Source organism: Paraburkholderia kururiensis JCM 10599 = LMG 19447 (assembly GCF_003986935.1).
GTDB classification, from domain to species: domain Bacteria; phylum Pseudomonadota; class Gammaproteobacteria; order Burkholderiales; family Burkholderiaceae; genus Paraburkholderia; species Paraburkholderia kururiensis.
In genome coordinates, this window is the sequence record NZ_RJZE01000010.1 from 172,405 (window position 1) to 228,773 (window position 56,369).

Here is a 56,369-nt window from a genome sequence, read left to right on the forward strand (position 1 = left end):
TTGCACTTCTCGCAGTGCTGCAGATGCTCCGTTGCGAACAGCAGCGCGCGGCCGAGCTTCTGCGCGCCTTCGAGGTCGTGCTGCATCAGGTGGTACGCCATGCGCTGCGCGGACTTCGGCCCGACGCCGGGCAGCGCACGCAGCGCTTCGACGAGCGCTGCGAGGGCGGATGGTTGCTTCATGCGAAATCGGTTCCGCTTGGCCTGCGCCTCAGAACGGCAACTTGAAACCCGGCGGCAGCGGCAGACCGGACGTCATGCCGCCCATCTTTTCCTGCGTGGTGGCTTCGGCCTTGCGCACGGCGTCGTTGAAGGCGGCGACGACGAGGTCTTCCAGCATGTCCTTGTCGTCGGCAAGCAGGCTCGGGTCGATCGAGACGCGGCGCACGTCGTTGCGGCAGGTCATCGTCACCTTCACGAGACCCGCGCCGGACTGCCCTTCCACCTCGATCTGCGCGAGCTGCTCCTGCATCTTCTTCATGTTTTCCTGCATCTGCTGGGCCTGCTTCATGAGCCCGGCGAGTTGGCCTTTCATCATGGTCACTGCTCCTTGTGGATTCTGTGGATTCGAAAACGGAACACCTCGCGCGCGACGAGGCGTATGCGGGTTAGTGGCCCGCTGGCGCGCCGCCGGCGCTCATGCCTGGGTCCGGCGCGATGGCCCGGATGGAGCCCGGCACGATGCTCGCGCCGAACTCCCGGATCAATTGCTGTACGAACGGCGCGGCGCCGATCTCGCGCTCGGCGTCGCGCTGGCGCTGCGCGCGCGCGGCGGCATCGAGCGCAGCCGCTGTGCGCCGGGCGGGCCCCACCTCGACCTGCACCTCGACGGGTTTGCCGAGCCGCTCGGCGAGCGCCGACTTCAATTTTGCGACCTGCGTGGCCTCGGCGTATTGCGGCACCGGCACACTGAGCTTGAGCGTGGTGCCGTCGAGCGCTGTCAGTTCGCTGTTGAACGCCAGTTGATACGAGATGCCTTTGAGCGCGAGACCGACGGCGAGCGCGGGCCAATCGCCAGCAAAACCGATGGCGTCGAGTGCGATGCCGGGCGGCAACTGGCTCACGTCGATCACAGGCGTGGGGGCCGGCCCGGCAGAAGCCGGCCTTGCGTCGGCGGACGGCGGGAAACCCGGCTCGCTGTCGAATACGGGCATGAACCGGTCGTCGTGGTCGTCGTGGTCGCCGGGGGACGCGAAGTACGCGTCCTCGGCCCCGGCGGGCAGGTAGTCGTCCGGCGGAATGTCGTCCCAAGGTGGCATCGACGTAGCGGCATCGGCTGCCTGGCGGGCCTGCGGACGGGCGCCGGGCGGCGACGCCTCTTCCGCGCGCCGCGATGCAGCCGGCGCGGGAACCGGGACGTTCACGCGAGGCGCAACGGTCTTGCGTTCCGGGGCCGGTTGGCTGGAAGACTGTGCAGCGGACTTTGACGTGGCCGTTGCAGCCGGCCCAGCCGATGCAGCAGCGGAACGGCTGCGATCCGACGATACCTTCATGCCGGCGTTGCGCAGCACGTCGAGCGCCGCACTCGCACCGCCGCGGCGCGGCGCAGTGGATGCCGTATCGGCTGCTGCCGTTGCCGCTGCCGATACGGCTGCCGCGGGCGGTTGCGCTGAGCGATCTGTCGATGCAGCCAGCGCGTCGAGAGTCGGCGCACCGTCCGACGCGCTATCCGACATGGCCTCGGGCACAGGAGGTGCAGCATCGACAGGTGTGTCGTTACTTGCCGCCTGAGTTTCTTGCGCGTCCCCATGGGCCGCGCTTTTTGTCGTTACGTCCGCCGCGGTTTCCCAAGGCGGAACAACGGCCGGCGACTGGGCAGGCGAAGGCGTCGCTGGCGGCGCAACGTCGGCGGTTGCGGGCGTTGCGGTTACGGAAGACGTGTCCTCCGACAAAGGCGCGGGTGCCGACGATGGTTGCGTGGCGAGCGGCGCCGCGGCTTGCGCGGCCGTCGCCATGGCGGGGGTAGTCGAACGCGAGCCATTTGCGCCGCCCGATGCGGGTTTCGCCGCGCGCGCACCGCCACTGCCGCCACCACCTGCACCACCCGCCGCTCCGTTCGCAGCGGGCTCGAAGGCCAGCATGCGCAGCAGCGTCATGGTGAAACCGGCGTATTCGTCGGGCGCGAGCCCCAGTTCGCTTCGGCCGATCGTCGCGATCTGGTAGAAGAGCTGCACGGCCTCGGGACTCAGCGCGTCAGCGAAGCGGCGCAGGTCCGCGGCTTCGGGCCATTCGTCGAGCACCGACGACGGCGCGAACTGCGCCCAGGCCACGCGATGCAACAGGCCGGCGAGATCCTGCAGCGCGGTGGAGAACGAGAGGCTGCGCGTGGACATTTCGTCAGCGATCGCGAGCACGGCAGCGCCGTCGCCTGCGATCAGCGTATCGATGAGGCGAATGAGGTAGCTCTGGTCGAGCGCGCCGAGCATCCCGCGCACGGCGTCTTCGGTCACCTGGTTCGCCGAATACGCGATGGCCTGATCAGTAAGCGAAAGCGCATCGCGCATCGAGCCGTCCGCGGCGCGCGCGAGCAAACGCAGCGCCTGCGGTTCAAACGCCACCTGCTCCTCGCCGAGAATGCGCTCCAGATGCGACACGATATGGCCGGCCGGCATCTGTTTGAGGTTGAACTGCAGACAGCGCGAAAGCACTGTCACGGGAATCTTCTGCGGGTCGGTCGTGGCGAGGATGAATTTGACGTGCGGCGGCGGCTCTTCAAGCGTCTTCAGCATCGCGTTGAAGGCGTGGTTCGTGAGCATGTGCACTTCGTCGATCATGTAGACCTTGAAGCGCGCATCCACCGGCGCATAGACGGCGCGCTCGAGCAGCGCCGCCATTTCGTCCACGCCGCGATTACTCGCCGCGTCCATTTCCACGTAATCGACGAAGCGCCCTTCGTCAATTTCCCGGCACGCGCGGCACACGCCGCACGGCGTCGCGGTCACGCCGGTTTCGCAATTGAGCGCCTTCGCGAAAATCCGCGAGAGCGTGGTCTTGCCCACACCACGCGTTCCGGTAAACAGATAAGCGTGATGCAACCGTCCGCCGTCGAGCGCGTGCGTGAGCGCGCGCACCACGTGCTCCTGTCCGACGAGCGAAGCGAAATCCTTCGGTCGCCACTTGCGTGCGAGAACTTGATAGGTCATCGGGAAATTGTATCAGCAACCCAGGTGCGCAAAGACCTGTCCGCGCCCGGCGGCGCGATGTGACGCCGGCCTGTCGGAGCGCGCGCAGACGCGGCTGCCGCGGATGATACAGGGCGAACGCCGTGGCTTGCGAGAGCCGCGCGAAACGAAACGCAGAGCGGGCAAAGCAACGCCGTGAAATCGCACGAAGGCAATTGCAGGAGAGAAGCGAAAAACGGCAACGAGGAAACGCGAGAAGTGCCGCGAAAAGGCGTAGGAAGGCGCGAACCAAAACCGCGCAAAACAAAGGAAGGACAGAAGAGGAAGGTGACGAGCCTGACCCTCGGCACTGGTGGAAAACGGCTGTGGCTGCTTCGTTCCCGACCTGACCAGGTTGACCGCCCCTCCATGCGAGGAGGCCCGTCACGTCGCATTCTAGCATTGCTCGCCGTGCAACGCGACTGCTCTTGCGTCGAAACACGTTTCATGGGACTCGCTCGCGGGCTCTTGTATCCGCTCCCGGTGCCACCAGATAGGCCTCGTAGCGAGATCGAATCATCGGTAACCCTGCCGCCGGCATGAGTACTATCACCACCGGCAGCACATAGCAATTTAGGCTACACTGGCGCTGCAAATACCGGCAAAGCCGCTGCAATTCAAGGTTTTCTCGCGAATCCGACGTCGGTGTCTTTTGAATATCGCAGACGCTTTCGGCCTGATCGCAGCAGCGGTGCGAACGGACGTTTTTTCAGTTTTGGTGTATCGTGGCGAACACTTTTGGCAAGCCTCGATCCGAAAGAGGTATTCACACAATGAGCGAACAAATCAAGCACATTACCGACGCATCGTTCGAGCAGGACGTCGTCAAGTCCGACAAGCCGGTGCTGCTCGACTTCTGGGCCGAGTGGTGTGGTCCCTGCAAGATGATTGCGCCGATTCTCGACGAGGTCGCGAAAGACTACGGCGACCGCCTGCAGATCGCGAAGATCAACGTCGACGAACATCAATCGACGCCGGTCAAGTTCGGCGTGCGCGGCATTCCGACGTTGATCCTCTTCAAGAATGGTGCCGTTGCGGCACAGAAGGTGGGCGCGCTGTCGAAGTCACAGCTCACCGCCTTCCTCGACAGCCATCTCTAAGCGCCTGATACGCGCGTTGCGCGAGTCATTGCGCGTTGTTGTCAGCCGGCAACACGCGCAATGACAACATGCCCGTCTGCCGCGCAGGCAGATTTTCGCGTGTGCTATGCTAGAATCAATAAGGCGTCGGACAGGCGCCTAAGTCCTTGAGCGGTTCCGCTCACCCTCCTCCCATATTTCATTTCGTCGCATTCCTCCCCGACGGGTTCTCCGTATGCATTTATCCGAGCTCAAGTCCCTGCACGTGTCCGAACTGATCGAGATGGCCAATGGCCTCGAGATCGAAGCGGCGAACCGCCTGCGCAAGCAGGAACTCATGTTCGCGATTCTCAAGAAGCGCGCCAAAACGGGTGAAACGATTTTCGGCGACGGCACGCTCGAGGTGCTGCCTGACGGCTTCGGCTTCCTGCGTTCGCCGGAAACCTCGTATCTCGCGAGCACGGACGACATCTACATCAGCCCGTCGCAAATCCGCCGCTTCAACCTGCATACCGGGGACACCATCGAAGGCGAAGTGCGTACGCCAAAAGACGGCGAACGTTACTTTGCGCTCGTGAAGGTGGACAAGGTCAACGGCCAGCCGCCCGAGGCCTCGAAGCACAAGATCATGTTCGAGAACCTCACGCCGCTGCACCCGAACAAGGTGCTGCTGCTCGAACGCGAAATGCGTGGCGAGGAGAACGTGACGGGCCGCATCATCGACATGATCGCGCCCATCGGCAAGGGGCAACGCGGCCTGCTGGTCGCCTCGCCGAAGTCGGGCAAGACGGTGATGCTTCAGCACATCGCGCACGCCATCAAGCAGAACCATCCGGACGTCGTGCTGTTCGTGCTGCTGATCGACGAACGCCCCGAGGAAGTGACGGAAATGCAGCGTTCGGTGGCGGGTGAAGTGATCGCCTCCACGTTCGACGAACCGGCCGCGCGCCACGTGCAGGTTGCCGAAATGGTGATCGAGAAGGCCAAGCGCCTCGTCGAAATGAAGCATGACGTGGTGATTCTGCTCGACTCCATCACGCGCCTTGCGCGCGCTTACAACACCGTGGTGCCGGCGTCGGGCAAGGTGCTCACGGGTGGTGTCGACGCCAATGCGCTGCAGCGTCCGAAGCGCTTCTTCGGCGCGGCGCGCAACATCGAGGAAGGTGGCTCGCTCACCATCATCGGCACCGCGCTCATCGAAACCGGCAGCCGCATGGACGACGTGATCTACGAAGAGTTCAAGGGCACCGGCAATATGGAAGTGCACCTCGAGCGGCGCCTGGCAGAAAAGCGCGTCTATCCGTCCATCAACCTCAACAAGTCCGGTACGCGCCGCGAAGAGCTGCTGATCAAGCCGGACATCCTTCAGAAGATCTGGGTGCTGCGCAAGTTCATCCACGACATGGACGAAGTCGAGGCGATGGAATTCCTGCTCGACAAGATCCGCCAGACGAAGAGCAATTCCGAATTCTTCGAGATGATGCGACGCGGCGGCTAATCACCGCGTATCGCACAAATCGCATGTTTTGAACGCCCGCCTTGCGCGGGCGTTTGTATGTGTGCCGAACGCACGATGGCAGCAATGGCGCCCGCGCTCAGCGTGGCCGGCACCGGGGCCCTCGGCCGGTTTGCCCGGCATCAGTGGCACCATCCGGCGCCGCTCATGCGTCTGCATGCGTTGCGCGAAAAGACCTTTCAGATGGGACTCGCGCTTTACGTTCTCTACTACTACGAGTCGACCGGCTTCAGTTATCTGATCTCACGCTTTCTCGAAAGCGGCCTCGGCTACCCCGTCGAGAACGCGGGCCGGCTCGTCGACGTAACGTCGCTGATTTCCGCCAGTACATTGTCCGTGTATCTGCGCCACGCGAAGCTGCTGCCGCGCAAGAAATGGCTGATCGTTTCGGGCTTCGCCGTCGCCGCACTCGCCACGTTTTCGATGACCCGCATGACGCCCGACGCAAGCGAAGCGACACTTGTCGTGCCGTTGCTGCTGCGTGGCCTGCTGCTCTTCATCGTGCTGCCGATCGCCAATCTCACGTTTAGAATATTCGCGATCGACGAGTTCACGCACGGCTACCGGCTGAAGAACATCGTGAGGCAACTGACGATTTCGTTCGCCACCCCGTCGGTCATCGTGGTCGAGCGGCATCGCGACGCGCTGCATCGCACCCGGCTCGTGGAAGTCGCCACCCCGTTCAACCCGCTGTTTCGCGACGCGCTCGCCGCGCTGACCCAATGCTTCGAAGCGGCCGGCCGCACCACGGACGAAGCGCACGCGCTCGCCATGGCGGAGATGAGCGGGCTTGTTGCGCTGCAGGCGAGCTTCCTGACCTCGCTCGACGGCTTCTACTTCCTGATCGGCGTGGCCGTGTGCAGCGCGCTCTTCGCGGCGTGGCAACAGCAGATCGACTAACGCAACCGTTACAGCACCGACCGGACAAGCCCACCCCGATGCTTTCGAAACTCACGCAATGGCTGGATACGCGCCGCCGCGACCGCGCGCTGCGCACGCATGCGATTTCCGACGCGCTGTGGCGCAAGACGCTCGACGGCTTGCCCTTTCTCTCGCATCTCGACGCGACGGACCTCGAGCGGCTGCGCGAACTGACGAGCCTGTTCCTCGCCCAGAAGGAGTTCTCCACGGCGCACGACCTCGCGCTCACCGACGAGATGACGGTCGCCATCGCGGCCCAGGCATCGCTGCCGGTGCTGAACCTGAGCCTCGACCTGTATCGCGGCTGGGTCGGCGTGATCGTGTATCCGGGCGAATTCGTGATCCGCAAGACGGTGGAGGACGAAGCCGGCATCGTCCACGAGGTCGAGCACGACGCCAGCGGCGAGGCCTGGGAAGGCGGTCCCGTGATTCTTTCCTGGGAAGACGCCCAGATGACGGACGGCGCCGACGCCTACAACGTCGTGATCCACGAGTTCGCACACAAGATCGACATGCTGACGGGCGAAGCGGACGGCCATCCGCCGCTTTTCAGGCGCTGGCACGCGCCGCTCGATACCGAGGCGTGGTCCGATGTCTTCGACCACGCCTACGACCAGTTCTGCGCGAAGGTGGACGCGGTGCCGGAGCGCCGCTGGGCGCGCTTCGAGCGCGATTCGCTGATTGACCCTTACGCGTCGGACCACCCGTCGGAGTTTTTCGCCGTCTGCAGCGAGGCCCTCTTCGTCAAACCGAAAGCGTTCGAGGTCGAATATCCCGAGCTTTACCGGCTGCTCGCGCGCTATTACCGCCAGGACCCGGCGAAGGTCGGCGCGCTGGAGGCACGGTGAGCCGTCGGAATGTCTCAGCGAGGCGTGACCGACCGCCAAAAAAGTCGCCAACCGTCTGATTTTCTGGCATAATCGCCGCTTTTCGACCTTAGGCAAGTGGCTCGCGCCGAACTGCCAGCGCTCGGGAATGCCGGAAAGCACGGCGCCTCGTCGCGGCACGCGGGTTGGCTACCGCCAGACTAAAGGAAAGACCATGAAGAAAGGCATTCATCCGGATTACCGCGAAGTCCTGTTCATCGACGTGTCGAACGACTTCCGTTTCGTGACGCGCTCCACCATCCAGACGCGCGAAACCGCCGAGTTCAACGGCAAGACCTACCCGCTCGCGAAGATCGAAGTGTCGTCGGAATCGCACCCGTTCTACACGGGCCAGCAAAAGATCATGGACACGGCCGGCCGCGTCGAGAAGTTCAACAAGAAGTTCGGCTCGCGCGCCACGGGCAAGGTCGCGAAGTAAGCGAAGCAGGATCGCCTGCGATGCCGGCTCTTACCGCCGGGTCCGAACCGCAAAAGGGCAGCGCACGCTGCCCTTTTTTGTCGCCGGGCGATTTTGTTTCACCGCGGTTGTCATCCCTGTCTTACCGGTTGCCTTACCGTCTGTTGACCGATGGCCTGGCGCACCGTCCGCACGACCCGCACCACCGTGACGCGCCCCGGCAGCCCCGACTACAATGCCGGATGCTCCAGCCTGGCCGGCTCGCAGGCCAGCCTTCATCGAGCCTGTCCTGGCAGTCCGGTCCGCCTTCTTTGCCGTATTCGTCTCTTCCTGGCGGGCCAGCTCGCTCGCCATCGGCCCGAGCGTCCATCCAATCACCGCACACTGCATGAAGCCTGTCGTCCGTCTCACCGCCTCCGCCACAAGCGCCCTGCCGCGCTGGCTGCTGCTCACCATCTGCATCGTCTATGCGTCGTTCGGGCTCTTCGGCCGCGATCCGTGGAAGAACGAGGACGCGGCGGGCTTCGGCGTGATGTGGACGATGGCGAACGGCACCACGCACGACTGGCTGCTGCCCAACCTCGTCGGCAAGTACATCACCTCGGAAGGCCCCGTGGGCTACTGGCTGGGCGCCGCGGCCATCCGCGCGCTCGCGCCCTGGGTCGATGCGAGCAACGCCTCGCGCGTCTTCACCGGCCTGCTTTTCTGCGCGGCCTGTGCGTTCGTCTGGTACGCCGCGTATCTGCTTGGCCGTCGCGCCGAGGTTCAGCCGTTCAAGTACGCGTTCGGCGGCGAACCCGAACCGCGCGACTACGGCCGCACGCTGGCCGACGGCGCACTGTTGATCCTGCTGGGCTGCTTCGGTCTTGCCGAACGCGGCCACGAAACCACGCCGCAGATCGCCCAGTTCGTCTGCGTGGCGATGCTCGTGTACGGCCTCGTGCGTGCCATCGACAAGCCCATCCAGGGTTCGCTGTGGTGGGGAGTCGCGATGGGCCTCGTTGCCGTGACGAGCAACCCCGTGCTGGTGGGCGCGCTCCTCATAGGCACCTTCGCGATGGCCGTCATCGCGCCGGAGGTGCGCACGCGCTGGTTGCTGCTCGCAGGTCTGCCCGTGGCGCTCGTGATCGGATTTTCGTGGCCCATCGCCGCACTGCAGCGCTTTCCCGACGACGCCGTCTGGTTCCTGAACCAGTGGGTGCGCGGCAGCGTCAACGCGTTCGCCGGCCCGCCGGGCTCCGCGCTGCGCTATGCGGCCAAGAACCTGCCGCTGTTCACGTGGCCGGCGTGGCCGCTCGCCGTCTGGGCCTGGTTTAGCTGGGCAGGCCTGCGCCGCGCGCCGCACGTGGCGATCCCGCTCTCCGTGATCGCGCCGCTTATCGTGCTCGTGGTGCTGCAGAGCCATCAATCGAACCGGCTCTACATGCTGCTGCTGCCGGCGCTCGCGGTGTTCGCGGCGTTCGCGCTGCCCACGCTCAAGCGCGGTGCGATCAACGCCATCGACTGGTTCGCTGTCTTGAGCTTCACGATCGTCGGCACGATGGTCTGGCTCGTCTGGATCGCCGCGTTGACGGGCTTTCCGGCGCCGCTCGCGCGCAACCTCGCGCGCTATGCGCCGGGCTTCACACCCGAGTTCAAGATTCTCTCGTTCGTCTGTGCCGTGGCCGTCACGCTGTGCTGGTTCGTGCTCGTGCAATGGCGCGTGGCGCGGCATCCCAAGGTGTTGTGGCGCAGCGTCGTGCTGACGAGCGGCGGCACCACGCTCATGTGGGTGCTGCTCATGACGCTGTGGCTGCCGGTCGTCAACTACAGCCGGACCTACAAGGACGTCGCCGAGCAGATCGCCGCCCATCTTCCCGCCGACTACAACTGCATCTCGCCCGCGCGTCTGGGCGATGCGCAGATCGCCACCTTCGCCTATTTCGGCGACATGCATTTTTCGTTCGACGAAGACTGCGACGTGATTCTGCGTCAGGACTCGCAGGACTTCGGCGCGCCGAGCTCGATGTCGGACTTCGTCTGGAAGCTCGTCTGGGAAGGACGGCGCGCGGCGGACCGCGACGAGCGCTTCCGGCTCTATGTCCGCATCGACCGTCCGAAGCCGCCCGTCACGCGCCGCGTCTGGCGCAGCCGCCACAAATAGGATGAGCTCGACGATCCAGCTGCACAGCCTGCGCGCCGATGCGCGCCGCATCGCGGCGCTCGCCTGGCCCGTGCTGATCGGCCAGCTTGCGATCATCGCGTTCGGCGTGATCGACACGGCGATGGTAGGCCGCTACTCGGCCACCGACCTCGCCGCGCTCGGGCTCGGGTCGTCGATCTACATTTCGGTCTTCATCGGCCTCACGGGCATTCTGACCGCGCTGCAGCCCGTCGCAGCGCAGCTCTACGGCGCACGGCGCGAAGCGGAAATAGGCGAGGAAGTGCGCCAGGCGCTATGGCTCGCGCTCGCACTGACCATCGCGGGCTTCGCGATTCTATACTTTCCGGGCCCGCTGCTCGATCTCGCCCACGCTCCCGACGCGCTGCGCGAGCGCACCGAGGGCTACCTCAAGATCCTCTCGTTCGGACTGCCGGCGAGCCTCGTGTTTCGCGTCTACAGCTCGCTCACGAACGCAGTGGGCCAGCCGCGTCTCGTGATGATCCTCCAGGTCGGCGCGCTGATCCTGAAGGTGCCGCTCAACACGTGGTTCATCTTCGGCGGACTCGGCGTACCCGCGCTGGGCGGCCCCGGCTGCGCGCTCGCGAGCACGCTCATCAACTGGACGCTGGCCATGGTCGGCATGTTGCTGATGACACGGCTCGATGTGTTTTTGCCCTTCGGCATCTTCAAGCGGTTCTGCTGGCCGGTGTGGTGGCGCCAAGCCGAGTTGCTCAAGCTCGGCATTCCGATGGGACTCTCGTACCTGATCGAGGTGACGTCGTACACGTTCATGGCGCTTTTCATCGCCCGCTTCGGTACGACGACGCTGGCGGGCCACCAGATCGCAGGCAACGTCGGCGCGGTGCTCTACATGACGCCGCTTTCCATCGGCATTGCGACGTCCACGCTCGTGGCTCAGGCGCTGGGCGGTCAGCGCCACGCGGACGCCCGCACGCTTGCGCGCCACGGCATCGCGATGGCCGCTGCCATCGCGCTGTGTTACGGCGCCCTCGTGCTCGCGCTGCGGCCGTTCATCATCGGCGGATATACGCCGGACCCGGCCGTCGCGGCCGCAGCCATGCCGCTCGTGCTGATCGTGACGTGCTATCACTTCTTCGACGCCATCCAGGTGACGACCGCCTTCGTGCTGCGCGCCTACAAGGTCGTGGTGATTCCGACGGTGATCTACGCCGTCGCGCTGTGGGGCGTGGGCCTGGGCGGCGGCTATGCGCTCGGCTTCAATGTGAGCGGCGCAGCGCCCGCGTGGCTCACGGGCGCTCGCGGCTTCTGGTTCGCGAACATGGCGAGCCTGATGGTGGCTGGCGCCGGACTGCTCGTTTATCTGCGCGGCGTCAGCAGACGATATTTGCGCGCGGAAGGTTGAGCGGCGCGCAATAACGGTGCGTGGTTACGCAAACCGCCGGGCCATCACGCCGCCTGCGCTGCTTCAGCGGCAGTCTTCCCTTCATGCTCGCGTCGCGTGAAAACCTCGTGAGCGGCGAAAAGCGCGTTGAGCGCTGCGGGAAAGCCGGCATAGAGCGCCATCTGCATGAACACCTCCACGATTTCGTCGCGCGTGCAGCCCACGTTCAGCGCCGCCTCGATATGCACCTTGAGCTGGGGCTGGGCATGTCCGATGGCCGCCAGCGCGGCGATCGTCGCGATCTCGCGCGACTTCAGATCGAGCTGCGGCCGGCTGTAGATGTCGCCGAAGCCGAATTCGATCAATAGCCGCCCGAAGTCCGGCGCGACCGGCGCGAGCGCTTCGATCACACGCTCTCCCGCCTCGCCGTCGATTTCCTTCAGCTTGTTCCAGCCCCGCGTGTAGCGGTCGTCCTGTGCGTATTGCATGGTGTGTCCTTTTCCTGTCATTGCGGGTCAGCGGTCAGTTGCCTGACTGGCTTGCCGTCGTGACGACGGCGTCCTCGTCCCGGACGCCTGCGGCATGGCGCCGGCCTGCCGTCCGTTCGAGGTCCTTCGTCATGCGACTTTCCGCTTCTCATTGCGCTGGTCGTTGCGCTTCTCATTGCGCTTGTCATTGCGCTTCGATGTTCCGGCTTGCTGGGCACGCCGCTGTGCCTCGTCGTAAAACTCGATCTTGGCCGTGATCGCTTCGAGACTCGTCTGCAGTTCCGCGATGCGTGCAAGCACGGCCTCGCGATGCGCTTCCAGCATGTCGCGGCGCGCCCCGATCGAGACGTCGCCCTGGCTGCGCAGCGCCGCAAACGCCTGCATGCCGGCAATGGACATGCCCGTCGCCTTCAGGCGCATCACGAACTGCAGCCAGTCGAGGTCGGCCGGCGAATACAGACGGTGCCCGGCTGCCGTACGCCCCACGGGACGCAACAGGCCAGCCTGCTCGTAGTAACGCAGCGTGTGCGTGGAGACGCCGAGCTGAGCGGCGACTTCCCCAATGTTCAGCGGTTTCGACATGACGGAACTCAGGTTAGGACTTCGAGTGCACTCCAGGTCAAGCGTCGCGTGACGCCGGCTGGAAAACACGTCGACGACATTGCGGAGATCGTAATGGCCTGACGCAAAAGGTTAAAGAATGTGAGGCGACATTTACTTCGCTGGGGCGGATCGGTATAAATCGTGCCTTCCCACCGAATAGGACTGGCCAATTGTCCTATGCTGGAAGCACAGCGGCTCGTCACAGAGCGTCGTCCGTTCCGGCTTCCCGTTTTGCCATCAATGGAGTGATTGCCATGCTGAAGAAGCTGTTCATGCTGTGTCTCGCCCTCGGGCTGTCGCTGTCCGCAGCGCTTGCCGCCGCAGTCGAGGTCAACACCGCCGACGAAGCCGCCCTCGAATCGGTGAAGGGCATCGGCCCCGTTCATGCCAAGGCGATCATCGACGAACGGACGAAGAACGGTCCGTTCAAGGACGCCGACGATCTGGCCGCACGGGTGAAGGGCATCGGCCAGAAGTCGGTGGTCAATCTCGAGGCGGCAGGACTGACGATCAACGGCTCGTCGGTGCCGCCCACCGGCAAGGCCATGCCGAAGAAGAACACGGAAGCCGCTGCGAAGACAACCGCACCGGCGGCGCCGTCCACGGCGACGGCACCTAACAAGGCGGCCCCATCCATGACGCCGGCCGCCCCGTCCATGTCGACCGTCCCGGCAAAGCCGGCAACGTCGACCGGTATTGCGCCTGCCAGGACTGCCGCAGCCGCTGCTGCTGCAACCCCCACGCCGACGGCCAGCGCAGCCGCGGCCGGCGCGGCATCGGGCGCCAAGGCAACGAAATCGAAGAAGAGCAAGAAGGCTGCGGCTGCCGAACAGGCATCCGCCGCTTCGGCTCCCGCTGCGGCGCCCGGCGCGCCGGCTGAAGCCTCGGGCACGAAAGCCGGCAAGACGAAGAAGGCCAGGAAGAGCAAGGCGGCATCGGCCGCTTCAGGCGCCTGACCGGCGTTGCGCCAGAGCCCGGCGCGCGCCGCTACCAAACGTCCTGCGGCACGACAGAAACCGGTCACAGAAACCGGCCACAGAAGCTCGCCGTCGAAAGCGGGCAACGGTTCGCAGTAAAACTCCTCAACATGGCGCCGCGCGAATGCGCGGCGTCTTCCCCCTGTCGGCGCGACGACGTCGTGCCTTTTTCAAGAGAAATTGCCATGAGCCTACTCGATTCCCTCGGTTCCCTCCTCGGCCAGTCGTCTTCGGGCGGCGGCGGTGCGCAACAGGCGCTCATCGCGGCCGCGCTCGAGTACGTCAACAACCAGCCCGGCGGCCTGATGGGCCTCGTCCAGAAGTTCGAACAGGGCGGCGCTGGCGGCATCATCCAGTCGTGGATCAGCAACGGCGAGAACCAGCCGATCTCCTCCAGCCAGTTGCAGAACGTGCTGGGCTCGGATGCGGTATCGGGTCTCGCGCAAAAAGTCGGCATGCAGCCGGATCAGATCAGCGGCCTGCTCGCACAAGTGCTGCCCCACGTGGTCAACGCGGCGACGCCCGAAGGTGAGGTGCCGGCCGAAGGCAAGCTCAACGCCGACACGGTGCTTGGCACGCTGGGCGGCCTCGCGTCGTTGTTCGGCAAGGCGTAAGGCAGTCTGCGTCCGCGGCGCGCCGACCCGCGCTCAGCCGCAGATAACGCACACATGAAAAAGGGCAACGAATCGCTTCGTTGCCCTTTTTTCTTGCCCGGCCGGCGACAGTCATGGCCGGCTCGGCCCTCCAGCCCCCGTCAGTGGACGACCCGTTCGAACACGAACTTGCCGTTTTCCACGTCGACCGGAATCACGTCCTTCGGACCGAACTTGCCCGCGAGGATGAGCTTCGCGACCGGATTCTCGATCTCCTGCTGGATCGCGCGCTTGAGCGGCCGCGCGCCGAACAGCGGGTCGTAGCCAACCTTGCCGATCTGATCGAGCGCTTCCTCGGATACCACGAGTTGCATGTCGAGCTTCGCGAGCCGCTCGTGCAACCGCTCCAGCTGGATCTTCGCAATCGACTGGATGTTCGACCGGTCGAGCGCGTGGAACACCACGACTTCGTCGATGCGGTTCAAGAACTCGGGCCGGAAATGCTGCTTGACCTCGCCCCACACCGCGTCTTTCACCGCTTCCTGCGGTTCGCCCGACATCGCCTGGATCAGGTGCGAGCCGAGGTTCGACGTCATCACGATCACCGTGTTCTTGAAGTCGACGGTACGGCCCTGGCCATCGGTCATGCGCCCGTCGTCCAGCACCTGCAGCAGCACATTGAACACGTCCGGATGCGCCTTCTCGATTTCGTCGAGCAGGATCACGCTGTACGGTTTGCGGCGCACCGCTTCCGTGAGGTAGCCGCCCTCCTCGTAGCCCACATAGCCCGGCGGCGCGCCGATCAGCCGTGCGACGCTGTGCTTTTCCATGAACTCGCTCATGTCGATGCGGATGAGATGTTCTTCCGAATCGAACAGGAACGAAGCCAGCGCCTTGCACAACTCGGTCTTGCCCACGCCGGTCGGGCCGAGGAACAGGAACGAGCCGTACGGCCGGTTCGGGTCCGCGAGACCCGCGCGCGAGCGGCGGATCGCATCGGCAACCGCGGTGATCGCCTCGTCCTGCCCGACCACGCGCTCATGCAGCTTCGCCTCGATCTGCAACAGCTTTTCGCGCTCGCCCTGCATCATCCGCGAAACGGGAATGCCCGTAGCGCGCGACACGACTTCCGCGATTTCCTCCGCGCCCACCTGGGTGCGCAACAGACGCGGGCGGCTCGGGTTTTGCTGCTCTTTCGCTTCGGCCTGCGTCACCTGCTTCAGTTGCGCCTCGAGTTGCGGCAGTTTGCCGTACTGCAATTCGGCAACCTTCTCGAGCTTGCCCTCACGCTGCAAGCGCGCGATGTCGGCGCGCGTGCGCTCGATCTCTTCCTTCAGTTGCGCGCTGCCCTGTACCGCGGCCTTCTCGGCGGTCCAGATTTCTTCGAGGTCCGAATATTCGCGGTTGAGCCGCTCGATTTCCTCTTCGATCAGTTGCAGGCGCTTTTGCGAGGCCTCGTCCTTCTCCTTCTTGACGGCTTCGCGCTCGATCTTCAGCTGGATCAGGCGCCGGTCCAGACGGTCCATCTCCTCGGGCTTCGAGTCGATTTCCATCTTGATCTTCGAAGCCGCTTCGTCGATCAGGTCGATCGCCTTGTCCGGCAAGAAGCGGTCCGTGATGTAGCGATGCGAAAGCTCCGCGGCCGCGACGATCGCCGGGTCGGTAATCTCGACGCCGTGGTGCAGCTCGTACTTCTCCTGCAGACCGCGCAGGATCGCAATGGTGGCCTCGACCGTCGGCTCGTCGACGAGCACCTTCTGGAAGCGGCGTTCGAGCGCGGCGTCCTTCTCGATGTACTTGCGGTACTCGTCGAGCGTCGTGGCGCCGATGCAGTGCAGTTCGCCGCGCGAAAGCGCCGGCTTCAGCATGTTGCCGGCGTCCATCGCGCCTTCGGCTTTGCCCGCGCCCACCATGGTGTGGATCTCGTCGATGAAGACGATGGTCTGGCCTTCGTCTTTCGCGATGTCGTTGAGCACGGCCTTCAGGCGCTCTTCGAACTCGCCGCGGTACTTCGCGCCCGCGAGCAGCGCCGCCATGTCGAGCGAGAGCACGCGCTTGCCCTTGAGCGTCTCGGGCACTTCGCCGTTGACGATGCGCTGGGCGAGCCCTTCCACGATCGCGGTCTTGCCGACGCCCGGCTCGCCGATCAGCACCGGATTGTTCTTCGTGCGGCGCTGCAGGATCTGGATGGAGCGGCGGATCTCGTCGTCGCGGCCAATCACAGGATCGAGCTTGCCGGCGCGGGCGCGTTCGGTCAGGTCGACGGTGTACTTCTTCAGGGCTTCACGCTGGCTCTCAGCGTCCTGGCTGTGAACCTGCGCACCGCCACGCACGGCCGCAATCGCGGCTTCAAGCGCCTTGCGCGTGAGACCGTGCTGGCGCGCGATGCGGCCCGCCTCGCCCTTGTCGTCGGCCACGGCGAGCAGGAACATCTCGCTCGCGATGTAGGTGTCGTTGAGCTTCTGCGCTTCCTTGTCGGCCTGATTGAGCAGGCCGAGCAGTTCGCGGCCGATCTGCACGTTGCCGTCGGTGCCCTGCACCTGCGGCAGCCGCGTGATCGCATCGTTGAGCGCGGTCTGCAGCGCCTGCACATGCACGCCCGCACGCGAGAGCAGCGAGCGCGCCGAACCGTCTTCTTGCGCGACGAGCGCCGCCAGCAGGTGCACGGGTTCGATGTACTGGTTGTCGTGACCGACCGCGAGACTCTGCGCGTCCGACAGGGCTTCCTGGAACTTGGTGGTGAGTTTGTCGATTCTCATTGATGAGCGCTCCAATTCTGACTGTCACCAAAATGAGGCGCTTCAGGGCGGTTTCAAGGCACTTTTCGCATACTTTTGCACGTGGCGGCACGTTTTTGCGAAAAACGATGCGCGCGGAACCGTCCTGCGCCGAAGGTCTGCAACACAGTGCGCTCGCGGCGCGCGAGGGTGTTGACGAGCGTCAAACGGTGCCGGAACCGGGCATCCGGGCGGACCGGCTAATCGGAACGTCGATGGGAGCGTCTGAAGCCGGTACGTCTCAGATCGAACCGGCGGGAGCCTGCACGATCGGTACGGCAACCGGAATACCGAGCAGCGCCGCAAGCTGGCCCGGCGGCTCGATGAGTTCGGCCACCGTGTGGCGATCGAGCTCGGCGAAGAACGCGGCACGCGCGGCTTCGAGCACGTGCTTGAGTCGGCATTGAGGATCGATCACACAGCCGCGCCGCACGCCTTTACTGTCCGGAAAGCAGCCCACCAGCGCAAAGTCGGTTTCCGTGGCGCGGATGATCTCGCCCACCGTGAGTGCGCGCGAGGCGGGAGCGAGCCGCAGCCCGCCATTGCGGCCGCGCACCGTCTCCACCCAGCCCAGTTCGCCGAGTTGCTGCACCACCTTCATCAGATGATTTTTCGAAACGCCGTAGGCGTCGGAAATTTCCTGGATGGTCGAAAGTCCTTCGTCGCGGGCCGCCAGGTACAGGATCACGCGGAGCGAGTAGTCGGTATAGTCAGTCAGTCTCATGGCAACGAGTCGGCCTTCGACGCGCGTTTCGCGTAAAAGACCCTGTCCGTTTCGGGGTTGCGGCAATCGTCGGCGCGCCATAACATGCGCCGTTGATGCTCGTTTTTGAGGGCAATGTCAGCTATTGTCCTTCAGTTTCGCTGTTTGCGGAGCGCATGCTCATTCATCGGGCATATCTCCGGATGACCGGACGAAGGCCCCAACCGCGCCTCTGTCTCACCACTGCCACGCTTCATGACGCCGTCCGCTTCACTTTCCAGCGCTGCCGCCCCGGCCACGCGCCACCCCGAACCGACCACCGAAAATATTCGAGAGCTGGTCTACGCGTTCTACGACCGCGTGCGCGCCGACCCGCTCCTCGGCCCCGTGTTCGACACCGCGCTCGCCGGCCGCTGGGACACCCATTTGCCGAAAATGGGTACGTTCTGGGCGAGTCTCGTGCTCGGCGAGAAGGGTTATCGCGGCAATGTCCAGCAGGCGCACGAGCCGCTGCCCGGCGTCGAGCCGAAGCACTTCAGCCAGTGGCTCTACCTGTTTCTCGATACCGTGGAAGCGCGCTACGAACCGGCTGCCGCGGTCCGCTTCATGGAGCCCGCGCTGCGTATCGCACAAAGCCTCCAGTTGAGCCGCTTCGGCTGGGACTACGCGATTCCGCCGGAGCAGCAAGCGCTGCTCGAGCGGGTTGCGCCGCGCCGGTCGGCTCACGGCGACAGTCACGCCGGGCACGATGCCGGGCGCGATAGCCCAGTCGGCGAACCCTTCCCGGCAAAGATCATTGGACGTGGAGCGGACGCGTCGTAACGACGTCGCCGCGCGGCGACAGCGTCAATGGTGCAGCACGGCAGCGGCTACTTCGCCGCGTTACCCGACTTGATTCCCCAGCGCGCCAGCGCCGCGTCGTCGGACTCGCGCGCATCCACCCAGCGCTCGCCGGCCGCGGTCTTTTCCTTCTTCCAGAACGGCGCCTGGGTCTTCAGGTAATCCATCACGAACTCGCACGAGGCGAACGCGTCGCCACGATGCGCGGAAGTGGTCGCCACGAGCACGATCTGGTCGAGCGGGTAAAGCTTGCCCACGCGATGAACGATCAGCACATCCACCCCTGGCCAGCGATCACGGGCCGCATCGACAATGTCGGCCAGCGCCTTTTCGGTCATGCCCGGATAGTGCTCGAGCTCCATCGCTTCCACGCCGCTGCCTTCGTTGAGGTCGCGCACGGTGCCGACGAAACAGGCCACGGCGCCGATGCGCGGGTTCTGCGCGCGCAGCGCCGCCACCTCGGCGGAAAGGTCGAAGTCTTCGGTCTGGACGCGCACGGTCATGGCGTACCTCCTGAGTGTGCGCAACGCGCTCAGCCGCCCGTGACGGGCGGGAAGAACGCCACTTCGCAACCCTCGGTAATGCGCGTGCCGGCGTCCGTCATCACGTGGTTGCAGGCCATGCGCAGCGCGCGCCCTTCGGCGAGCGTGTCGGCCCAGACGCCGCCGCGCGCGCGCAGCCAGCCGCGCACGTCGCCGATGGTCGCGATGCCGTCCGGCACCTCGACGGATTCATGCGCGACGCCCAACGCCTCACGCACGCTCGCGAAAAATTTCAGCTGGATCTTCATGTAATCAAGCGGCGCCGGCCCTGCATGACAAAACCGGGCGCCCGCATCAGTAGAGCAGTTCGGAAAATGGCAAGAAGCGCACCGTCTCGCCTGCGCTGATCGCGTGATTCGGCGGGTTGTCGATGAGCCCGTCGCCCCACACTGTCGACGTCAGCACGGCCGAGCTCTGGTTCGCAAAGAGGTCGAGACCGCCCGCCGGATTGACGCGCGCGCGCAAGAACTCGTTGCGGCGATCGGCCTTTGGCTGCGTGAAGTCGGCGCGCAGCGAAAGCGCGCGCGGCGCGACCTGCTTCACGCCCGCAAGGCGCAGCACGAACGGCCGCACGAACAGCAGGAACGTGACGAAGCTCGAGACAGGATTGCCCGGCAGGCCGATGAAGAACGCCTCGTCGTGGCCGGCTTCATCGTGCGCCCCAGTGCGCTCGCCACGCCGCACGGCACCAAAGGCCAGCGGCTTGCCTGGCTTCATCGCGATCTGCCACATCGAGACCCGCCCTTCGGCTTCCACGGCGGGCTTCACGTGATCCTCCTCGCCCACCGACACGCCTCCGCACGTGAGAATCAGATCGTGCCCGCGCGCGGCGTCGCGCAGCGTGGCGCGCGTGGCGTCGAGCCGGTCGGGCACGATGCCGAAGTCCGACACCTCGCAGCCCAGGTTCTCGAGCAGCCCGCGCAGCGTGAAGCGATTCGAGTTGTAGATCGCGCCGGGCCGCAGCGGCTCGCCGGGCATCGTCAGCTCGTCGCCAGTGAAGAACACGGCCACCTTGAGCCGCCGCACCACGGCAAGCTCGGCACATCCGACCGAGGCGGCGAGTCCCAGTGACTGAGGCGTGAGCCGCGTGCCGGCGGGCAGGATGACCGAGCCGCGCCGGATGTCGGCGCCTTGGGCCGTGATCCATTCGCCTGCCTTGGGCGTGTGCAGCAGCGCGACTTCATCGCCCGTCGGCTCGGTCTGCTCCTGCATCACGATCGCGTCGGCGCCGGGCGGCACGGTCGCGCCGGTGAAAATGCGCGCCACCGTGCCGGGCTCGAGCGGTTGCGGCGCGTGGCCCGCGGGAATGCGCTGCGACACGCGCAGACGGGCCGTGCCGTGCGCGAGGTCGGCCACCCGCACGGCGTAGCCGTCCATGGCGCTGGTATTCATGGGCGGCACGTCGAGCGGCGACACCACGTCAGTCGCCAATACGCGATTGAGCGCATCGAGCGTGGGCAGCATTTCGACGCCGGCGAGCGGCCGGGCCGCGGCAAGCAGCGTGGCGAGCGCGTCGGCAGTCGACAGCATGGGAGGACGCGCGCCCGGTGAAGTCGGTGTGGACGGCGTGGAGGACGGAGAAGCAGGCGTGGACATCGTGCGGGTTCGAATGGGCTCGGACGACAGATCAGGTCATTGTAGCGGCGCGCCCTGCCGCGTGCGCGGCGGGCGTCCGGGCCCTCTTCTGCCCGTCGGCCGCCGCGCGGTGGAACCACAACGTTCAGCGGGCCTCTAGCGGCCCCTCGGCGTGCCTCATTCGCCCGTATGCGTGGCGATGAAGTCCTTCACGCGCTGCGCGTCGGCCGGCAGCACGTCGAACCGTTGCGGCAGCGCTTCGAGCCCCTCGAACGCGGCCGGACGCTGCGGCTCGCGCTGCAGCGCCTCGCGAATGGTCTCGCCGAACTTGACCGGCTGCGCCGTCTCCAGCACGACCATCGGCACGCCCGGTTGCAGATGCTCGCGCGCGACTTTGACACCGTCGGCCGTGTGCGTATCGATCATCGTCTCGTAGCGCGAAAACACGTCGCGGATCGTCGCGATGCGGTCTGCGTGCGTGCTGCGGCCCGACACGAAGCCGAACTCGTGCACGCGTGCGAAGTCGCCGCTCGCCGCGAGATCGAAGCCGCCCTTCTCTTCCACGTCGCGGAACAACTGGACCACACGGGCCGGGTCGCGGCCCAGCAGGTCGTAGACGAAGCGCTCGAAGTTCGACGCCTTCGAAATATCCATGCTCGGGCTGCTCGTGTGCCACGTTTCGGCAGCCTTGCGCACGCGGTAGACGCCCGTGCGGAAGAACTCGTCGAGCACGTCGTTCTCGTTGGTCGCCACGACGAGCTTCTCGATAGGCAGGCCCATCATGCGCGCGATGTGGCCCGCGCAGACGTTGCCGAAGTTGCCCGAGGGCACCGTGAACGACACGCGTTCGTCGTTCGACTTCGTGGCCGCGAAATAGCCCGCGAAGTAGTAGACGACCTGAGCCACCACGCGTGCCCAGTTGATCGAGTTCACCGTGCCGATCTTGTGCTTCGCCTTGAACGCGTGATCGTTCGACACCGCCTTCACGATGTCCTGGCAATCGTCGAACACGCCTTCCACCGCGAGGTTGAAGATGTTCGGGTCCTGCAGGCTGTACATCTGCGCCGTCTGGAACGCGCTCATCTTGCGGTGCGGCGAGAGCATGAAGACGCGCACGCCGGCCTTGCCGCGCATCGCGTACTCGGCGGCGCTGCCGGTGTCGCCCGAGGTGGCGCCAAGGATGTTCAGCGTCTCGCCCGTGCGCGCCAGCGTGTACTCGAACAGATTGCCGAGCAGTTGCATCGCCATGTCCTTGAAGGCGAGCGTGGGACCGTTCGACAGTTCGAGCAGCGCGAGCGGCGTGCCGTTTTCCACGCCGAGCCGGTGCAGCGGCGTGATCTGCGCGGCGTCTTCGCCGGCGCGCACGTTGCAGTACGTCTGCGCCGTGTAGGTGCGCCGCGTGAGCGCGCGCAGGTCGTCGTGGGCGATGTCGTCCGCGAACTTCGCGAGCACTTCGAATGCGAGGTCCGCGTACGACAGCGTGCGCCAGCGCGCGAGTTCCTCGGCCGTGACGCGCGGATACTCACGCGGCAGATACAGCCCGCCGTCTTTCGCGAGGCCGCCAAGCAGGATGTCGGAGAAGGAGTGACGCTCGCCGGCTCCGGCGCCGCGTGTGGAAACGTAATTCATGTGCGCTTTCCTGCGTGAGTTTCGGGTGCGGTCACTGGCTTGCGCTCAATCGAGCGATTCCATGCGCAGCTTCGTGACCTTCGACACGACGGTCGTAAGCGCCTCGATTTGCGCAATCGCGGCGTTGATGTTCTTTTCGAGCGTCTCGTGCGTGATCAGGATGATGTCGGTCTCGCCGCGGCCGCGTTCGTCCACCTGTTCGGACTCCTTCTGCAGGAGCGCGTCGATGGAAATGCCCGTGTCCGCGAGAATGCGCGTGATGTTGGCCAGCACGCCCGTCACGTCGGCCACGCGCAGGCGCAGATAGTAGCCGCTCGTCACTTCGTCGATGGGCAGGATCGGCGTGTTCGCGAGGCTGTCCGGCTGGAACGCCAGATGCGGCACGCGATGCTCCGGATCCGCCGTATGCAGGCGCGTCACGTCGACGAGGTCGGCGACCACGGCCGAGGCCGTCGGCTCCGCGCCCGCGCCCTTGCCGTAATAGAGCGTGGTGCCCACGGCGTCGCCGTGCACCACCACCGCGTTCATCGCGCCTTCCACGTTGGCGAGCAGACGCCGTGCCGGAATCAGCGTGGGGTGCACGCGCAGCTCGATGCCGCGGTCCGTGCGGCGCGCGATGCCGAGCAGCTTGATGCGGTAGCCGAGTTCCTCGGCATAGCGAATATCCGTGGCCGAGAGCTTGCTGATGCCTTCCACGTAGGCCTTGTCGAACTGCACGGGCACGCCGAACGCGATTGCGCTCATGATGGTGGCCTTGTGCGCGGCGTCCACACCTTCGATGTCGAAGGTCGGATCGGCTTCCGCGTAGCCCAGCGCCTGCGCGCCCTTGAGCGCGGTGGCGAAGTCGAGGCCGCGCTCGCGCATCTCGGAAAGAATGTAGTTCGTCGTGCCGTTGATGATGCCGGCGATGTACTGGATGCGGTTCGCCGTGAGCCCTTCGCGCAGCGCCTTGATGATGGGAATGCCGCCCGCCACCGCCGCTTCGAACGCGACCATCACGCCCTTCGCGTGCGCGGCTTCGAAGATTTCCGTGCCATGCACGGCGAGCAGCGCCTTGTTGGCCGTCACCACATGCTTACCGTTGGCGATCGCGCGCAGCACGAGTTCGCGCGCAATACCCGTGCCGCCGATCATTTCCGCGATGATCGAGATCGACGGATCGTCGACCACGGCGTTGAAGTCGCTCGTGATATCGACCTCTCCCGCACCGCCAATCGTGGCGAGCGCGGCCGTCGCCTTGGCGGGATTGCGCACCGCAATGCGCGTGATTTCGATGCCGCGTCCCGCACGGCGTTTGATTTCTTCCTGATTGCGGCGCAGTACCGTGAAGGTGCCGCTGCCCACCGTGCCGAAGCCCAGCAGTCCAACTTTGATCGGTTCCATGCAGCGTGTGTTTCTAAGGTGCGGGTTGATATGAAAAGGAACAGGCCGGGACAAAACAGATGCCGCACGTGCGGTGCTCACCTGCGCCGGCCCGGGCTCCGGCTCAGGTTGCGTGACGCTTGCGGTAACCGTCGAGGAAGCGCGCGATGCGGTTGATCGAATCGGCGAGGTCGTCGACGTTCGGCAGGAACACCACGCGGAAATGGTCGGGCGACTTCCAGTTGAAGCCCGTGCCCTGCACGAGCAGTACGCGTTCGGCGAGCAGCAGGTCGAGAATGAACTGCTGGTCGTTTTCGATCGGATACAGCTTCGGGTCCAGACGCGGGAACATGTAGAGCGCGGCCTGCGGCTTCACGCAGCTCACGCCCGGAATCGCCGTGAGCATTTCGTGCGCAAGTTCGCGCTGACGATAAAGGCGCCCGCCGGGTGCAATCAGCTCGTTGATGCTCTGGTAGCCGCCAAGCGCCGTCTGGATCGCGTACTGGCCCGGCACGTTCGGGCACAGCCGCATGGAGGCGAGAATGCCGAGCCCTTCGCAATAGTCCTTCGCACGCCGGCGGTTCTCGCCGCCGAGGCCCGAGAGGAACATCCAGCCGGCGCGGTAGCCGCACGAGCGGTAGCTCTTCGAGAGGCTGTTGAACGTGACCGTGAGCACGTCTTCGGAGAGCGCGCCGATCGAGGTGTGCTCGCGGCCGTCGTAGACGATCTTGTCGTAGACCTCGTCGGCAAAGATGATGAGGCCGTGCTGGCGCGCAATCTCGATCAGGCCGAGCAGCAGGTCGTCCGGATAGAGCGCGCCGGTGGGATTGTTCGGGTTGATCACGACGATCGCACGCGTGTTCGGCGTGATCTTCGCGCGGATGTCGTCGAGGTCGGGCAGCCAGCCGTTCGCCTCGTCGCAGATGTAGTGGACGGGCGTGCCGCCCGAGAGGCTCACGCCGGCCGTCCACAGCGGGTAGTCGGGCGCGGGCAGCAGCACTTCGTCACCGTCATTGAGAAGCGCCTGCATCGCCATCACAATTAGCTCGGACGCGCCGTTGCCGATGTAGATGTCGTCCAGTTCGACGCCGCGCACGCCCTTCTGCTGCGCGTAATGCATGATCGCCTTGCGCGCCGAGAACACGCCCTTCGAATCCGAATAGCCTGACGAATCGGGCAGGTTCAGGATCATGTCCTGAATGATCTCGTCCGGCGCATCGAAGCCGAACGAGGCCAGGTTACCGATGTTCAGCTTGATGATGCGATGACCTTCCTCTTCGAGGCGCTTCGCGTGCTCGAGCACGGGCCCGCGGATGTCATAGCAGACGTTCAACAGCTTGTTGGATTTGAGAATCGGTTTCACGGCGGGCAGATGAAGCAATAGGAAGCCAGGAGTTTCGTCAGGGCAATGGCTCGGGTGGCGCGGCAGGCTGTCCCCGTAACCTGACCCGGTCTCACGACCCGCTCCCACGATGGATGGGATGGCAAGCGTGAAGCGGTGCAATGGCGCGCGATGGGTGCCTTGGCTTGGGCATTCGCGGTCCGTGGCTTGTGGCGGGCGGCGCGCGAGGCGGGAAGCGCCGCGTGGGCGGCTAAAAAGCTATAATTTAGCGGATTTTGTCGGACTTCCGCAATGCAAGAACCGCGGCGGCAGGCCTCGAGGTCGGTCTGGATGGCCCCGATCGAGCCGTTCGACGCGCGGGGGCCCATGGCGGCACACCCATTGCGGCCCCGCATTGCCACAACCCGGAACACCGATTTTGAAATTACATCAGGACTCGAGCGGCGCGCTCAATACCGTCACGGGATACGGCCCCGACTACGTCGACATCAATCTCCAACGTCATACCGGCAGCGTCATCGTGCGGCCCGACGCACCGGTTGCCGCCTGGCCCGTCTCCTCGTTCGACGCCCTCACCCCCGAACTCTTCGAACAGTTGCTTTCCCTCGCGCCCGAGGTGGTCGTGTTCGGCAGCGGCGAGCGGCTGCGCTTTCCCCACCCGCGGCTCACGGCCGTGCTGACGGGCCGCGGCATCGGCGTCGAGACCATGGACTTCAAGGCCGCCTGCCGGACCTACAACATCCTCATGGCCGAAGGCCGCAAGGTCGCGGCGGCGTTGCTGATCGAAGCCTGAGCAACGTCCCGGCGAGGCCCGAAGACGGGCTGCGGCAATCAGCCCGAACGGGCCGCCTGCCCGCCTGCAGCCGTTCATTTTTCCGTCCTCGCGCCGCGATGGCGTAAACTGCGCGGCAGTTCGCGGCCGGCCGGCTTCGCCGTAGGGTCGTTCCGCCGTAGGGTCGGGCAACATCCGCGCGTGCGAGTTTCCGCCGAACTTCGGGCCATCGGTATGGCGATGCTGTGCCGCAGCCTTCCGTGCCCGCCGCGATGCTGTGCCGCAGCCTTCCGTGCCCGCCGCGAGGCAGTGAAGCGAAACGCCGCCCCATGCCGCTTTCCCCGGACCGCCCGGCCCCCTGTCATTCCCGAACAACAACAGGTCATATCACCCATGAACGATACGCCGTCCCGGCTACCGCTCAATCGAACCACCATCCTCCTGCTTGTCGTGGCGCTCGCCGTCATCTGGTTCGTGCCGCTCGGCTGGCGCCATTTGCTGCCGAGCGACGAAGGCCGCTACGCCGAAATGGCGCGCGAAATGTTCCTCACCGGCGACTGGATTACGCCGCGCTACAACGGCTATAAGTACTTCGAAAAACCGCCGCTGCAAACCTGGGCCAACGCGCTCACGTTCGCGGCGTTCGGCATCGGCGAATGGCAGGCGCGGCTCTACACGGCGCTCGCCGGCTTCGCGGGCGTCCTGCTGATCGGCTTTACGGGCGCGCGCGTGTTCAATGCGGCGGCCGGCGTGTTCGGCGCCCTCGTGCTTGCCACGTCGCCGTACTGGAACCTCATGGGCCACTTCAACACGCTCGACATGGGCCTGTCGCTGTGGATGGAGCTCACGCTCTGCGCGCTGCTGCTCGCCCAGCGCCCCGGTCTGCCCAGGAATCAGGCGCGGCTCTGGATGGGGCTGTGCTGGGCCGCGATGGGGCTCGCCGTACTCTCGAAGGGCCTGGTCGGCCTGATCCTGCCGGGCGCCGTGCTCGTGGTCTACACGCTCGTCTCGCGCGACTGGGCGCTCTGGCGCCGGCTCTACATCGTGAGCGGCCTCGTGGTATTTCTCGCCATCGTGCTGCCCTGGTTCGTGCTGGTGCAGGACCGCAACCCCGAGTTCTTCAATTTCTTCTTCATCGTCCAGCAGTTCCGCCGTTATCTGACCCCGGAGCAGAACCGGCCCGGAGCGTTCTACTACTTCGTGCCCGTGCTGCTCGTCGGCTTCCTGCCGTGGCTTTCTGTCGCGGGGCAAAGCCTGCGCCATGCGCTGCGGCTGCCGCGCCAGCCGAACGGCTTTTCGCCGGTGCTCATGATGGTGGTCTGGACCGCCTTCATCTTCCTCTTCTTCAGCGCGTCGCATTCCAAGCTGCTCTCGTACACGCTGCCCATCGCGCCGCCCATCGCGCTCATGATCGGCCTGTACCTGCCGCTCGTGCCGCGCGAGTCGTTCCGGCGCCATCTGCTCGGCTACGCGGTGTTTCTCGTTGTCGCGGCGATTGGCGCGCTGTGGCTGTCGCGGCTCGGCGATGCGCGCAATCCCAACGCGTTGTACCGCGCGTTCCAGGTGTGGGTGGAGGCGGCCATCGCGGTCGCGTTCGTGCTCACGCTTGCGGCGCTGTGGCTAGTCCGAGGCCGCCGCCGTGGCAGCGCGGCGGATGGCAACCGCGGCGCCGGCATCGGTGCGGCTGCGGTCGCCTTCGGCGCCGCCTGGCTCTTGCTCGGCACGATTGCCGGCACGGGCCACGACGTGTTCGGCCGCCTGAGTTCGGGCGCGCCGCTCGCGCCGGCCGTGAAGGCCGAACTCGCGAAACTGCCGCCCGATACGCCCTTCTATTCGGTGGGCGTACTCGATCACACGCTGCCGTTCTATGTGAACCACACGATGATCATGGTCGAGCATCCGGACGAACTCGCGTTCGGCGTGAGCGTCGAGCCGCAAAAATGGGTACCGACCATCGACGAATGGCTGCGGCGCTGGAAGGCCGACCGTTACGCGCTTGCGCTCATGTCGCCGCAGCGCTACGAGCAGTTCGCCGCGCAAGGCTTGCCGATGCGCGTTGTCGCGCGTGATCTGCGCCGCGTGGTGGTCGAGAAGCCGTATTGATGCAGACCGATGGGCCGGCACCGGCACGCGCCGGCGCGGCCCGCAGGCAAACGCTCTGAAACCCTGCGAAAGAACCCTCAAGAACCGAGGAAATGGACACCCTTCGATGAATCCCGTCTCGCTCATCTGCATCCTCGCCGGCGTTGCCCTCAACGCCTGCGCCCAACTGCTGCTCAAAGCCGGCGTCAGCGCCGTTGGACACTTCGAATTCACCCGTGCGAACATCCTTCCGGTCGGGCTCAAGCTCGCCATGCAACTGCCTATCATCGGCGGCCTTGCATGCTATGTGGTGAGCGTCGTCGTGTGGATTCTGGGCCTGTCGCGCGTGGACGTGTCCGTTGCCTACCCCATGCTCTCGCTCGGCTACGTCGTCAACGCGTTCGCCGCGTGGTATTTATTCGGCGAAGCGCTGACGGTCCAGCGGCTCGTCGGCATCGGCATCATTCTGATCGGCGTGTTCATCCTGGCGCGCAGTTGACGCGCCGCTTAAGCTTTTCGTAAGCAGCAGGCCGTCATCCTTGCAGGTCGCACCCTTTTTCTTCGAATCCAGCCACTCATGACCCAGCCAACCGACTCGTCCTTGCCGTTCCTGCCGTTCGTGCGCCCCGAAATCGACGAAGCCACCATCGCGGGCGTAGCCGACGTATTGCGCTCGGGCTGGATCACGACGGGCCCGCAGAACACCGCCTTCGAAGCCGCGCTCTCGGAATTCTGCGGCGGCCGGCCGGTGCGGACCTTCAACTCCGGCACCGCCACGCTCGAAATCGGTCTGCGCATTGCCGGCGTGGGTCCTGGCGACGAGGTCATCACCACGCCCGCGTCGTGGGTCGCCACGAGCAACGTGATCCTGGAGGTGGGCGCAACGCCCGTGTTCGTGGACATCGATCCGCGCACGCGCAACATCGACCTCGAGCGCGTCGAAGCCGCCATCACGCCGCGCACGAAGGCGATCATTCCCGTCTACCTCGCGGGGCTGCCTGTGGACATGGACCGTCTCTACGAGATCGCGCGCCGCCACCAGCTGCGCGTGATCGAAGACGCGGCCCAGGCCTTGGGCTCCACGTGGCACGGCGAGCGCATCGGCAAGCTGGGCGACATCGTGTCGTTCAGCTTCCATCCGAACAAGAACCTGACCTCGATCGAGGGCGGCGCGCTCGTGCTCAACAACGAGGACGAAGCCGTGCTCGCGCAGAAGTACCGGCTGCAGGGCATCACGCGCACGGGGCTCGACGGCATGGATTGCGACGTGCTGGGCGGCAAGTACAACCTCACCGACGTCGCGGCGCGCGTCGGGCTCGGCCAGATGCCGCATCTCGCGCGCTTCACCGCGCAGCGCAAGGCGCTCGCACGGGCCTATTTCGCCGGCTTCGAAGGCGGCGCCGCGGTGCGCCTCGGCGTCGGACTGCCGGTCGCGGATTTCGAGAACAGCAACTGGCACATGTTCCAGATCACGCTGCCGCTCGAACGGCTCTCGATCAGCCGCGGCGAATTCATGGAGCAGTTGAAGGCGCGCGGCATCGGCTCGGGCGTGCACTACCCGGCCATTCACCTTTTCACGCTGTACCGCGCGCGCGGCTTCAAGGAAGGCATGTTCCCGCACGCGGAGCGCTTCGGCGCGAGCACGGTCACGCTGCCGCTCTTCACGCAGATGACCGCGGACGACGTGACGCGCGTGTGCCGCGCTGTGAACGAAATCTGCGGAACCTGCGCGAAATGAGTACGCACTGAGTACGAAACGGGCGCAAAACGACGACGAAACAAGCAGGAAAGAAGTACGAAACGAGCGCGCAATGAACGCACGCGCGCGCAACCGAAGTACGTCGGGCCGCCGCGGCAGCCCGACGCGCTGAACCAGGCGCAAGACCTGGGAGCCGCCCTCCGTGAGCCGAACCTGAGCGGAGAGCCGAACGGAGACGGATGGAAGCGCAACCCCTCGAAACGGAAAACAACGACACATGAGTCAAACCGAACATCGCTCCTCGCTGCTGGACCGGACCGAACGGCCCGAGGTCTCGGTCGTCATCCCCGTCTACAACGAGGAAGCCGGCCTCGCGGCCTTGTTCGCGCGTCTTTATCCGGCGCTCGATGCGCTCGGCACCGGCTACGAAGTGATCCTCGTGAACGACGGCAGCCGCGACCGCTCGGCCGCGATGCTCGCCGAGCAGTTCCGCGTGCGCCCCGACACCACGCGCGCCATCCTGCTCAACGGCAACTACGGCCAGCACATGGCGATTCTCGCGGGCTTCGAGCACGCGCGCGGCGACATCGTCATCACGCTCGATGCCGACCTGCAGAACCCGCCCGAAGAAATCGGCAACCTCGTCGCGAAGATGCGCGACGGCTACGACTACGTGGGCACCATCCGCCGGCAGCGCCAGGACTCGCTGTGGCGGCGCAAGGCGTCGCGCGCCATGAACCGGCTGCGCGAGCGCATCACGCGCATCAAGATGACCGACCAGGGCTGCATGCTGCGCGCCTACAGCCGGCACATCGTCGATACGATCAACCGCTGCGGCGAAATCAACACCTTCATTCCCGCGCTCGCCTACACCTTCGCGCAGAACCCCGTGGAAATCGAAGTGGGTCACGAGGAGCGCTTCGCGGGCGAGTCGAAGTACTCGCTCTACAGCCTGATCCGGTTGAACTTCGACCTCGTCACGGGCTTTTCGGTGGTGCCTCTCCAGTGGCTCTCGTTCATCGGCGTGATCCTCTCGCTCGGCTCCGCTGCCCTCTTCGTGCTGCTGCTGATTCGCCGCTTCATCATCGGCGCGGAAGTGCAAGGTGTGTTCACGCTGTTCGCCATCACGTTCTTCCTGCTCGGCGTGATCATCTTCGCGCTGGGGCTGCTCGGCGAATACATCGGACGCATCTACCAGCAGGTGCGGGCACGTCCGCGTTATCTGATCCAGACCATTCTCGAGGACCGCGACGCGCAGGCCTTGCGCGCAACCAGCGCGGCCGGCCCGTCCATCGTTTCTACCGCTTCCACCGCTTCTTTCGCCGATCCGGGGGCGAATCCATGAAACCGCGTGCTGTCGTATTCGCCTATCACAACGTCGGCGTGCGCTGCCTGCAGGTGCTGCTCGCGCGCGGCGTGGACGTCGCGCTCGTGGTCACCCACGAGGACAACCCCGCCGAGAACATCTGGTTCGGCAGCGTCGCTTCGGTGGCGGCCGAACACGGCATTCCCACCATCACGCCCGCTGATCCGAAGAGCGCGGAGTTGCGTGCAGCCGTGAGCGCCGCACGGCCCGACTTCATCTTCTCGTTCTATTACCGCCACATGCTGCCCGCCGACCTGCTCGCGCTCGCCGCGCGCGGCGCGTACAACATGCACGGCTCGCTGCTGCCGAAGTACCGCGGCCGCGTGCCGGTCAACTGGGCGGTGCTCAACGGCGAGACTGAAACCGGCGCGACGCTGCACGAGATGGCGGCGAAGCCCGACGCGGGCGCGATCGTTGCCCAGACGCCGGTGCCGATCCTGCCCGACGACACGGCCGCACAGGTGTTCGACAAGGTGACGGTCGCGGCCGAACAAACGCTGTGGCGCGTGCTGCCCGCGCTGCTCGCGGGCGAGGCGCCGCATCTGCCCAACGACCTCGCGCACGGCAGCTATTTCGGCGGCCGCAAGCCCGAAGACGGCCGCATCGACTTCGCGAAGCCCGCCCGCGAGGTCTACAACCTGATTCGCGCCGTGGCGCCGCCCTACCCGGGCGCTTTCACCGACGTGGACGGCCAGCGTTTCGTGATTGCCCGCGCGCGGCTCGCGCCGCCGGGCGCGGTCCCCGCGGATTTGCCGCCGGGCCTCGCGGTAAGCGATAATGCCCTCCTCGCGATCTGCGGCGACGGCCGTGCGATCGCCATTCATGAATTGCGGCACCAGCACGACGGCATCGAGACCGTCGTCACGCCGGCCGGATTCGCCCAGCTCATTCATTCTTCCCGTCATTCATGAAAACCGAAGGTTTCGCCAAAAAAGTCCTGATTCTGGGTGTCAACGGCTTCATCGGCCATCACCTGTCCAAACGCATTCTCGAAACCACCGACTGGGAAGTCTTCGGGATGGACATGCAGACCGAGCGCCTCGGCGACCTCGTGAATCATGAGCGGATGCACTTCTTCGAAGGCGACATCACGATCAACAAGGAGTGGGTCGAGTATCACGTGAAGAAATGCGACGTGATCCTGCCGCTCGTCGCGATCGCCACGCCCGCCACCTATGTGAAGCAGCCGCTGCGCGTGTTCGAGCTCGACTTCGAGGCGAACCTGCCCATCGTGCGCTCGGCCGTGAAGTACGGCAAACATCTGGTGTTCCCGTCGACCTCCGAGGTCTACGGCATGTGCACCGACGAGCAGTTCGACCCGGACGCCTCGCCGCTCATCTACGGCCCGATCAACAAACCGCGCTGGATCTACGCGTGCTCGAAGCAGTTGATGGACCGCGTGATCTGGGGCTACGGCATGCAGGAAGGGCTCAACTTCACGCTGTTCCGTCCGTTCAACTGGATCGGGCCGGGCCTCGATTCGATCTACACGCCGAAGGAAGGCAGCTCGCGCGTGGTCACGCAGTTCCTCGGCCACATCGTGCGCGGCGAGAACATCAGCCTCGTGGACGGCGGCGCCCAGAAGCGCGCTTTCACCGACATCGACGACGGCATCGACGCGCTCATGAAGATCATCGAAAACAAGGGCGGCGTGGCGTCGGGCAAGATCTACAACATCGGCAATCCGTCGAACAACTACTCGGTGCGCGAGCTCGCGAACAAGATGCTTGCGCTCGCCGGCGAGTACGCGGAATACGCGGATACGGCCAAGCAGGTGCAGCTCGTGGAAACGTCGTCGGGTGCTTACTACGGCGCCGGCTACCAGGACGTGCAGAACCGCGTGCCGAAGATCGACAACACGATGCAGGAACTCGGCTGGGCGCCGAAGTCCACCTTCGACGACGCGCTGCGCAAGATCTTCGAAGCGTATCGCGGCCACGTCGCCGAGGCGCGCGCGCTCGTCGAGCAGCAGTAAGCGGGACGCGCCTTGGCCCGTATCGTCCTGAAGATCGACGTCGACACGCTGCGCGGCACGCGCGAAGGCGTGCCGAATCTCGCGCGCATCTTCGACCGCTTCAAGGCCCGTGCCACGTTCCTGTTCAGCCTCGGCCCGGATCACACGGGCTGGGCGCTGCGCCGCGTGCTGCGGCCGGGGTTTCTCAAGAAGGTGTCGCGCACGTCCGTAGTGGAGCACTACGGTGTCAGGCAGTTGATGTATGGCGTGCTGCTGCCAGGCCCTGACATCGGCGTGCGCGCCGCGGCCGAAATGCGCGCCATCCACGAAGCCGGCTTCCAATGCGGCATCCATACGTGGGACCACGTCTACTGGCAGGACAACGTGCGCAGCCGCTCGCGCGAGTGGACCGTCGCCCAGATGCAGCAGAGCCACGCGCGCTTCGTCGACGTGTTCGGCACGCCGCCCGTCACGCACGGCGCGGCCGGCTGGCAGATGAACGACGCGGCATTCGAGCAGATCGACGCGTGGGGCATGCACTACGCGTCCGACGGACGCGGACATACACCGTACCGGCCGGTGGTCAACGGCCGCACGCTCGCGCACGTGCAGATGCCCACTACGCTGCCCACGCTGGACGAAGTGTTGGGCGTGGACGGCATCGACGAGGGCAACGTCGCCGACTGGATGCTCAAGCGCACCGAGAACAATCCCTGCGACCAGGTGTTCACGCTGCACGCCGAGCTCGAAGGCCAGAAGCTTGCGCCCGTGTTCGAAGCGCTGCTGGCAGGCTGGCGCGCGCAGGGCCACACGTTCGCCACCATGGGCGACTACTACGCGACGCTGGACCACAACGCGCTGCCATCGTACCCTGTCACGTGGGGCGAGATTCCCGGCCGCTCCGGCGAGTTGATCGTTCAGCCCGATTGACTGTCGATCGACTCCCGATCGATCTACGGTCGATCCCGCCGCTTCAGCAAGCCCGTTTCCCCGCAGCACGCGCGCGTCGCATCGAGGTGCAACGTGCCGTGTCTGCCGGCCGTTCCCGCTCCAGACGTGCGGCCTGCGCGATACCGTCGTGCGGCGCACATCGTCCGTCATGTCCGTCATAAAACCAACAACCGGAGAAACACGTGCCCATCGCAGTCGACCAACCCGTCCCCGACTTCACCGCTCAGGCGACTGGCGGCGATTTCACGCTTTCCAGTCTTCGGGGCAAGAAGGTGGTGCTGTATTTCTATCCCAAGGACAACACGCCGGGCTGCACGACCGAAGGCCTGCAGTTCCGCGACCTGTACCCGAAGTTCAAGAAGGCCGGCGCCGAGATCGTGGGCGTATCGCGCGACAGTGTACGTTCGCACGACAACTTCAAGGCCAAGCTGGAACTGCCGTTTACCTTGGTATCGGATGCCGACGAAGCGCTCTGCTCGCTCTTCGACGTCATCAAAATGAAGAAAATGTATGGCAAAGAGGTACGTGGAATCGAGCGTTCCACTTTCCTCATCGACGGGCAGGGCGTGCTTCGCCAGGCGTGGCGCGGCGTGCGTGTGCCGGGCCATGTCGAGGAAATCCTGGAGGCTGTACAAGCGCTTTGAGGCGCGTTATATTGGGTTGCAATGAGTGCCTGTCCACCCCATTCTTTTCGCAGTCGTGCCCGCCGCCGTCCGGCCGTTCAGTTCGCCGACGCTGATGCCGCGAGGTACGACGCGACAATGGTAGTAGTCGAGCCGCTTGCCTCGCTTACCGGGGCAGCGGCTTTTTTGTTTGCGCCCCGCCGGAGTCTCCTCCGGTCACGCGTTTTTCCCAAGGAGCCCATCGAAAACCAGGCGAACCGGCATTTTCAGACCTGAGCGCGCCGCGATACGCCTTCATGAAACGCCAACCCGGCGTTCGCATGAAGCCGCAGACGGCGCACGATACTCGACCCGATTTTTTCGAGGGACACCATGCCTTTGCCTACCCCACCCAGCAAACTCGGCAACCTGCTGTCGCCTGACGAGTACAAGGCCAAAGCCCGCCCCGCAAAACCGGTGAAGAAGCAGGCAGCCGAAGGGGAATTCACCGATACGGCTGAGTACGGCGCGGCCAGCGTTGCCACGCCGATGACCGAAGCGGCGAACGCCGCCACCACCTTGCGGCAGGTGCCCCTGCCTTCGGCGCCCGCCATGGCCGCCGCGCTCGAGCCCGTGGCGCCCGCACCGCGTGCCCGCAAGAAACAGACGGCCGCGTTGCTGCAAACCCGCGCCGCCGAGGACGAACTCGAAGCGCCTGCCGTACCGCTCGCGCCCAGCAGGCCGGTCGCACCGGTTGCGCGCGATGGCAAATCCGCGCCGACCGAGGCACGTGCCGGCGCTGCGCCGCGCGCCCAGGGTTCGCGCAAGAAACGCGTTCACCCCGAAGAGGTGACGGAAGTCCGCAAGCTGTTCGTGCTCGACACCAACGTGCTCATGCACGACCCCACCTGTCTCTTCCGCTTCGAGGAACACGACGTCTATCTGCCGATGATGACGCTCGAAGAGCTCGACAACCACAAGAAGGGGATGTCGGAGGTCGCACGCAACGCGCGTCAGGTGAGCCGCACACTCGACTCGCTCGTCGCGAACGCAGGGCCGATTACGGAAGGCATTCCGCTGTCGCGCCTGGGCAGCCTCGAAGCGCTGGGCCGCCTGTATTTCCAGACGCAGCTCACGGAGATCGAACCCGTCGAGGGCCTGCCGCAAGGCAAGGCCGACAACCAGATTCTCGGCGTGGTCCGCGCGCTGCAGCGCGACCGGCAGGATCAGCTTGTCGTGCTGGTGTCGAAAGACATCAACATGCGCATCAAGGCGCACGCGCTCGGCCTGCCCGCAGAAGACTATTTCAACGACCAGGTTCTCGAAGACAAAGACCTGCTCTATACCGGCATCCGCGCCCTGCCCCAGGACTTCTGGACGAAGCACGCGAAGGGCATGGAAAGCTGGCAGGACACCAAGACCGGCACCACGTATTACCGCGTGACCGGGCCGCTCGTCGCGTCGATGCTCGTCAACGAGTTCGTGTACCTGGAGCCGCAGAACGGCGAGCCGGCGTTCCATGCGATCGTGCGTGAGCTCAACGGCAAGACGGCGCTGCTGCAAACCTTGCGCGACTACGGGCACCACAAGAACAACGTGTGGGGTATTACGGCGCGCAATCGCGAGCAGAACTTCGCGCTGAACCTGCTGATGGATCCGGAAATCGACTTCGTCACGCTGCTCGGCCAGGCCGGCACCGGCAAGACGCTCGTCGCGCTCGCGGCGGGCCTCGCGCAGGTGCTCGACGACAAGCGCTACAACGAGATCATCGTGACGCGCGCGACCGTGCCTGTCGGCGAGGACATCGGCTTTCTGCCCGGTACCGAAGAGGAAAAAATGCAGCCGTGGATGGGTGCATTCGACGACAACCTCGAAGTGCTTCAGAAGACCGACGACGCCGCCGGCGAATGGGGTCGCGCGGCGACGCAGGAATTGATCCGCTCGCGGCTCAAGGTGAAGAGCATGAACTTCATGCGCGGCCGCACTTTCGTGGACAAGTACCTGATCATCGACGAGGCGCAGAACCTCACGCCCAAGCAGATGAAGACGCTCGTCACGCGCGCGGGCCCCGGCACGAAAATCATCTGCCTTGGCAACATCGCGCAGATCGATACGCCGTACCTCACGGAGGGCAGCTCGGGCCTGACATACGTCGTAGACCGCTTCAAGGGTTGGGCGCACAGCGGCCACGTCACGCTGGCGCGTGGCGAACGCTCGCGGCTCGCAGACTACGCCTCGGACATCCTGTAGGCCGCCCGCCGTCTGCCGTCGCCGGCTCGCCCGGCGGCGCGAGTCTCACCACGAACCGCATCCGGATTGCCGGATGCGGTTCTTTTTTTGCCCGTCCCGGAAGGGCGCCGGATCGACGCCGGCGCCTCCCGCCAACTGAACGGCAATACAACACTTAGCGCGTAAACTTCACGTAACTTATGAGGATTGCTTGCCGGAGCCGCGTCGCACGGGCTACCATCGGCACATTCCCGTATCGGGCGCGCGCCGCTCAGGCGCCCGCTTCCGCCATGCTCCGTCTCTGGACTGTCCTGCTGATCGCATTGCTGCTGGCGGCGTGTTCGAGCCCTCCGCAGCGCGTGTCGCGCGCGGCAGGCGGCTCGGGTACATCCGGCGAAGCGTTTCGCACGAGGCCGCCGGGTCTGCCGAATTTCGTCGATCACAGCGTGGGACGCGAAGAAATTTCGATCCAGGCGATGAGCCTTGTCGGCGTGCCCTACCGCTGGGGCGGCAATACGCCGGAGAGCGGCTTCGATTGCAGCGGACTCGTGCACTACGTGATCGCCCGTGCCGCGTCGGTGAATCTGCCGCGCACGACGGCGGAAATGAGCGGACGCGGTGAATCCGTCGACCCCGACGAGATCGCCCCGGGGGACCTCATTTTCTTCAACACGACGGGGCGGCCACACTCGCACGTCGGCATCTACGTCGGCAAGTTGAGGTTCGTGAATGCGCCGTCCACGGGCGGCACGGTGCGCCTCGATTACCTGACAAACCCCTATTGGGCAAAGCGCTTCGACGGCATTCGCCGCGTCGCGTCGCCGAAGACGGCGCCCACGCCATTCGATGCGCCGGCTTACGAAGCCTCGACGACACCGCCTCAGCGTGGTCCGGCGCCGCGGATCGCGACCGCGGCGGGTGCGCCGTCGCCCGCACCGGCTCGCGTGGCAGCGGTTGCGCCGCCTGAGCCTCGCGTCGCGGCAAACGTGGCGCCGTCGCCCGCTTCGGCGCAAACCTATCCACCGTATCCGCAGGACGCAGGTCGTACGAGCGTGACTGCCGCCTCCGCTGCCACGATGCCAGCTGATGCGTTCGAACCGCCTCCGCCCCAGATGAGCGCTGCGCAACGGCAAGCTCAGGCGGCAGGCGCGATTGCCCCTTCGACGTCCATTACGTCGCTCTCGTCCGCCACGTCGGGCACGCCGACCGTCGCCGCGGCGCCGTCCGTGTCGGCACCGCAAGCTGCGCCTGCGGCCGGCACCGCCTTCGAGCCGTCGGGTAATCGCCCTGCGCAAGCCACTGCGGCGCGCGCCGCCGACCCCATCGACGCCGCTGCCGACGCATTCGAGCCGCCTCCGCCGGCCACCGTCGCGGTCCGGCAAGCCCAGCAGGCCCAGCAAACCCGACCCACAGGCGAAGCAACAGACGTCCAGGTCATGCGCGCCTCCACGGCATCGCGCGGCACGCCTGCGCCCACGCAATCCAGCGACGATCCCATCGCGCGCTTCGCCAACGGCAACTTCTGAGCGACACGCGCCGCCCGTCTCGCACGCGGCCGCCCGCAGCCTCTGCTATCGTTGCGCCGTAGCGTTCCTGCCGCGGAGGGTCAACACGATGGATCTCGAGCTTCGTAACAAGGTGGTACTGGTCACGGGCGGGAGCAAAGGCATCGGCCTCGCCTGTGCTCGCGCGTTCGGGCGCGAAGGCGCCAAGGTCGCGATCGTCTCGCGCGATCCCGCGAATCTGGCGCGGGCGCGTGAGCAGCTTGCCTCCGAAGGTCTGCACGTCCATCTGACCCGCGCCGATCTACACGAGCCGCACGCCGTGGCGGATCTGGTGGAAGACGTGACGACCTCCGTCGGGCCCATCGACGTGCTTGTCAACAGCGCCGGCGCCGCCCGCCGCTACGACCCCGAAACGCTCGACGCCGCCGCGTTCAAGGCGACCATGGAGGCCAAATATTTCCCCTACGTCTACACGCAGCAGGAGGTGCTACGGCGCATGGTGGAACGAGCGAAATCGGCCGGCACCGAAGACGCGGGCTCGATCGTGAACATCATCGGGATGGGCGGAAAGATCGCGAGCGACATCCATATTGCGGGCGGCGCGGCCAATGCGGCGCTGATGCTCGCGACCGTGGGACTCGCGCACTATCACGCCCGCTACGGCATCCGCATCAACGCGATCAACCCCGGCGCTACGCTCACCGAGCGGCTACAGGAGGCGCTCCAGCTCGAAGCCGCACAGCAAGGCCTGGACGCGGCCCAAGTGCTGGAGCAAGGGCAGCGCAAAGTCCCGCTCGGGCGCTTCGCGAAACCGGAGGAAATTGCCGAGGTCGCGCTCTTCCTGGCGAGCCGGCGCGCAAGCTACGTAACGGGCGCAATCATCCCCATGGATGGGGGTTCCGCGCCTCTCATCTGAACGGGCGGCAACCACCGCCCGCCGCGGGCTACAGGAAACGATGCCCCAGCCACCATCCCGCGGCAGCGAGCACCGCGGACGCCGGAATGGTGAGCACCCAGGCCCAGACGATATTGCCGGCCACGCCCCAGCGCACCGCGCTGAGCTTCTGGGTAGCGCCCACACCGACAATGGCGCCGGTAATAGTGTGCGTCGTCGAGACAGGAACGCCCATCGACGAGGCGATGAAGAGCGTCAGCGCCCCGCCCGTCTCGGCGCAAAAGCCGCCCACGGGCTTGAGCTTCGTGATCTTCTGGCCCATGGTGCGCACGATGCGCCAACCGCCGAAGAGCGTGCCGAGCCCCATTGAGAGATAGCAGAGCCCGATCACCCAGATGGGCGGCGCATCCGCCGTGGCGGAGGCATAGCCCGTGGCGATCAGCAGCATCCAGATGATGCCGATAGTCTTCTGCGCGTCGTTGCCGCCGTGGCCCAGGCTATAGAGCCCCGCCGAAATCAGCTGCAGGCGGCGAAAACGCCGGTCCACCTTGCTGGGTGGCGTGCGGAAATAGATCCACGACACCGTGAGCATGAAGAACGAGCCCAGCACGAAGCCGAGCAGCGGCGAAATGAAGATGAACGCCACGGTCTTCAGAATGCCGTCGACGTTCAGCGCGCCCCACCCCGACTTCGCGAGCGCGGCGCCCACGAGGCCGCCGATCAGCGCATGCGACGAGCTCGACGGAATGCCGTAGTACCACGTGACGAGGTTCCAGCCGATCGCGCCAACCAGCGCACCGAACACCACGTAGTGGTCCACGATGCCGGGGTCGATGGTGCCCTTGCCCACGGTCTGCGCGACCTTCAGGTGAAAGATGAAATAGGCGATGACGTTGAAGAGCGCGGCAAACGCCACGGCTTGCTGCGGCTTGAGCACGCCCGTCGAAACGACCGTGGCGATGGAGTTCGCCGCGTCGTGAAAGCCGTTCATGAAGTCGAACACGAGCGAGATCATGACGAGCATGGCCACCGCCCAGATTGCGAGTTGTATCGAATGCATCGTCTAGTCCGCTCAGGCGTTTTCCAGCACGATGCCTTCGATAATGTTCGCGAGGTCCTCGCACTTGTCGGTGATCGACTCGAGCAACTCGTAGATCGCCTTGAGCTTGATCAGCGTCTTGACGTCGTCTTCCTCGCGGAAGAGCTTCGACATCGCGGTACGCAGCACGGCGTCCGCTTCGGATTCGAGGCGGTCGATTTCCTCGCACGCCTTCAGAATCTGGCGCGCCTGCTTCATGTCCGAGAGCAACGCGACCGCGTTTTTCACCTGTGCGCTCGTGGCCGAGCAGATGTGCGCAAGCTGGCTCGCTTCGGACGTGACCGACTGCACGTCGTAGAGCCAGATTGCCGTGGCGACGTCCTCCATCAAGTCGAGGATGTCGTCCATGGTGGTGATGAGCTTGTGGATCTCGTCGCGGTCGAGCGGCGTAATGAAGGTCTTGTGCAGCAGGTCGATCGCTTCGTGCGTGAGCCTGTCGGCGGCCTTTTCCGAAACCTGGATGTTCTGCTTGTGGACCTCGGCTTCCCCGAGGTTGTCGATCAGAAGCTCGAGCTCCCGGCTTGCGGAAACGATGTGCTCTGCGTGGGCGTTGAAGATTTCAAAGAACTTGCCCTCGGTGGGCATAAATCGACCGAACATGGGAGTCCTGTAGTGGAATCAGGGTGCTGACACAAAAGTGCAATATTGTACCGTTGCAGCCTTGGGCACGCACCCGTCCCATGTCGTATCGCGGCGTTCTTGCCACGGCGTGGCGCAAAAACACCCTAAAGCGGCCTCATTCCCCGCCGTAGAAATTCTGCGGGCCCGCGAAGTTGTCGAACTTGGTGAACTGACCATGGAACGTCAGGCGCACCGGGCCGATCGGACCGTTACGCTGCTTGCCGATGATGATTTCCGCGGTGCCCTTGTCCTGGCTGTCCGGGTTGTACACCTCATCGCGGTAGATGAAGAGAATCACGTCGGCGTCCTGTTCGATAGCACCCGATTCGCGCAGGTCCGACATCACCGGACGCTTGTTGGGCCGCTGCTCCAGCCCCCGATTGAGCTGCGAAAGCGCGATGACGGGCACGTCGAGTTCTTTGGCAAGGCTCTTGAGCGATCGCGAAATTTCGGAGATTTCGGTCGCGCGGTTCTCCCCCTGCGACGAACCGCTCATGAGCTGGAGATAGTCGACGATGATGAGCCCGAGCTTGCCGCATTGCCGCGACAGACGCCGCGCACGCGAGCGCAGTTCCATCGGGTTGAGGCCACCGGTTTCGTCGATGAAGATCTGCGCCTCGCTCATTTTCTGCACCGCGTGCGTGAGCTTCGGCCAGTCTTCGTCGGTGAGACGCCCGGTGCGCATGCGGTGCTGGTCGAGCCGGCCTACGGAACCGAGCATCCGCATGATGAGCTGCGTACCCGGCATTTCCATCGAGAACACGGCGACCGGCAAGCCATACTCCACCGCCACGTATTCGCCGACGTTCATCGAAAACGCGGTCTTACCCATCGAGGGTCGGCCCGCCACGATGATCAGTTCGCCGCCGTGCATGCCGGAAGTCATGCGGTCGAGGTCGACGAAGCCGGTGGGCGTGCCTGTCACATCGCTCGGATTGGCCGTGTGGTACAGCGTGTCGATGCGCTCCACCACCTGCGTGAGCAGCGGCCCGATCTCGAGAAAGCCCTGGGTGCCGCGCGCTCCGTCTTCGGCAATCGAGAACACCTTGGCTTCAGCCTCGTCGAGCAGTTGACGAACTTCCTTGCCCTGCGGATTGAAGGCGTCGGCCGAAATTTCGTCGGCCACCGACACAAGCCGGCGCAGCACCGCGCGATCGCGCACGATTTCCGCGTAGCGGCGGATGTTGGCCGCACTCGGCGTGTTCTGCGCCAGCGCGTTCAGATAGGCGAGACCGCCGACCTCGTCCGCCTTGCCCGAGGTGCCGAGCGCCTCGTACACCGTGACCACGTCGGCCGGGCGTGAGCCGGCAATGAGCCTGCCGATGTGCTCGAAGATGATCCGGTGGTCGTAGCGGTAGAAGTCGCTCTGGGAGAGAAAGTCGGCGATCCGGTCCCAGGCGCCATTGTCGAGCAGCAGACCGCCGAGCACCGACTGCTCGGCCTCGATCGAATGCGGCGGGACTTTCAGCGACTCGATTTGGGGATCTTTCGGTGCGTTCATGGTCGGCAATTATCGGCGAAATCAGAGGCGGCGGGAATCTGTGCGAGCGCCGTCCCAGCGAAGTGCGACAGCGGCGGGCAGAGCCAGGCAGCGGCCGAAGATAAACGAAAAAAAGCGGAGAAGAAAAAAGGCAGGAGCCGAATAACGGCTCCTGCCTTCGTATGCTGCGATGCTGACGACCGGTCTGCGAAGCAAAACGCCCGCGGCCGGCCGCCGCCGTCTTTAGACGTGCTCGCCGAGCACCGACACGGTGACGTCGACTACGACGTCCGTGTGCAGCGCGACTTGCACCGGGTGGTCGCCGACCATCTTCAGCGGACCTTCCGGCAGGCGAACCTGCGCCTTCTCGACTTCGAAGCCTTGCTTCTTGAGCGCCTCGGCGATATCGGCGTTCGTGACCGAGCCGAACAGACGGCCGTCCACGCCTGCCTTCTGCGCGATCTGCACGGTCAGGCCAGCCAGCTTCTCGCCTTGTGCCTGAGCGGCTGCCAGCTTTTCAGCGGCGACCTTCTCGAGTTCGGCGCGACGCACTTCGAATTCGGCGATCGCTTCCTTCGTGGCACGACGAGCCTGCTTTTGCGGGATCAGGAAGTTACGTGCGTAACCGTCCTTGACCTTAACGATGTCGCCCAGGTTACCCAGATTGACGACCTTTTCCAGAAGAATGATTTGCATTCGGATGCTCCTTGTTGCGTCGTCGTTCGGGTTAAGCCTTGTGCTGGTCGGTGTACGGCATCAGTGCGAGGAAACGCGCGCGCTTGATCGCCGTGTCGAGCTGGCGCTGGTAGTGCGCCTTGGTACCCGTGAGACGCGCCGGCGTGATCTTGCCGTTTTCGCCGATGAAGTCCTTCAGCGTTTCGATGTCCTTGTAGTCGATCTGCTCGACGCCAGCTGCCGTGAAACGGCAGAACTTCTTGCGCTTGAAGAGCGGGTTTTGTTGCTGACGACGCTTGTCGAATTTCTTGCCAGTCGGGCGGGCCATGTTCAGTCCTTTCCTGTGTACTGCAGTTCTGTGATGTGAAACACCAGGGTTCGCGCGTTGCGGCTTTTCTTCGCCAGAAAACCGGTGAAGAGCGCTTCGACGCCCATCTCGCAGCTTTCCAGCTTGCCGCTCGCTTCGCCGGCCGCAACGGCCGGCATCGTCAGCTCGATCTGCCGGGAGACCCCGGCTTCGACGACTTCGGCGTGGTGCTGCAACGTACAGCTTGCGATCGGAACGCCGGCCGGGGTGTACCGCACCGGTTCGCGTTCAACGATGGTTGCCGTGAGCTGCAGCCGGTTCACGTGGGCCGTGAGCGTGAGCGAAACGCTTCCCTGATGGCTTGTGCTCTCTTAAGCCTGCGCTTCGGAAGGCTGGGCAGCCGCCTTGCGGGCTTCTTCGCGCTGCACTTCCTTCATCATCGGCGACGGGCCGGTTTCAGCCTTCTTCATCTTGACGATGAGGTGGCGCAGCACGGCGTCGTTGAACTTGAACGCGTGTTCCAGCTCGTCCAGCGTGGGCTGGTCGCATTCGATGTTCATGCAGACGTAGTGAGCCTTCGCGAGTTTCTCGATCATGTAGGCCAGCTGGCGACGGCCCCAGTCTTCGATACGATGGACCTGGCCGCTGTGCGACGTGACCATGGACTTGTACCGCTCGATCATCGCGGGCACCTGTTCGCTCTGGTCCGGGTGCACGATAAAGACGATTTCGTAATGACGCATACACACTCCTTGTGGATAGAAGCCACCCGGGCGTCGGAACCGGTGTGGCAAGTGAGAAGCCGAAGAGTGTAACCCGAATGGCTGGGACGCGCAAGGATTGCGGTGAATCGGGCGCGAGATTCAGCCGTATTTTCAAGGACTTGAGGGGCGGACAGGGCGAGCAGGACGAGTTGTGCTCAAAAGCAGCCATGGTGATGTGATTTCAGCCGCCCCAAGCGGTCCTCTCACGGCCACTACGCGGCCCGCGGCCACCTCAGGGCCACCTCAGGGCCACCCGCGGGGCTCCCTCACGCGCCGCCGCCCAGCCGCGCAGCGAGCACCGCCTGGAAGCCGGCCAGCACGGACGATTCGGCGTCGCTCACCGCCCACCACGTCATGCCGGCCGCCTGCCAGCGGCGCACGGCATAGCCGTCCGACTGCGTCGCGAGCGGCGCGCTCTCGCCGCGCTTCGCCGCCTCGGACGTGGGCAGCACGTAGACGTCGATTACATGCTTGCGGTAGCGGTAGATCAACACTGCGACACGCCGATGCCCCACGTAGTCGAGCCGTCCGCCCGTGAGCGCGAAACCGCTGGCCGCAAGATCTTCCACCGGCGGGGCATAGTCGAGCCGCCCGTTGAACCAGGGTTTGACGGTGTGCTGGTCCGTGGAGACCACGTCGATGTCCCGTCCGGAAAGCTCCGCCCGCACGTGGCTCGCGACGAGTTCGTTCACGAAAAGGCCGCTCTCGGTCGGCCGGCGGACCAGCAGCACCGTCGTCGCGACCGCGGCCACGAGCAGGAGGCCCACGCCGGCGAGCAGGCTCCCGCGCGACACAGCGGCCGCGGCCCCGGCGCTCGACCAGCCCGCCGCGCCTGCTCCGGCGGCCAGACCTCCCCGTCCGGCTCGTGCGCCCGCGGCGTCGGAGGGTCGGAATACCTCAGCGAGCCATGACAATGGGCCGCGCGAAGGCGGGCGAGCGCGTGCGCCATTGCCGGCTCCGCCCATGATGGCAGCGCCCACGCCGCTGCCATCATGGCTGGCGCCGTTGCTTGTGCCGCCACCGACGCCCGCGTCCCCGTAGCCCGCTTCGCCGCCCACCCTCGCACCGTCGTCCTCATGCCCGCCCGATGCGGGCCGTCCGTCGCGCTCGACACGCCGTTCGCGCTGCTCGTCCGCTCCCGCCACGGCGGCAGGCATGGGGACGCGTGTCTGCGCGTGAGCCTCCCCCGGCAGCATCGCGACGATTCGCGCCCTCAGCGCCTCGGGCGCCCGGTAATAGTGCCCTCCACGCCTCACCGTACTGGCCAGCGCCGCGAGCGCATCGCGTGCTTCACGGCACGCCGCACAGCCATCGACGTGTTGCTGCACACGCAGCGCTTCGAGCGCCGGCAGTTCACGATCGAGATCCGCATCGAGCAGCGGACGCACTTCCTTACATTCCATCGAAGGCCTCCGATGCGGTGTTGTCTGGATGGGCCCGCCGCGCGGCGTCGCCGCCCGGACGGGCGGGCTTCGCTGCAAGGCCGCCTGCCTGCGGCGCTTGCTTCCCCTGCGGCGGCCGTCCCGGCGCGCCGCTGAGCAGCGCGGCGAGCTTGCGCCGGGCGCGGGCAAGGCGCGACATCACGGTGCCGACCGGCAGATCGGCAATCGCCGCGATCTCGCGGTAACTCAGATCCTCCATTTCGCGCAGCACCAGCACCTCGCGAAATTCGGGCGGCAACTGTTCGAGGGCCGCGTGCACGCGCCGGGCGTCTTCCTCGCGAATTAGCAACGCCTCGGGATCGAGACCACCCACGCTCCAGCCGTCGAGGGCGATCTCGCCGTCGTTACCGTCGTTGTCGTCGAAGGGCGCGACTTCGTGCGTGTTGGCGCGGCGCCGCCACTCGGTGTACCAGGTGCGGCGCACGATGGTGAGCAGCCACGGCCGCGCGCTGTCGCCATGAAAGGTGTCGAAGAAGCGGAACGCGCGCACGCAGGCTTCCTGGACGACGTCTTCGGCATCGCTCGGATTGCCGCAGAGCCAGCGCGCAAGGTTGTAGGCCGCATCCAGATGCGGCAGCGCGAGCTGCTGAAAGCGCAAGCTGCGTGCGGCGGCCTGGGCGCCAGAGCAGGCGTCGTCCGGCGAGCGGTCCATACGGTGCGACGCGGTCGGCTCAGCCTCGCCATATGCCGCGCCGGTATCACCCGCACTACCGCCCGCACTACCGCCAGCACTACCGCCAGCGCCGTCACCGCCGACGTCTGCGCCGCGCGCTGCCTCGCCCGCCGTGCCGTGCACGTCGCCGCCTTGCCTGTCCTCGTCCAAGGTTTGCGCCACCCCGGCCCTCCGGTCGTTCATCGTTTCGCCGTCCGTGCGCGGCCCACGGCGCCAGCCTCACCCCGTCGCCGCTGATCCGCACCACGCTTCACCCGGCAATACCGGTCACACCGCGAGTTTATTCCCGGGTCCGGCGGCTGCGGTCCCCCGCCAATACCCTGGCTGGGCGTAAACGTCCTTCAGGTAATCGATGAAATAGCGCACCCGGGCAGGCACGTAACGCTGCTGCGGGTACACCGCGAGGATGTCGTAGTCGGGCAGCGCGAACTCGTCGAGCACGGTCTCCAGCTGACCGCTTGCGAGCTGTTCCTCGACTTCCCAGGTGGACCGCCAGCCGAGGCCAAGCCCCTCGGACACCCAGCGATGCAGCAGCTCCCCGTCGTTGCAGTCGAGCGTGCCGCCCACCCGCACGGTGACGAGCTTGCCATTGCGGCGGAAATACCAGCCGCGGTTCTGGCCGCCCTGCAGGTTGAACGCGAGGCAGTTGTGGCGCGGCAGGTCTTCGAGCGTCTTCGGCCGGCCGTGGCGGCTGAAGTATCCCGGCGTGCCGCAAACCACGCGCCGGTTCGACGCCAGCTTCACGGCAACGAAATTCGGATCCACCGCCCCGCCGATGCGAATCGAGAGGTCGTAGCCCTCGCGCACGAGGTCCACCACGCGGTCGGTCAGGTTGAAGGAAATCTGCAGCCCGGGCTTGTCGGCGAGAAACGCCGGCGCGAGCGGCGCCACATGCTTGCGCCCGAAAGCCGCGGGCGCCGAGACGATCAGATGGCCGTTCACCGCGCGCCGGCCGGCCGCCAGTTCGTTTTCCGCCTGCTCCCATTCGGCGAGCAACCCGCGGCAGCGTTCGAGGAACGCGGCGCCCTCCTCGCTCACCACGAGCCGCCGCGTGGAGCGATACATCAGCTTCACGCCGAGGCGCTTTTCGAGCGCGTCGATACGCCGCCCGAGGATCACCGGCGACACGCCTTCCTCGAGCGCCGCTGCCGCAAGGCTCCCGGCCTCGGCCACGCGCACGAACGTCTCGATCTGCTTGAAGCGGTCCATGTTCGTCTCCTGAGCGGCGGCCAGCTCGACCAGCCGCCGCCATTCGATACTTTTTGTTTCGTATTAAACGACCGGCACTGATCTTATCAAACCTTTGATGCACCCCTAAAGTGACTCTCGACAGGCGCTTCCCGTGATCCATCGCGCGATTCGCGCCCTCCGCTTTCGCAGATCTTGAGAACTCCAGGAGACACGCATGACTAGGATGAGAGCCATCGACGCCGCCGTTCTGGTGCTCGAAAAGGAAGGGATCGACACTGCGTTCGGCGTGCCCGGCGCCGCCATCAACCCGCTCTACTCCGCGATGAAGAAGGCGGGCGGCATCAGCCACGTGCTCGCGCGCCATGTGGAAGGCGCTTCCCACATGGCCGAGGGCTACACGCGCGCGGCGCCCGGCAACATCGGCGTGTGCATCGGCACGTCGGGGCCCGCGGGCACGGACATGATCACGGGCCTCTATTCGGCCTCGGCGGATTCGATTCCGATTCTCGCCATCACGGGCCAGGCGCCGCGCGCGCGGCTCTACAAGGAAGACTTCCAGGCCGTCGACATCGAATCCATCGCCAAGCCCGTCACCAAATGGGCGGTTACGGTGCGCGAACCGGCGCTCGTGCCGCGCGTGTTCCAGCAGGCTTTTCACCTGATGCGCTCAGGCCGCCCCGGCCCGGTGCTGGTCGACCTGCCGATCGACGTGCAACTGGCCGAAATCGAGTTCGACATCGACACCTACGAACCGCTGCCCGTCTACAAGCCGCGTGCGACGCGCCATCAGATCGAAGCCGCGCTCACGATGCTCAACGACGCCGAGCGTCCGCTGATCGTCTCGGGCGGCGGCGTCATCAACGCGGCCGCCGAAGACCTGCTCGTCGCGTTCGCCGAAACGCTGGGCGTACCGGTGATCCCCACGCTGATGTCGTGGGGCGCGATTCCCGACGACCATCCGCTCATGGCCGGCATGGTCGGTCTGCAGACCTCGCACCGCTACGGCAACGCGACGCTGCTCGCCTCGGACTTCGTGCTCGGCATCGGCAACCGTTGGGCGAACCGCCACACCGGCAGCGTCGAGGTCTATACGAAGGGCCGCAAATTCGTGCACGTCGATATCGAACCCACGCAGATTGGCCGCGTGTTCGGGCCGGACCTCGGCATCGTGTCGGACGCGTTGGCCGCACTCGAACTCTTCGTCGACGTGGCGAAAGAATGGAAGGCGGCGGGCAAGCTCAAGGACCGCAGCGCCTGGGCCGCCGAATGTCTCGAACGCAAGCGCACGCTGCTGCGTCGCACGCATTTCGAGAACACGCCGGTGAAGCCGCAGCGCGTCTACGAGGAAATGAACCGCGTGTTCGGCCGCGACACCTGCTACGTGAGCACGATCGGCCTCTCGCAGATTGCGGCCGCGCAATTCCTGCACGTCTTCAAGGCACGCAACTGGATCAATTGCGGCCAGGCCGGCCCGCTCGGCTGGACGATTCCCGCCGCGCTCGGCGTGCGCGCGGCAGACCCGGCCCGGCCCATCGTCGCGCTTTCCGGCGACTACGACTTCCAGTTCCTGATCGAAGAACTCGCGGTGGGCGCGCAGTTCAAGCTGCCGTACGTGCACGTCGTGGTGAACAACTCGTATCTGGGCCTGATTCGCCAGGCGCAGCGCGCGTTCGACATGGACTACTGCGTGCAGCTCGGCTTCGAGAACATCAACGCACCCGAGATGAACGGCTACGGCGTGGATCACGTTGCCGTCGCCGAAGGGCTCGGCTGCAAGGCGCTGCGCGTCTTCAAGCCCGAAGACATCGCGCCGGCCCTGCGTCGTGCGCAGTCGATGCTCGGCGAGTTCAACGTGCCCGTGATCGTCGAGGTGATGCTGGAGCGCGTGACGAACATCTCGATGGGTACCGAAATCGATGCGATCAACGAGTTCGAAGCGCTTGCCGAAAAGCCCGAAGACGCGCCGACGTCGATCGGCGTGTTGTCCTGATCCGCTTTCCTCCTGCTTTCTGACCGACCACTGGACCCACGCACCATGCCCAAATTCGCAGCCAATCTCACGATGCTGTTCAATGAAGTGCCGTTCCTCGACCGTTTTGCCGCGGCCGCGCAAGCGGGCTTCGATGCCGTCGAATTCCTGTTCCCTTACCCGTACAGCGCGGCCGAGCTCGCCGCGCGGCTCGAGCAGCACGGCCTGCGTCTCGTGCTGCACAACCTGCCGGCCGGCAACTGGGAAGCCGGCGAGCGCGGCATCGCGTGCCTGCCGCATCGCGTCGCCGAGTTCCAGGAAGGCGTGGGCCGCGCGATCGAATACGCAAAGGCGTTGCGCGTGCCGCAGCTGAACTGCCTCGTGGGCATTCCGACGCCCGACGTGGATCGCGACACCGCGCGGGCAACGATCGTCGAAAACCTGCGCTACGCCGCGGGCGAACTCAAGAAGGCGGGCATCAAGCTGCTGGTGGAACCGTGCAACAGCTACGACATTCCGGGCTTCGCGCTCAATCGTTCGGCCGAAGCGCTCGACGTGATTCGCGCAGTCGGCTCGGACAACCTGTTTCTGCAGTACGACATCTATCACATGCAGCGCATGGAAGGCGAACTCGCCGCGACCATCACGAAACACCTGCCGCAGATCGCGCACATTCAGCTAGCCGATAACCCCGGTCGCCACGAGCCGGGCACGGGCGAGATCCATTACCCGTTCCTGTTCGACCTGCTCGATTCGCTCGGCTACACCGGCTATGTGGGCTGCGAGTACAAGCCGCGCACCACCACGGTGGAAGGGCTCGGCTGGCTGCAGCGCGCCGGTCAAACGCGCGTGGCCGCCTGAGGCGGCCTTCGCACACACCTCAACGAACCCATACCGACATTCATTCATCGGAGAACGACACACATGGCAAAGATCGGATTCATCGGACTCGGCATCATGGGCGCGCACATGGCACGCAATCTCATCAAGGGCGGACACACGCTGTTCGTGAACGGTGCTTACCCCGTGCCCGACGATCTGCGCGCGAAAACGACCGTGGTTGAAAACTCGACCGCCGTCGCGCAAGCCGCGGACATCGTGATTGCCATGGTGCCCGACACGCCGGACGTGGCGAACGTGCTCTTCGCCGACGACGGCGTCGCGAAGGGTCTTACGGCCGGCAAGCTCGTGATCGACATGAGCTCGATTTCGCCGCTCGAAACGCAGGCCTTCGCGAAGCGCATCAACGCGCTGGGCTGCGACTATCTCGATGCCCCGGTGTCAGGCGGCGAGATCGGCGCACGCGAGGCGACGCTCACGATCATGGTGGGCGGCCCGCAAAAAGCCTTCGATCAGGCAAAGCCGCTCTTCGACCTGATGGGTAAGAACGTCTCGCTCATCGGCGACAACGGCGCGGGGCAAACCTGCAAGGTGGCCAACCAGATCATCGTGGCGCTCAACATCGAGGCCGTGGCCGAAGCGCTATTGTTCGCGGCGCGCTCGGGCGCAGACCCTGAGCGCGTGCGTCGTGCGCTGATGGGCGGCTTTGCGTCGTCGCGCATTCTCGAAGTGCATGGCGAGCGCATGACGAAGCGCACCTTCAACCCGGGCTTTCGCATCGAACTGCACCAGAAGGATCTGAACCTCGCGCTCGACGGCGCGCGCAAGCTCGGCATCGCGCTGCCGCACACCGCGAGCGCGCAGCAGCTTTTCAGCGTGTGCGCCGCGAACGGCGGCAAGGGCTGGGACCATTCGGCGATGGTGCGCGCGCTCGAAATCATGGCCAACTTCGAGGTCGCGCAAGCGCCCGATGAGCAAGCCAAGGCCGCCTGAGCAAGGCTGCATGTGTTGCGCGGGCGGCGGCGTCTCGTACGTCGCCCGTCCATCGACAGACAACCGTCGCCTCAAGCGGCCGCGGTTGCAGGTGGGGCGCTCCGGCTCGTGCACGGAAGTGCGCGGGAAGGAGCCATCGGGGCCGCCCTGGGCTGAGGGCGGCCAGTGGGGTCCGCAGCGGCGCCCGGCGAAGGCGGGGAAGCCTTGGTCGGTCAGACGTCGTCGCCGGGTGTCCGGCTGTCGGATTCTTGTCGTATCGAAGTGAAGAAACGAAGCCGCCCGCCGGCGCGGATACCGTCAACGCCCGGGTGATCAAGCGGCAATCAAGCGGTAATCGGGCGGTAATCGGGCCGCAATCGGGCGGCAATCAGTACGTATCGAACACGCGCTGTAGCGCCGCGCTGTCAGTCGCGCCCGAGGCAAGCGCCAGCATCAGCAGTACGCGCGCCTTGTAGGGATTGAGCGTGCCTGCGCTCACGAAACCCATTGCGTCGTCGGGCGCGGCGCCGTTGCGCATGACGTGCCCGGAGCCCACGCGCGACGAACGCACCACGGCCACGCCGCGCGCCGCCGCTTCGGCTAACGCCTGCTGCAAGGTGGCGTGGATCGAGCCATTGCCCGTTCCCGCCACGACAAGGCCGCGCACGCCCGCGGCAACCAGTGCGTCGACGGCCAGGCGCGAGACGCCTGCATAGCTCGCCAGGATTTCCACCTGCGGCCACGGCGCGCCGACGGCAAACGGCGTCGCTGTCGTATGCGCGCGCACCACGCTGCGCTGGAACTCCACACGCCCGTCCTGCACCCAGCCGAGCGCGCCGATCTCGGGCGACTGGAACGCGTCCACGGCGTAGGTGCTCGTCTTCACCACGTCGCGCGCGCTGTGAATGCGGTTGTTGAAGGCGAGCAGCACGCCCTGCCCGCACGCCTTCTCGCTCGCCGCCACGGTCACGGCGTTGAGCAGATTCAGCGGACCGTCGGCCGACAACGCGGACGACGGACGCATCGCAGCGGTCAGCACCACGGGCTTCGCACTCTTCACGGTGAGATGCAGCAGGTAGGCCGTTTCTTCGAGCGTATCGGTGCCGTGCGTGATCACGATGCCGTCCACGTCGGCGCCGGCAAGGAGCGCGTTCACGCGTTCGGCGAGCGTGGTCCAGAGCGCGGGCGCCATGTCTTTGCTGTCGATGCTCGCGAGCTGTTCGGCCTGAATGCGCGCCACCGACGAGAGCGCCGGCACCGCCGCCAGCAATTGATCGACGCCGACCACGCCGGCCTGATAGCCCGCGGTATTGGCCGCGTCCGGCGCGGCCCCGGCGATGGTGCCGCCCGTGGCGAGCACCGCGATGCGCGGCAGCGCGCGAGCGGCCGCGGATGGGGAAGTGAGAGATGTATTCATGGCCGCGATTGTAAGCGAACGCGAGCGGGCGATTCGCGGCCATAGGCGGCGCAGCGGTGCAGCAACCGAGTCACTGCAACCGCCTCGCGCGTAACACCAGGCGCGCCAGGTGCGGCAGGCGAACCGCGCCGCCGCCATTGCACGCCCGTCAATCCGCCCGCATCAGCCCGCCTCGCGCAACTGGCTCGCGATCTGCGCTTCGGTCAGATGCGGCGCGAACATCTCGATAAGCCGGTACGCGTACTGGCGCAAGAACGCGCCCTTGCGCAGGCCCACGCGCGTCGTGCTCGCCTCGAACAGGTGCTCGCTGTCGAGCGCAACGAGCCCGGTATCGCGCTTCGGGTCGTACGCCATCGCCGCCACCACGCCGATCCCCATGCCAAGCTCGACGTAGGTCTTGATCACGTCGGCGTCGATGGCGGTGAGCACCACGTCGGGCAGCGCACCCGCCTTCGCGAAGGCCTGGTCGATGTGCGAGCGGCCCGTGAAGTCCTGGTCGTAGGTGATGATCGGATACTCCGCCACCTCTTCGAGCGAGAGGTTCGGCCGGCCCACGAGCGGGTGATCCTTCGGCACCACGACGACGTGATGCCACGAGTAGCACGGGAACGTCACGATGTCGGGAAAGCGGTCCAACGCCTCGGTGGAAATGCCGAGATCCGCCTCGCCGCTGATGATCATCTGCGCGATCTGCTGCGGACTGCCCTGGCGCAGCGCGAGATGCACCTTAGGGAACACTTCGCGGAAGCGATGCACGACCTTCGGCAGCGCATAGCGAGCCTGTGTGTGCGTGGTGGCGACAACCAGGTGGCCGCTGTCCTGGTCCGCGAACTGCCGTGCAACGCGGCGCAGGTTCTCGGCGTCGAGCAGCATCCGCTCGATCAGCTGGTGCACCGCCTTGCCGGGCTCCGTGAGGCCCGTGAGCCGCTTGCCGCGGCGAATGAAGATGTCCACGCCGAGTTCGTCTTCCAGATCCTTGATCTGCTTCGAGACGCCCGACTGCGAGGTGTACAGCACATTGGCCACCTCGGTGAGATTCATGTTCTGGCGTACGGCCTCGCGCACGAAGCGCAATTGCTGAAAATTCATCTGTGTCTCCGGTTCTGCCAGAGTGAAATAGTAATGGGTTCGGACGGACCCGGACCGGCTCAAACAGCCGGAAACACGCGCAACGCGCGCGGCACGACGGTCGCGCCGTCGCCCACGGCAAGGCGCAGCTCGCGCCACGTTTCGCGGTCGAGTTCGGCTTCGAGCACGCTGCCTTCGCGTGCGGCGAGTTCCACCCGCACCGATCCGCCGAGCGGCACGACGCGCCTCACATCCACGACGATGCCGTCGGCGCGCGCGGCCCCTTGCGGATAAAGCACGAGATCGTGCGGACGTACGTACGCATACGCGGGCCCTTCGAACGCGGCGTCGATGCCGATCGGCTGCACCGCCCCTTCCGCCACGAAACCGCCGCCGTCCACGCTGCCGCGCAGCCGGTTCGCCGCGCCCAGGAACTCGTAGACGAACGGCGTGCGCGGATGGTCGTACACCTCCTGCGGGCTGCCCACCTGCTCAACACGGCCGTGATTGAGCACGACGATGCGGTCCGCCACTTCGAGCGCCTCCTCCTGGTCGTGCGTGACGAAGAGCGTCGAGATGTGCAGATCGTCGTGCAGCCGCCGCAGCCAGCTGCGCAGCTCCTTGCGCACTTTCGCATCGAGCGCGCCGAACGGCTCGTCGAGCAGCAGCACCTTGGGCTCCACCGCAAGCGCCCGCGCCAGCGCGATGCGCTGCCGCTGACCGCCCGACAGCTCCGACGGATAGCGCTGCGCCAGCCAGTCTAGCTGCACGAGCTTCAGCAGTTCGTGCACTTTCTCGCGGATCACGGCTTCCGCAGGTCGTTCCTTGCGCGGCTTCACGCGCAGACCGAACGCGACGTTCTCGAACACCGTCATGTGCCGAAAGAGCGCGTAGTGCTGAAACACGAAGCCGACTTGCCGCTCGCGCGCGCCCACAGCCGCCACGTCCTGGCCTTGCAACACGACTTGCCCCGCGTCGGCGAATTCGAGGCCGGCAATCACGCGCAGCAACGTCGTCTTGCCGCAACCGGAGGGCCCGAGCAGCGCGACGAGTTCGCCGGGCGGAAAGTCGAGGGAGACGTTGTCGAGCGCGGTGAAGTCGCCGAAACGCTTTTGCAGGTTGCGAACGATGATGCCCATTTACTGCTCTCCATGATGAACCGGGCGCGCAAGCGCCACGCGCGGCGCGGCTGCGGTTTCTTTCGACGCGGCTCCGATGGTGCCCGCGAGCGCAGCGGCGCCGGCATGCACCGCGCCGCGCGCCGTCTCCTGCTCGGCCGACATGTGCCGCTCCGCAAGCAGCTTGAGGCCGAGCGTGACAAGCGCGAGCAACGCCAGCAGCGAAGCCACTGCGAACGCCGCCGCGAAGTTGTACTCGTTGTAGAGAATTTCCACGTGCAGCGGCATGGTGTCGGTCTGTCCGCGAATGTGTCCCGACACCACGGAGACGGCGCCGAACTCGCCCATCGCCCGCGCGTTGCACAGAATCACGCCATACAGCAGCCCCCAGCGGATGTTCGGCAGCGTGACGCGGCGAAAGATCTGCCAGCCCGAGGCACCCAGCACGTGCGCGGCTTCTTCCTCGTCGTTGCCTTGCGCCTGCATGAGCGGAATCAGCTCGCGCGCCACGAACGGGAACGTCACGAAGATCGTGGCGAGCACGATGCCCGGCACCGCGAAAATGATCTGCACGTCGTGGGCTTGCAGCCACGGACCGAACCAGCCTTGCGCGCCGAACATCAGCACGTAGATGAGCCCGGAAATGACGGGCGAAACCGAGAACGGCAGGTCGATCAGCGTAGTGAGCAGCGCCTTGCCCTTGAATTCGAATTTCGCGATGGCCCACGACGCCGCCAGTCCGAACGCGAGATTGAGCGGCACTGCGATGACGGCCGTGGTGAGCGTGAGGCGGATGGCGGCAAGCGCGTCCGGGTCGGCGAGCGATTCGAAGTAGACACCTACGCCCTTGCGCAGCGCCTCGTAGAAAACCGCCGCGAGCGGCACGGCGAGAAAGAGCGCGAGAAAAGCGAGCGCGACTGCGGTGAGGGTCCAGCGCACGACGCGCGATTCGGTGACGGGGTCTGGCCGACGCGCGCCCACGCCGGTCGTGCCGCCCACCTCGGTTGCGGCGCCGCCGGCGGCGCTCACGGCGGACGCCGCTCTACGGTTGCCGCTCATTGCGCACCTCCCGTCGCGTGCGATGCAGTGCCCAGCGCCGGTATCGCGCCCGGCCCCGCCGATGCAGCCGACGCACTGCGACTCGTGCGCCGCTGCAGATACCACTGCAGCGAATTGATGAGCAGCAGCATGAGGAACGACACCACGAGCATCACGACCGCGAGCGCCGTCGCGCCGGCATAGTCGTACTGCTCGAGCTTGGTGATGATGAGCAGCGACGTGATCTCGGACTTCATCGGCACGTTGCCCGCAATGAAAATCACCGAGCCGTACTCGCCGAGCGCGCGTGCGAACGCAAGCGCAAAGCCCGTCAACAGCGCGGGGAGCACTGCGGGCAACACCACGCGCCGGAAGGTGAGCCAGCGAGAGGCGCCGAGGCACGCCGCCGCTTCCTCCTGCTCGCGCTCGAAGTCTTCGAGCACCGGCTGCACGGTGCGCACGACGAACGGCAGCCCGATGAACGTGAGCGCGACCAGCACGCCGAGCGGCGTGAACGCGATCTTGATGCCGAGCGGCGCGAGGAACTGGCCGATCCAGCCATTGCCCGCGTAAATGGCGGCAAGCGAAATGCCCGCCACCGAGGTGGGCAGCGCAAACGGCAGATCGACCACCGCATCGACGACGCGCTTCGCCGGGAACGTGTAGCGCACGAGCACCCATGCGACGAGAAACCCGAACACGGCGTTGATCATGGCCCCGCCCAACGCGGCGAAGAATGTGAG

The 56,369-nt window shown here is 65.6% G+C and carries 52 protein-coding genes, 1 other RNA gene and 1 pseudogene (2 of these 54 only partly in view); 25 read left to right on the forward strand and 29 right to left on the reverse strand.

Annotation, left to right across the window (positions count from 1 at the left end; genetic code table 11):
* The 4 genes from recR to ffs form a co-directional block, all read right to left on the reverse strand.
* On the reverse strand, positions 1 to 182 hold the 5' end (the start) of the coding sequence (gene recR / locus PKKP23_RS14155; protein ID WP_126877354.1) for a recombination mediator RecR. 415 nt of this gene lie to the left of the window's left edge; only the first 182 of its 597 coding nucleotides appear in the window; it begins with the start codon at positions 180 to 182; its stop codon lies beyond the left edge, outside the window.
* 28 nt (positions 183 to 210) lie between these two features.
* Positions 211 to 537 (reverse strand): YbaB/EbfC family nucleoid-associated protein, encoded by a 327-nt coding sequence (locus PKKP23_RS14160; RefSeq protein ID WP_126877355.1) that lies wholly within the window; start codon positions 535 to 537, stop codon positions 211 to 213.
* Between the two features lie 70 nt (positions 538 to 607).
* Positions 608 to 3,142 (reverse strand): DNA polymerase III subunit gamma/tau, encoded by a 2,535-nt coding sequence (locus PKKP23_RS14165; RefSeq protein ID WP_126877356.1) that lies wholly within the window; start codon positions 3,140 to 3,142, stop codon positions 608 to 610.
* 305 nt (positions 3,143 to 3,447) lie between these two features.
* An RNA gene (gene ffs / locus PKKP23_RS14170) (signal recognition particle sRNA small type) lies at positions 3,448 to 3,546 on the reverse strand.
* 387 nt (positions 3,547 to 3,933) lie between these two features.
* Here ffs and trxA point away from each other — a divergent pair.
* The 7 genes and pseudogenes from trxA (at position 3,934) to PKKP23_RS14205 (ending at position 11,487) form a co-directional block, all read left to right on the forward strand.
* On the forward strand, positions 3,934 to 4,260 hold the full coding sequence (gene trxA / locus PKKP23_RS14175) for a thioredoxin TrxA (protein ID WP_017773749.1): 327 nt from the start codon (positions 3,934 to 3,936) through the stop codon (positions 4,258 to 4,260).
* A gap of 214 nt (positions 4,261 to 4,474) precedes the next feature.
* Positions 4,475 to 5,737 carry a transcription termination factor Rho gene (gene rho / locus PKKP23_RS14180; RefSeq protein WP_017773748.1) on the forward strand — a complete coding sequence of 421 codons (1,263 nt, stop codon included), beginning with the start codon at positions 4,475 to 4,477 and terminating at the stop codon, positions 5,735 to 5,737.
* A gap of 96 nt (positions 5,738 to 5,833) precedes the next feature.
* Positions 5,834 to 6,655, forward strand: a pseudogene (locus PKKP23_RS14185) (MFS transporter); the annotation flags it as partial.
* A 38-nt stretch (positions 6,656 to 6,693) separates the two neighbouring features.
* The gene (locus PKKP23_RS14190; RefSeq protein WP_126877357.1) at positions 6,694 to 7,524 is read left to right on the forward strand and encodes a M90 family metallopeptidase; all 831 of its coding nucleotides are present in this window, start codon (positions 6,694 to 6,696) and stop codon (positions 7,522 to 7,524) included.
* Between the two features lie 193 nt (positions 7,525 to 7,717).
* On the forward strand, positions 7,718 to 7,981 hold the full coding sequence (locus tag PKKP23_RS14195; protein ID WP_017773745.1) for a type B 50S ribosomal protein L31: 264 nt from the start codon (positions 7,718 to 7,720) through the stop codon (positions 7,979 to 7,981).
* 367 nt (positions 7,982 to 8,348) lie between these two features.
* Positions 8,349 to 10,103, forward strand: coding sequence for an ArnT family glycosyltransferase (locus tag PKKP23_RS14200; protein ID WP_126877358.1), 1,755 nt, complete (start codon positions 8,349 to 8,351; stop codon positions 10,101 to 10,103).
* A 28-nt stretch (positions 10,104 to 10,131) separates the two neighbouring features.
* Complete coding sequence (locus tag PKKP23_RS14205) at positions 10,132 to 11,487, forward strand: MATE family efflux transporter (RefSeq protein WP_026121842.1); 1,356 nt, start codon at positions 10,132 to 10,134, stop codon at positions 11,485 to 11,487.
* Between the two features lie 44 nt (positions 11,488 to 11,531).
* On the opposite strand, the gene PKKP23_RS14210 is transcribed toward PKKP23_RS14205, so the two are convergent.
* Positions 11,532 to 11,954, reverse strand: coding sequence for a carboxymuconolactone decarboxylase family protein (locus PKKP23_RS14210; RefSeq protein ID WP_042298886.1), 423 nt, complete (start codon positions 11,952 to 11,954; stop codon positions 11,532 to 11,534).
* A gap of 129 nt (positions 11,955 to 12,083) precedes the next feature.
* Positions 12,084 to 12,536 (reverse strand): MerR family transcriptional regulator, encoded by a 453-nt coding sequence (locus PKKP23_RS14215; RefSeq protein WP_126877359.1) that lies wholly within the window; start codon positions 12,534 to 12,536, stop codon positions 12,084 to 12,086.
* Between the two features lie 275 nt (positions 12,537 to 12,811).
* On the opposite strand from PKKP23_RS14215, the gene PKKP23_RS14220 reads away from it, so the two are divergent.
* Positions 12,812 to 13,513: a ComEA family DNA-binding protein gene (locus PKKP23_RS14220; protein WP_126877360.1), complete on the forward strand. Its 702-nt coding sequence runs from the start codon at positions 12,812 to 12,814 to the stop codon at positions 13,511 to 13,513.
* 206 nt (positions 13,514 to 13,719) lie between these two features.
* Positions 13,720 to 14,148: a YidB family protein gene (locus PKKP23_RS14225; protein ID WP_042299070.1), complete on the forward strand. Its 429-nt coding sequence runs from the start codon at positions 13,720 to 13,722 to the stop codon at positions 14,146 to 14,148.
* Positions 14,149 to 14,288: 140 nt separating this feature from the next.
* Here PKKP23_RS14225 and clpB read toward each other — a convergent pair whose 3' ends face one another.
* A complete protein-coding gene (clpB, locus tag PKKP23_RS14230) occupies positions 14,289 to 16,886 on the reverse strand; it encodes an ATP-dependent chaperone ClpB (protein WP_017776763.1) in 2,598 nt (865 codons plus the stop codon).
* A gap of 259 nt (positions 16,887 to 17,145) precedes the next feature.
* Positions 17,146 to 17,628, reverse strand: coding sequence for an Rrf2 family transcriptional regulator (locus PKKP23_RS14235; protein WP_017776762.1), 483 nt, complete (start codon positions 17,626 to 17,628; stop codon positions 17,146 to 17,148).
* Between the two features lie 234 nt (positions 17,629 to 17,862).
* Between PKKP23_RS14235 and PKKP23_RS14240 the strand changes: the two genes are divergently transcribed.
* On the forward strand, positions 17,863 to 18,429 hold the full coding sequence (locus tag PKKP23_RS14240; RefSeq protein WP_126877361.1) for a group III truncated hemoglobin: 567 nt from the start codon (positions 17,863 to 17,865) through the stop codon (positions 18,427 to 18,429).
* 47 nt (positions 18,430 to 18,476) lie between these two features.
* Here PKKP23_RS14240 and moaE read toward each other — a convergent pair whose 3' ends face one another.
* The 6 genes from moaE to PKKP23_RS14270 all read right to left on the reverse strand — a co-directional run bounded on the left by moaE (position 18,477) and on the right by PKKP23_RS14270 (position 24,927).
* Entirely contained in the window at positions 18,477 to 18,950 is a 474-nt protein-coding gene (moaE, locus tag PKKP23_RS14245; RefSeq protein ID WP_126877362.1) for a molybdopterin synthase catalytic subunit MoaE, read from the reverse strand.
* Between the two features lie 29 nt (positions 18,951 to 18,979).
* Positions 18,980 to 19,237: a molybdopterin converting factor subunit 1 gene (moaD, locus tag PKKP23_RS14250; protein WP_017776759.1), complete on the reverse strand. Its 258-nt coding sequence runs from the start codon at positions 19,235 to 19,237 to the stop codon at positions 18,980 to 18,982.
* 46 nt (positions 19,238 to 19,283) lie between these two features.
* The gene (locus PKKP23_RS14255; RefSeq protein WP_126877363.1) at positions 19,284 to 20,519 is read right to left on the reverse strand and encodes a molybdopterin molybdotransferase MoeA; all 1,236 of its coding nucleotides are present in this window, start codon (positions 20,517 to 20,519) and stop codon (positions 19,284 to 19,286) included.
* 222 nt (positions 20,520 to 20,741) lie between these two features.
* Positions 20,742 to 22,193, reverse strand: coding sequence for a threonine synthase (thrC, locus tag PKKP23_RS14260; protein ID WP_017776757.1), 1,452 nt, complete (start codon positions 22,191 to 22,193; stop codon positions 20,742 to 20,744).
* 45 nt (positions 22,194 to 22,238) lie between these two features.
* The gene (locus tag PKKP23_RS14265) at positions 22,239 to 23,576 is read right to left on the reverse strand and encodes a homoserine dehydrogenase (RefSeq protein WP_126877364.1); all 1,338 of its coding nucleotides are present in this window, start codon (positions 23,574 to 23,576) and stop codon (positions 22,239 to 22,241) included.
* Positions 23,577 to 23,679: 103 nt separating this feature from the next.
* Positions 23,680 to 24,927, reverse strand: coding sequence for a pyridoxal phosphate-dependent aminotransferase (locus PKKP23_RS14270; RefSeq protein WP_126877419.1), 1,248 nt, complete (start codon positions 24,925 to 24,927; stop codon positions 23,680 to 23,682).
* A 388-nt stretch (positions 24,928 to 25,315) separates the two neighbouring features.
* On the opposite strand from PKKP23_RS14270, the gene PKKP23_RS14275 reads away from it, so the two are divergent.
* From PKKP23_RS14275 to PKKP23_RS14330, 12 genes are all read left to right on the forward strand, one after another.
* Positions 25,316 to 25,690: an Mth938-like domain-containing protein gene (locus PKKP23_RS14275; protein ID WP_017776754.1), complete on the forward strand. Its 375-nt coding sequence runs from the start codon at positions 25,316 to 25,318 to the stop codon at positions 25,688 to 25,690.
* Positions 25,691 to 26,062: 372 nt separating this feature from the next.
* Positions 26,063 to 27,772, forward strand: a complete 1,710-nt coding sequence (locus tag PKKP23_RS14280) for a glycosyltransferase family 39 protein (protein WP_126877366.1) — start codon at positions 26,063 to 26,065, stop codon at positions 27,770 to 27,772.
* A gap of 106 nt (positions 27,773 to 27,878) precedes the next feature.
* On the forward strand, positions 27,879 to 28,250 hold the full coding sequence (locus PKKP23_RS14285) for an SMR family transporter (protein WP_017776752.1): 372 nt from the start codon (positions 27,879 to 27,881) through the stop codon (positions 28,248 to 28,250).
* A gap of 78 nt (positions 28,251 to 28,328) precedes the next feature.
* Complete coding sequence (locus tag PKKP23_RS14290; RefSeq protein WP_126877367.1) at positions 28,329 to 29,489, forward strand: DegT/DnrJ/EryC1/StrS family aminotransferase; 1,161 nt, start codon at positions 28,329 to 28,331, stop codon at positions 29,487 to 29,489.
* A 238-nt stretch (positions 29,490 to 29,727) separates the two neighbouring features.
* Complete coding sequence (locus tag PKKP23_RS14295; RefSeq protein WP_126877368.1) at positions 29,728 to 30,795, forward strand: glycosyltransferase; 1,068 nt, start codon at positions 29,728 to 29,730, stop codon at positions 30,793 to 30,795.
* Positions 30,792 to 31,727, forward strand: coding sequence for a formyltransferase (locus PKKP23_RS14300; protein ID WP_042298901.1), 936 nt, complete (start codon positions 30,792 to 30,794; stop codon positions 31,725 to 31,727). Before PKKP23_RS14295 ends, PKKP23_RS14300 begins: the two co-directional genes overlap by 4 nt.
* Positions 31,724 to 32,791 (forward strand): bifunctional UDP-4-keto-pentose/UDP-xylose synthase, encoded by a 1,068-nt coding sequence (locus PKKP23_RS14305; protein WP_017776748.1) that lies wholly within the window; start codon positions 31,724 to 31,726, stop codon positions 32,789 to 32,791. The genes PKKP23_RS14300 and PKKP23_RS14305 overlap by 4 nt, the downstream gene beginning before the upstream one ends.
* A 12-nt stretch (positions 32,792 to 32,803) precedes the next feature.
* On the forward strand, positions 32,804 to 33,700 hold the full coding sequence (locus PKKP23_RS14310; protein ID WP_126877369.1) for a polysaccharide deacetylase family protein: 897 nt from the start codon (positions 32,804 to 32,806) through the stop codon (positions 33,698 to 33,700).
* A 203-nt stretch (positions 33,701 to 33,903) separates the two neighbouring features.
* Entirely contained in the window at positions 33,904 to 34,365 is a 462-nt protein-coding gene (locus PKKP23_RS14315; protein WP_017776746.1) for a peroxiredoxin, read from the forward strand.
* A 351-nt stretch (positions 34,366 to 34,716) separates the two neighbouring features.
* Positions 34,717 to 36,573, forward strand: coding sequence for a PhoH family protein (locus tag PKKP23_RS14320; protein WP_026121838.1), 1,857 nt, complete (start codon positions 34,717 to 34,719; stop codon positions 36,571 to 36,573).
* 269 nt (positions 36,574 to 36,842) lie between these two features.
* Complete coding sequence (locus PKKP23_RS14325) at positions 36,843 to 38,078, forward strand: NlpC/P60 family protein (protein ID WP_126877370.1); 1,236 nt, start codon at positions 36,843 to 36,845, stop codon at positions 38,076 to 38,078.
* Between the two features lie 88 nt (positions 38,079 to 38,166).
* Positions 38,167 to 38,973: an SDR family NAD(P)-dependent oxidoreductase gene (locus PKKP23_RS14330; RefSeq protein ID WP_017776743.1), complete on the forward strand. Its 807-nt coding sequence runs from the start codon at positions 38,167 to 38,169 to the stop codon at positions 38,971 to 38,973.
* A 28-nt stretch (positions 38,974 to 39,001) separates the two neighbouring features.
* Here PKKP23_RS14330 and PKKP23_RS14335 read toward each other — a convergent pair whose 3' ends face one another.
* The 10 genes from PKKP23_RS14335 to PKKP23_RS14380 all read right to left on the reverse strand — a co-directional run bounded on the left by PKKP23_RS14335 (position 39,002) and on the right by PKKP23_RS14380 (position 47,222).
* Positions 39,002 to 40,012, reverse strand: a complete 1,011-nt coding sequence (locus PKKP23_RS14335) for an inorganic phosphate transporter (RefSeq protein WP_017776742.1) — start codon at positions 40,010 to 40,012, stop codon at positions 39,002 to 39,004.
* 12 nt (positions 40,013 to 40,024) lie between these two features.
* The gene (locus tag PKKP23_RS14340; protein WP_026121837.1) at positions 40,025 to 40,651 is read right to left on the reverse strand and encodes a DUF47 domain-containing protein; all 627 of its coding nucleotides are present in this window, start codon (positions 40,649 to 40,651) and stop codon (positions 40,025 to 40,027) included.
* A gap of 136 nt (positions 40,652 to 40,787) precedes the next feature.
* Entirely contained in the window at positions 40,788 to 42,173 is a 1,386-nt protein-coding gene (locus PKKP23_RS14345; protein WP_017776740.1) for a replicative DNA helicase, read from the reverse strand.
* Between the two features lie 222 nt (positions 42,174 to 42,395).
* Positions 42,396 to 42,848: a 50S ribosomal protein L9 gene (gene rplI, locus PKKP23_RS14350; protein WP_017776739.1), complete on the reverse strand. Its 453-nt coding sequence runs from the start codon at positions 42,846 to 42,848 to the stop codon at positions 42,396 to 42,398.
* Positions 42,849 to 42,879: 31 nt separating this feature from the next.
* Positions 42,880 to 43,155 (reverse strand): 30S ribosomal protein S18, encoded by a 276-nt coding sequence (gene rpsR / locus PKKP23_RS14355; RefSeq protein ID WP_017776738.1) that lies wholly within the window; start codon positions 43,153 to 43,155, stop codon positions 42,880 to 42,882.
* Between the two features lie 2 nt (positions 43,156 to 43,157).
* Positions 43,158 to 43,457, reverse strand: a complete 300-nt coding sequence (gene priB, locus PKKP23_RS14360) for a primosomal replication protein N (protein ID WP_017776737.1) — start codon at positions 43,455 to 43,457, stop codon at positions 43,158 to 43,160.
* Between the two features lie 48 nt (positions 43,458 to 43,505).
* Positions 43,506 to 43,877, reverse strand: a complete 372-nt coding sequence (gene rpsF / locus PKKP23_RS14365; RefSeq protein ID WP_017776736.1) for a 30S ribosomal protein S6 — start codon at positions 43,875 to 43,877, stop codon at positions 43,506 to 43,508.
* 287 nt (positions 43,878 to 44,164) lie between these two features.
* Entirely contained in the window at positions 44,165 to 45,301 is a 1,137-nt protein-coding gene (locus tag PKKP23_RS14370) for an anti-sigma factor family protein (RefSeq protein WP_126877371.1), read from the reverse strand.
* On the reverse strand, positions 45,291 to 45,992 hold the full coding sequence (locus tag PKKP23_RS14375; RefSeq protein WP_126877420.1) for an RNA polymerase sigma factor: 702 nt from the start codon (positions 45,990 to 45,992) through the stop codon (positions 45,291 to 45,293). The genes PKKP23_RS14370 and PKKP23_RS14375 overlap by 11 nt, the downstream gene beginning before the upstream one ends.
* Positions 45,993 to 46,280: 288 nt before the next feature.
* Positions 46,281 to 47,222, reverse strand: coding sequence for a substrate binding domain-containing protein (locus tag PKKP23_RS14380; protein WP_017776732.1), 942 nt, complete (start codon positions 47,220 to 47,222; stop codon positions 46,281 to 46,283).
* Positions 47,223 to 47,418: 196 nt separating this feature from the next.
* Here PKKP23_RS14380 and gcl point away from each other — a divergent pair, with 196 nt between their 5' ends.
* The 3 genes from gcl to PKKP23_RS14395 all read left to right on the forward strand — a co-directional run bounded on the left by gcl (position 47,419) and on the right by PKKP23_RS14395 (position 51,006).
* Positions 47,419 to 49,194: a glyoxylate carboligase gene (gene gcl / locus PKKP23_RS14385; protein ID WP_026121836.1), complete on the forward strand. Its 1,776-nt coding sequence runs from the start codon at positions 47,419 to 47,421 to the stop codon at positions 49,192 to 49,194.
* 45 nt (positions 49,195 to 49,239) lie between these two features.
* A complete protein-coding gene (hyi, locus tag PKKP23_RS14390; RefSeq protein WP_126877372.1) occupies positions 49,240 to 50,034 on the forward strand; it encodes a hydroxypyruvate isomerase in 795 nt (264 codons plus the stop codon).
* Positions 50,035 to 50,097: 63 nt separating this feature from the next.
* The gene (locus tag PKKP23_RS14395) at positions 50,098 to 51,006 is read left to right on the forward strand and encodes a 2-hydroxy-3-oxopropionate reductase (RefSeq protein WP_126877373.1); all 909 of its coding nucleotides are present in this window, start codon (positions 50,098 to 50,100) and stop codon (positions 51,004 to 51,006) included.
* A gap of 367 nt (positions 51,007 to 51,373) precedes the next feature.
* Here the strand turns inward: PKKP23_RS14395 and PKKP23_RS14400 are convergent, their stop codons facing one another.
* The 5 genes from PKKP23_RS14400 to cysT form a co-directional block, all read right to left on the reverse strand.
* Positions 51,374 to 52,402 carry an asparaginase gene (locus tag PKKP23_RS14400; protein ID WP_126877374.1) on the reverse strand — a complete coding sequence of 343 codons (1,029 nt, stop codon included), beginning with the start codon at positions 52,400 to 52,402 and terminating at the stop codon, positions 51,374 to 51,376.
* A gap of 162 nt (positions 52,403 to 52,564) precedes the next feature.
* On the reverse strand, positions 52,565 to 53,491 hold the full coding sequence (locus tag PKKP23_RS14405; RefSeq protein ID WP_017776727.1) for a CysB family HTH-type transcriptional regulator: 927 nt from the start codon (positions 53,489 to 53,491) through the stop codon (positions 52,565 to 52,567).
* 59 nt (positions 53,492 to 53,550) lie between these two features.
* The gene (locus PKKP23_RS14410; RefSeq protein ID WP_126877375.1) at positions 53,551 to 54,609 is read right to left on the reverse strand and encodes a sulfate/molybdate ABC transporter ATP-binding protein; all 1,059 of its coding nucleotides are present in this window, start codon (positions 54,607 to 54,609) and stop codon (positions 53,551 to 53,553) included.
* A complete protein-coding gene (gene cysW, locus PKKP23_RS14415) occupies positions 54,610 to 55,647 on the reverse strand; it encodes a sulfate ABC transporter permease subunit CysW (RefSeq protein ID WP_176048973.1) in 1,038 nt (345 codons plus the stop codon).
* A protein-coding gene (cysT, locus tag PKKP23_RS14420; RefSeq protein ID WP_126877376.1) for a sulfate ABC transporter permease subunit CysT crosses the window boundary here: on the reverse strand, positions 55,644 to 56,369 show its 3' portion. 189 nt of this gene lie beyond the right edge of the window; only the last 726 of its 915 coding nucleotides appear in the window; its start codon lies beyond the right edge, outside the window; the stop codon is at positions 55,644 to 55,646. Before cysT ends, cysW begins: the two co-directional genes overlap by 4 nt.

What these genes read in the sequence shown, in the direction of transcription:
- trxA (WP_017773749.1), top strand. Translation starts at nt 3,934, where the DNA reads ATGAGCGAACAAATCAAGCACATTACCGACGCATCGTTCGAGCAGGAC.
- PKKP23_RS14165 (WP_126877356.1), bottom strand. Translation starts at nt 3,142, where the DNA reads ATGACCTATCAAGTTCTCGCACGCAAGTGGCGACCGAAGGATTTCGCT.
- PKKP23_RS14160 (WP_126877355.1), bottom strand. Translation starts at nt 537, where the DNA reads ATGATGAAAGGCCAACTCGCCGGGCTCATGAAGCAGGCCCAGCAGATG.
- PKKP23_RS14330 (WP_017776743.1), top strand. Translation starts at nt 38,167, where the DNA reads ATGGATCTCGAGCTTCGTAACAAGGTGGTACTGGTCACGGGCGGGAGC.
- PKKP23_RS14335 (WP_017776742.1), bottom strand. Translation starts at nt 40,012, where the DNA reads ATGCATTCGATACAACTCGCAATCTGGGCGGTGGCCATGCTCGTCATG.
- PKKP23_RS14320 (WP_026121838.1), top strand. Translation starts at nt 34,717, where the DNA reads ATGCCTTTGCCTACCCCACCCAGCAAACTCGGCAACCTGCTGTCGCCT.
- rpsF (WP_017776736.1), bottom strand. Translation starts at nt 43,877, where the DNA reads ATGCGTCATTACGAAATCGTCTTTATCGTGCACCCGGACCAGAGCGAA.
- PKKP23_RS14325 (WP_126877370.1), top strand. Translation starts at nt 36,843, where the DNA reads ATGCTCCGTCTCTGGACTGTCCTGCTGATCGCATTGCTGCTGGCGGCG.
- PKKP23_RS14255 (WP_126877363.1), bottom strand. Translation starts at nt 20,519, where the DNA reads ATGCTGTCGACTGCCGACGCGCTCGCCACGCTGCTTGCCGCGGCCCGG.
- PKKP23_RS14340 (WP_026121837.1), bottom strand. Translation starts at nt 40,651, where the DNA reads ATGTTCGGTCGATTTATGCCCACCGAGGGCAAGTTCTTTGAAATCTTC.
- moaD (WP_017776759.1), bottom strand. Translation starts at nt 19,237, where the DNA reads ATGAAGATCCAGCTGAAATTTTTCGCGAGCGTGCGTGAGGCGTTGGGC.
- rpsR (WP_017776738.1), bottom strand. Translation starts at nt 43,155, where the DNA reads ATGGCCCGCCCGACTGGCAAGAAATTCGACAAGCGTCGTCAGCAACAA.
- PKKP23_RS14220 (WP_126877360.1), top strand. Translation starts at nt 12,812, where the DNA reads ATGCTGAAGAAGCTGTTCATGCTGTGTCTCGCCCTCGGGCTGTCGCTG.
- PKKP23_RS14400 (WP_126877374.1), bottom strand. Translation starts at nt 52,402, where the DNA reads ATGAATACATCTCTCACTTCCCCATCCGCGGCCGCTCGCGCGCTGCCG.
- PKKP23_RS14300 (WP_042298901.1), top strand. Translation starts at nt 30,792, where the DNA reads ATGAAACCGCGTGCTGTCGTATTCGCCTATCACAACGTCGGCGTGCGC.
- PKKP23_RS14195 (WP_017773745.1), top strand. Translation starts at nt 7,718, where the DNA reads ATGAAGAAAGGCATTCATCCGGATTACCGCGAAGTCCTGTTCATCGAC.
- PKKP23_RS14235 (WP_017776762.1), bottom strand. Translation starts at nt 17,628, where the DNA reads ATGAGACTGACTGACTATACCGACTACTCGCTCCGCGTGATCCTGTAC.
- PKKP23_RS14395 (WP_126877373.1), top strand. Translation starts at nt 50,098, where the DNA reads ATGGCAAAGATCGGATTCATCGGACTCGGCATCATGGGCGCGCACATG.
- PKKP23_RS14190 (WP_126877357.1), top strand. Translation starts at nt 6,694, where the DNA reads ATGCTTTCGAAACTCACGCAATGGCTGGATACGCGCCGCCGCGACCGC.
- PKKP23_RS14345 (WP_017776740.1), bottom strand. Translation starts at nt 42,173, where the DNA reads ATGAACGCACCGAAAGATCCCCAAATCGAGTCGCTGAAAGTCCCGCCG.
- PKKP23_RS14200 (WP_126877358.1), top strand. Translation starts at nt 8,349, where the DNA reads ATGAAGCCTGTCGTCCGTCTCACCGCCTCCGCCACAAGCGCCCTGCCG.
- PKKP23_RS14305 (WP_017776748.1), top strand. Translation starts at nt 31,724, where the DNA reads ATGAAAACCGAAGGTTTCGCCAAAAAAGTCCTGATTCTGGGTGTCAAC.
- PKKP23_RS14265 (WP_126877364.1), bottom strand. Translation starts at nt 23,576, where the DNA reads ATGGAACCGATCAAAGTTGGACTGCTGGGCTTCGGCACGGTGGGCAGC.
- PKKP23_RS14380 (WP_017776732.1), bottom strand. Translation starts at nt 47,222, where the DNA reads ATGGACCGCTTCAAGCAGATCGAGACGTTCGTGCGCGTGGCCGAGGCC.
- cysW (WP_176048973.1), bottom strand. Translation starts at nt 55,647, where the DNA reads ATGAGCGGCAACCGTAGAGCGGCGTCCGCCGTGAGCGCCGCCGGCGGC.
- PKKP23_RS14295 (WP_126877368.1), top strand. Translation starts at nt 29,728, where the DNA reads ATGAGTCAAACCGAACATCGCTCCTCGCTGCTGGACCGGACCGAACGG.
- PKKP23_RS14240 (WP_126877361.1), top strand. Translation starts at nt 17,863, where the DNA reads ATGACGCCGTCCGCTTCACTTTCCAGCGCTGCCGCCCCGGCCACGCGC.
- rplI (WP_017776739.1), bottom strand. Translation starts at nt 42,848, where the DNA reads ATGCAAATCATTCTTCTGGAAAAGGTCGTCAATCTGGGTAACCTGGGC.
- PKKP23_RS14210 (WP_042298886.1), bottom strand. Translation starts at nt 11,954, where the DNA reads ATGCAATACGCACAGGACGACCGCTACACGCGGGGCTGGAACAAGCTG.
- gcl (WP_026121836.1), top strand. Translation starts at nt 47,419, where the DNA reads ATGACTAGGATGAGAGCCATCGACGCCGCCGTTCTGGTGCTCGAAAAG.
- moaE (WP_126877362.1), bottom strand. Translation starts at nt 18,950, where the DNA reads ATGACCGTGCGCGTCCAGACCGAAGACTTCGACCTTTCCGCCGAGGTG.
- PKKP23_RS14215 (WP_126877359.1), bottom strand. Translation starts at nt 12,536, where the DNA reads ATGTCGAAACCGCTGAACATTGGGGAAGTCGCCGCTCAGCTCGGCGTC.
- PKKP23_RS14225 (WP_042299070.1), top strand. Translation starts at nt 13,720, where the DNA reads ATGAGCCTACTCGATTCCCTCGGTTCCCTCCTCGGCCAGTCGTCTTCG.
- PKKP23_RS14375 (WP_126877420.1), bottom strand. Translation starts at nt 45,992, where the DNA reads ATGGACCGCTCGCCGGACGACGCCTGCTCTGGCGCCCAGGCCGCCGCA.
- PKKP23_RS14410 (WP_126877375.1), bottom strand. Translation starts at nt 54,609, where the DNA reads ATGGGCATCATCGTTCGCAACCTGCAAAAGCGTTTCGGCGACTTCACC.
- rho (WP_017773748.1), top strand. Translation starts at nt 4,475, where the DNA reads ATGCATTTATCCGAGCTCAAGTCCCTGCACGTGTCCGAACTGATCGAG.
- PKKP23_RS14290 (WP_126877367.1), top strand. Translation starts at nt 28,329, where the DNA reads ATGACCCAGCCAACCGACTCGTCCTTGCCGTTCCTGCCGTTCGTGCGC.
- clpB (WP_017776763.1), bottom strand. Translation starts at nt 16,886, where the DNA reads ATGAGAATCGACAAACTCACCACCAAGTTCCAGGAAGCCCTGTCGGAC.
- PKKP23_RS14280 (WP_126877366.1), top strand. Translation starts at nt 26,063, where the DNA reads ATGAACGATACGCCGTCCCGGCTACCGCTCAATCGAACCACCATCCTC.
- PKKP23_RS14405 (WP_017776727.1), bottom strand. Translation starts at nt 53,491, where the DNA reads ATGAATTTTCAGCAATTGCGCTTCGTGCGCGAGGCCGTACGCCAGAAC.
- thrC (WP_017776757.1), bottom strand. Translation starts at nt 22,193, where the DNA reads ATGAATTACGTTTCCACACGCGGCGCCGGAGCCGGCGAGCGTCACTCC.
- PKKP23_RS14370 (WP_126877371.1), bottom strand. Translation starts at nt 45,301, where the DNA reads ATGGAATGTAAGGAAGTGCGTCCGCTGCTCGATGCGGATCTCGATCGT.
- hyi (WP_126877372.1), top strand. Translation starts at nt 49,240, where the DNA reads ATGCCCAAATTCGCAGCCAATCTCACGATGCTGTTCAATGAAGTGCCG.
- PKKP23_RS14285 (WP_017776752.1), top strand. Translation starts at nt 27,879, where the DNA reads ATGAATCCCGTCTCGCTCATCTGCATCCTCGCCGGCGTTGCCCTCAAC.